Source organism: Methylobacterium sp. UNC300MFChir4.1 (assembly GCF_900110155.1).
Lineage (GTDB): Bacteria > Pseudomonadota > Alphaproteobacteria > Rhizobiales > Beijerinckiaceae > Methylobacterium.
In genome coordinates this window covers 55,231-110,772 of record NZ_FOCS01000017.1, presented here as the reverse complement: position 1 = coordinate 110,772, position 55,542 = coordinate 55,231, and the positions used below count along the sequence as shown (strand labels likewise).

At 72.2% G+C, this 55,542-nt stretch carries 50 protein-coding genes (2 of these 50 cut by a window edge); 25 read left to right on the top strand and 25 right to left on the bottom strand.

What is annotated here, in order from left to right; translation table 11 throughout:
- The 3 genes in view from BMY19_RS21365 to BMY19_RS21355 are tightly spaced (at most 2 nt apart) and all read right to left on the bottom strand, a layout consistent with a single transcriptional unit that may run on beyond the window.
- Positions 1-1,490: the 5' portion of a DUF3341 domain-containing protein gene (locus BMY19_RS21365; RefSeq protein ID WP_100252868.1), read on the bottom strand. 508 nt of this gene lie to the left of the window's left edge; 1,490 of the gene's 1,998 nt are visible here — the first part of the coding sequence; it begins with the start codon at positions 1,488-1,490; its stop codon lies off the left edge, out of view.
- A 2-nt stretch (positions 1,491-1,492) separates the two neighbouring features.
- Complete coding sequence (locus BMY19_RS21360; protein WP_100252867.1) at positions 1,493-4,465, bottom strand: TAT-variant-translocated molybdopterin oxidoreductase; 2,973 nt, start codon at positions 4,463-4,465, stop codon at positions 1,493-1,495.
- The gene (locus BMY19_RS21355) at positions 4,462-5,121 is read right to left on the bottom strand and encodes a cytochrome c3 family protein (protein WP_020092384.1); all 660 of its coding nucleotides are present in this window, start codon (positions 5,119-5,121) and stop codon (positions 4,462-4,464) included. Before BMY19_RS21355 ends, BMY19_RS21360 begins: the two co-directional genes overlap by 4 nt.
- Before the next feature lie 354 nt (positions 5,122-5,475).
- Here BMY19_RS21355 and BMY19_RS21350 point away from each other — a divergent pair, with 354 nt between their 5' ends.
- The 3 genes from BMY19_RS21350 (at position 5,476) to BMY19_RS21340 (ending at position 10,560) form a co-directional block, all read left to right on the top strand.
- On the top strand, positions 5,476-8,061 hold the full coding sequence (locus BMY19_RS21350; RefSeq protein WP_100252866.1) for a P-loop NTPase family protein: 2,586 nt from the start codon (positions 5,476-5,478) through the stop codon (positions 8,059-8,061).
- A gap of 158 nt (positions 8,062-8,219) precedes the next feature.
- Positions 8,220-9,413: a L,D-transpeptidase family protein gene (locus BMY19_RS21345; RefSeq protein ID WP_100252865.1), complete on the top strand. Its 1,194-nt coding sequence runs from the start codon at positions 8,220-8,222 to the stop codon at positions 9,411-9,413.
- A gap of 205 nt (positions 9,414-9,618) precedes the next feature.
- On the top strand, positions 9,619-10,560 hold the full coding sequence (locus tag BMY19_RS21340; protein WP_020092387.1) for an MBL fold metallo-hydrolase: 942 nt from the start codon (positions 9,619-9,621) through the stop codon (positions 10,558-10,560).
- A 9-nt stretch (positions 10,561-10,569) separates the two neighbouring features.
- Here BMY19_RS21340 and BMY19_RS21335 read toward each other — a convergent pair whose 3' ends face one another.
- The gene (locus tag BMY19_RS21335) at positions 10,570-10,752 is read right to left on the bottom strand and encodes a hypothetical protein (RefSeq protein WP_244534970.1); all 183 of its coding nucleotides are present in this window, start codon (positions 10,750-10,752) and stop codon (positions 10,570-10,572) included.
- A gap of 271 nt (positions 10,753-11,023) precedes the next feature.
- Here BMY19_RS21335 and BMY19_RS21330 point away from each other — a divergent pair, with 271 nt between their 5' ends.
- Together BMY19_RS21330 and BMY19_RS21325 are read left to right on the top strand one after the other, a co-directional pair.
- Positions 11,024-12,262: a complex I NDUFA9 subunit family protein gene (locus tag BMY19_RS21330; protein WP_020092389.1), complete on the top strand. Its 1,239-nt coding sequence runs from the start codon at positions 11,024-11,026 to the stop codon at positions 12,260-12,262.
- A gap of 26 nt (positions 12,263-12,288) precedes the next feature.
- Complete coding sequence (locus BMY19_RS21325; protein WP_100252863.1) at positions 12,289-13,317, top strand: NAD-dependent epimerase/dehydratase family protein; 1,029 nt, start codon at positions 12,289-12,291, stop codon at positions 13,315-13,317.
- Positions 13,318-13,344: 27 nt separating this feature from the next.
- Here BMY19_RS21325 and BMY19_RS21320 read toward each other — a convergent pair whose 3' ends face one another.
- Positions 13,345-14,124 carry a class I SAM-dependent methyltransferase gene (locus BMY19_RS21320; RefSeq protein ID WP_100252862.1) on the bottom strand — a complete coding sequence of 260 codons (780 nt, stop codon included), beginning with the start codon at positions 14,122-14,124 and terminating at the stop codon, positions 13,345-13,347.
- Positions 14,125-14,212: 88 nt separating this feature from the next.
- Between BMY19_RS21320 and BMY19_RS21315 the strand changes: the two genes are divergently transcribed.
- Positions 14,213-14,668, top strand: a complete 456-nt coding sequence (locus BMY19_RS21315) for an Rrf2 family transcriptional regulator (RefSeq protein ID WP_207904183.1) — start codon at positions 14,213-14,215, stop codon at positions 14,666-14,668.
- 74 nt (positions 14,669-14,742) lie between these two features.
- Positions 14,743-15,120 carry a PH domain-containing protein gene (locus BMY19_RS21310; RefSeq protein WP_020092393.1) on the top strand — a complete coding sequence of 126 codons (378 nt, stop codon included), beginning with the start codon at positions 14,743-14,745 and terminating at the stop codon, positions 15,118-15,120.
- A 31-nt stretch (positions 15,121-15,151) separates the two neighbouring features.
- On the opposite strand, the gene BMY19_RS21305 is transcribed toward BMY19_RS21310, so the two are convergent.
- The 4 genes from BMY19_RS21305 to BMY19_RS21290 are packed head-to-tail and all read right to left on the bottom strand — an operon-like array spanning position 15,152 to position 19,012.
- Positions 15,152-16,360 carry a CaiB/BaiF CoA transferase family protein gene (locus tag BMY19_RS21305; RefSeq protein ID WP_091979858.1) on the bottom strand — a complete coding sequence of 403 codons (1,209 nt, stop codon included), beginning with the start codon at positions 16,358-16,360 and terminating at the stop codon, positions 15,152-15,154.
- A gap of 11 nt (positions 16,361-16,371) precedes the next feature.
- Positions 16,372-17,241, bottom strand: a complete 870-nt coding sequence (locus BMY19_RS21300; protein WP_244527028.1) for an IclR family transcriptional regulator — start codon at positions 17,239-17,241, stop codon at positions 16,372-16,374.
- Positions 17,238-17,975 (bottom strand): enoyl-CoA hydratase-related protein, encoded by a 738-nt coding sequence (locus BMY19_RS21295; RefSeq protein ID WP_056523441.1) that lies wholly within the window; start codon positions 17,973-17,975, stop codon positions 17,238-17,240. The genes BMY19_RS21300 and BMY19_RS21295 overlap by 4 nt, the downstream gene beginning before the upstream one ends.
- Positions 17,972-19,012 carry an NAD(P)H-dependent flavin oxidoreductase gene (locus BMY19_RS21290; protein WP_170863013.1) on the bottom strand — a complete coding sequence of 347 codons (1,041 nt, stop codon included), beginning with the start codon at positions 19,010-19,012 and terminating at the stop codon, positions 17,972-17,974. The genes BMY19_RS21295 and BMY19_RS21290 overlap by 4 nt, the downstream gene beginning before the upstream one ends.
- Before the next feature lie 336 nt (positions 19,013-19,348).
- Between BMY19_RS21290 and BMY19_RS21285 the strand changes: the two genes are divergently transcribed.
- The 4 genes from BMY19_RS21285 (at position 19,349) to BMY19_RS21270 (ending at position 25,050) form a co-directional block, all read left to right on the top strand.
- Positions 19,349-21,418 carry a 3-hydroxyacyl-CoA dehydrogenase NAD-binding domain-containing protein gene (locus BMY19_RS21285; RefSeq protein ID WP_100252861.1) on the top strand — a complete coding sequence of 690 codons (2,070 nt, stop codon included), beginning with the start codon at positions 19,349-19,351 and terminating at the stop codon, positions 21,416-21,418.
- A 14-nt stretch (positions 21,419-21,432) separates the two neighbouring features.
- On the top strand, positions 21,433-22,620 hold the full coding sequence (locus BMY19_RS21280) for an acetyl-CoA C-acyltransferase (RefSeq protein WP_091979850.1): 1,188 nt from the start codon (positions 21,433-21,435) through the stop codon (positions 22,618-22,620).
- A 4-nt stretch (positions 22,621-22,624) separates the two neighbouring features.
- Complete coding sequence (locus tag BMY19_RS21275; RefSeq protein WP_100252860.1) at positions 22,625-23,821, top strand: acyl-CoA dehydrogenase family protein; 1,197 nt, start codon at positions 22,625-22,627, stop codon at positions 23,819-23,821.
- Positions 23,822-23,895: 74 nt separating this feature from the next.
- A complete protein-coding gene (locus tag BMY19_RS21270; protein WP_091979846.1) occupies positions 23,896-25,050 on the top strand; it encodes an acyl-CoA dehydrogenase family protein in 1,155 nt (384 codons plus the stop codon).
- A gap of 116 nt (positions 25,051-25,166) precedes the next feature.
- Here the strand turns inward: BMY19_RS21270 and BMY19_RS21265 are convergent, their stop codons facing one another.
- The 4 genes from BMY19_RS21265 to BMY19_RS21250 form a co-directional block, all read right to left on the bottom strand.
- Complete coding sequence (locus BMY19_RS21265; protein ID WP_020092402.1) at positions 25,167-26,039, bottom strand: tetratricopeptide repeat protein; 873 nt, start codon at positions 26,037-26,039, stop codon at positions 25,167-25,169.
- Between the two features lie 333 nt (positions 26,040-26,372).
- Positions 26,373-27,485, bottom strand: coding sequence for a 5-(carboxyamino)imidazole ribonucleotide synthase (locus BMY19_RS21260; RefSeq protein WP_091979844.1), 1,113 nt, complete (start codon positions 27,483-27,485; stop codon positions 26,373-26,375).
- On the bottom strand, positions 27,482-27,982 hold the full coding sequence (purE, locus tag BMY19_RS21255) for a 5-(carboxyamino)imidazole ribonucleotide mutase (RefSeq protein ID WP_020092404.1): 501 nt from the start codon (positions 27,980-27,982) through the stop codon (positions 27,482-27,484). Before purE ends, BMY19_RS21260 begins: the two co-directional genes overlap by 4 nt.
- A 78-nt stretch (positions 27,983-28,060) precedes the next feature.
- Entirely contained in the window at positions 28,061-28,321 is a 261-nt protein-coding gene (locus BMY19_RS21250; RefSeq protein ID WP_244527029.1) for a YdcH family protein, read from the bottom strand.
- Between the two features lie 131 nt (positions 28,322-28,452).
- On the opposite strand from BMY19_RS21250, the gene BMY19_RS21245 reads away from it, so the two are divergent.
- Positions 28,453-28,635 (top strand): YdcH family protein, encoded by a 183-nt coding sequence (locus BMY19_RS21245; RefSeq protein ID WP_012318068.1) that lies wholly within the window; start codon positions 28,453-28,455, stop codon positions 28,633-28,635.
- A 204-nt stretch (positions 28,636-28,839) separates the two neighbouring features.
- Positions 28,840-30,768, top strand: coding sequence for a propionyl-CoA synthetase (locus BMY19_RS21240; protein WP_100252859.1), 1,929 nt, complete (start codon positions 28,840-28,842; stop codon positions 30,766-30,768).
- Positions 30,769-30,816: 48 nt separating this feature from the next.
- Here the strand turns inward: BMY19_RS21240 and BMY19_RS21235 are convergent, their stop codons facing one another.
- Positions 30,817-31,290, bottom strand: coding sequence for a phospholipase A2 family protein (locus BMY19_RS21235; RefSeq protein WP_020092407.1), 474 nt, complete (start codon positions 31,288-31,290; stop codon positions 30,817-30,819).
- Between the two features lie 187 nt (positions 31,291-31,477).
- Here BMY19_RS21235 and BMY19_RS21230 point away from each other — a divergent pair, with 187 nt between their 5' ends.
- Positions 31,478-32,596, top strand: a complete 1,119-nt coding sequence (locus BMY19_RS21230) for an NADH:flavin oxidoreductase/NADH oxidase (protein WP_100252858.1) — start codon at positions 31,478-31,480, stop codon at positions 32,594-32,596.
- A 9-nt stretch (positions 32,597-32,605) separates the two neighbouring features.
- On the opposite strand, the gene BMY19_RS21225 is transcribed toward BMY19_RS21230, so the two are convergent.
- Complete coding sequence (locus tag BMY19_RS21225; protein WP_091927307.1) at positions 32,606-33,355, bottom strand: phosphodiester glycosidase family protein; 750 nt, start codon at positions 33,353-33,355, stop codon at positions 32,606-32,608.
- A gap of 223 nt (positions 33,356-33,578) precedes the next feature.
- Between BMY19_RS21225 and BMY19_RS21220 the strand changes: the two genes are divergently transcribed.
- The 3 genes from BMY19_RS21220 to BMY19_RS21210 all read left to right on the top strand — a co-directional run bounded on the left by BMY19_RS21220 (position 33,579) and on the right by BMY19_RS21210 (position 36,428).
- Positions 33,579-34,112, top strand: coding sequence for a hypothetical protein (locus BMY19_RS21220; RefSeq protein WP_091927252.1), 534 nt, complete (start codon positions 33,579-33,581; stop codon positions 34,110-34,112).
- A gap of 139 nt (positions 34,113-34,251) precedes the next feature.
- Positions 34,252-35,556, top strand: coding sequence for an MFS transporter (locus BMY19_RS21215; RefSeq protein WP_026604804.1), 1,305 nt, complete (start codon positions 34,252-34,254; stop codon positions 35,554-35,556).
- Between the two features lie 2 nt (positions 35,557-35,558).
- Positions 35,559-36,428, top strand: a complete 870-nt coding sequence (locus BMY19_RS21210) for an amidohydrolase family protein (RefSeq protein ID WP_100252857.1) — start codon at positions 35,559-35,561, stop codon at positions 36,426-36,428.
- Positions 36,429-36,528: 100 nt separating this feature from the next.
- Here the strand turns inward: BMY19_RS21210 and BMY19_RS21205 are convergent, their stop codons facing one another.
- From BMY19_RS21205 to BMY19_RS21195, 3 genes are all read right to left on the bottom strand, one after another.
- On the bottom strand, positions 36,529-36,726 hold the full coding sequence (locus BMY19_RS21205) for a hypothetical protein (protein ID WP_091682246.1): 198 nt from the start codon (positions 36,724-36,726) through the stop codon (positions 36,529-36,531).
- A 68-nt stretch (positions 36,727-36,794) separates the two neighbouring features.
- On the bottom strand, positions 36,795-38,114 hold the full coding sequence (locus BMY19_RS21200) for an MFS transporter (RefSeq protein WP_100252856.1): 1,320 nt from the start codon (positions 38,112-38,114) through the stop codon (positions 36,795-36,797).
- Between the two features lie 118 nt (positions 38,115-38,232).
- Positions 38,233-38,793 carry a cupin domain-containing protein gene (locus BMY19_RS21195; protein WP_100252855.1) on the bottom strand — a complete coding sequence of 187 codons (561 nt, stop codon included), beginning with the start codon at positions 38,791-38,793 and terminating at the stop codon, positions 38,233-38,235.
- A 167-nt stretch (positions 38,794-38,960) separates the two neighbouring features.
- On the opposite strand from BMY19_RS21195, the gene BMY19_RS21190 reads away from it, so the two are divergent.
- Positions 38,961-40,295, top strand: coding sequence for an omega-aminotransferase AptA (locus BMY19_RS21190; RefSeq protein WP_100252854.1), 1,335 nt, complete (start codon positions 38,961-38,963; stop codon positions 40,293-40,295).
- 226 nt (positions 40,296-40,521) lie between these two features.
- A complete protein-coding gene (locus BMY19_RS21185; protein ID WP_100252853.1) occupies positions 40,522-41,583 on the top strand; it encodes an SDR family oxidoreductase in 1,062 nt (353 codons plus the stop codon).
- Between the two features lie 113 nt (positions 41,584-41,696).
- On the opposite strand, the gene BMY19_RS21180 is transcribed toward BMY19_RS21185, so the two are convergent.
- Both BMY19_RS21180 and BMY19_RS21175 read right to left on the bottom strand, forming a co-directional pair.
- Positions 41,697-42,989 carry an ArgE/DapE family deacylase gene (locus tag BMY19_RS21180; protein ID WP_100252852.1) on the bottom strand — a complete coding sequence of 431 codons (1,293 nt, stop codon included), beginning with the start codon at positions 42,987-42,989 and terminating at the stop codon, positions 41,697-41,699.
- A gap of 99 nt (positions 42,990-43,088) precedes the next feature.
- Positions 43,089-43,979, bottom strand: coding sequence for a LysR family transcriptional regulator (locus BMY19_RS21175; protein ID WP_100252851.1), 891 nt, complete (start codon positions 43,977-43,979; stop codon positions 43,089-43,091).
- A gap of 116 nt (positions 43,980-44,095) precedes the next feature.
- On the opposite strand from BMY19_RS21175, the gene BMY19_RS21170 reads away from it, so the two are divergent.
- From BMY19_RS21170 to BMY19_RS21155, 4 genes are all read left to right on the top strand, one after another.
- Positions 44,096-45,082 carry an NAD(P)H-dependent flavin oxidoreductase gene (locus BMY19_RS21170; RefSeq protein WP_100252850.1) on the top strand — a complete coding sequence of 329 codons (987 nt, stop codon included), beginning with the start codon at positions 44,096-44,098 and terminating at the stop codon, positions 45,080-45,082.
- Between the two features lie 156 nt (positions 45,083-45,238).
- Positions 45,239-45,877 (top strand): L,D-transpeptidase, encoded by a 639-nt coding sequence (locus tag BMY19_RS21165; protein WP_020092421.1) that lies wholly within the window; start codon positions 45,239-45,241, stop codon positions 45,875-45,877.
- 212 nt (positions 45,878-46,089) lie between these two features.
- On the top strand, positions 46,090-46,575 hold the full coding sequence (locus tag BMY19_RS21160) for an SRPBCC family protein (protein WP_012318087.1): 486 nt from the start codon (positions 46,090-46,092) through the stop codon (positions 46,573-46,575).
- Positions 46,576-46,774: 199 nt separating this feature from the next.
- Positions 46,775-47,119 (top strand): hypothetical protein, encoded by a 345-nt coding sequence (locus tag BMY19_RS21155; RefSeq protein WP_020092423.1) that lies wholly within the window; start codon positions 46,775-46,777, stop codon positions 47,117-47,119.
- Positions 47,120-47,330: 211 nt separating this feature from the next.
- Here BMY19_RS21155 and fdhE read toward each other — a convergent pair whose 3' ends face one another.
- The 5 genes from fdhE to BMY19_RS21125 all read right to left on the bottom strand — a co-directional run bounded on the left by fdhE (position 47,331) and on the right by BMY19_RS21125 (position 53,724).
- Positions 47,331-48,326 (bottom strand): formate dehydrogenase accessory protein FdhE, encoded by a 996-nt coding sequence (gene fdhE / locus BMY19_RS21150; protein WP_091927261.1) that lies wholly within the window; start codon positions 48,324-48,326, stop codon positions 47,331-47,333.
- 4 nt (positions 48,327-48,330) lie between these two features.
- A complete protein-coding gene (locus tag BMY19_RS21145) occupies positions 48,331-49,053 on the bottom strand; it encodes a formate dehydrogenase subunit gamma (RefSeq protein WP_020092425.1) in 723 nt (240 codons plus the stop codon).
- A 148-nt stretch (positions 49,054-49,201) separates the two neighbouring features.
- The gene (fdxH, locus tag BMY19_RS21140; protein WP_020092426.1) at positions 49,202-50,134 is read right to left on the bottom strand and encodes a formate dehydrogenase subunit beta; all 933 of its coding nucleotides are present in this window, start codon (positions 50,132-50,134) and stop codon (positions 49,202-49,204) included.
- A 15-nt stretch (positions 50,135-50,149) separates the two neighbouring features.
- A complete protein-coding gene (gene fdnG, locus BMY19_RS21135) occupies positions 50,150-53,230 on the bottom strand; it encodes a formate dehydrogenase-N subunit alpha (protein ID WP_139215653.1) in 3,081 nt (1,026 codons plus the stop codon).
- Between the two features lie 152 nt (positions 53,231-53,382).
- On the bottom strand, positions 53,383-53,724 hold the full coding sequence (locus BMY19_RS21125; RefSeq protein ID WP_100252848.1) for a hypothetical protein: 342 nt from the start codon (positions 53,722-53,724) through the stop codon (positions 53,383-53,385).
- A gap of 224 nt (positions 53,725-53,948) precedes the next feature.
- On the opposite strand from BMY19_RS21125, the gene BMY19_RS21120 reads away from it, so the two are divergent.
- Both BMY19_RS21120 and BMY19_RS21115 read left to right on the top strand, forming a co-directional pair.
- Positions 53,949-54,134, top strand: coding sequence for a hypothetical protein (locus BMY19_RS21120; protein WP_042672044.1), 186 nt, complete (start codon positions 53,949-53,951; stop codon positions 54,132-54,134).
- Between the two features lie 412 nt (positions 54,135-54,546).
- A protein-coding gene (locus BMY19_RS21115; RefSeq protein ID WP_020092431.1) for a sulfate ABC transporter substrate-binding protein crosses the window boundary here: on the top strand, positions 54,547-55,542 show its 5' portion. It continues 15 nt past the right edge of the window; only the first 996 of its 1,011 coding nucleotides appear in the window; its start codon is at positions 54,547-54,549; the stop codon falls past the right edge of the window.

Sequence of the window (55,542 nt, the reverse complement as noted above, 5' to 3'; positions counted from 1 at the left end):
CCCTGGCTCGCGAAGGTAGCCGACACGCCCCACAGGGGCGCGGTGACCGGGTTCTCCTCGGGGCGACCCGTGGCCCCGGACGCGGCCGCGCGGGCGGCCTCCTGCGCGGCCGGCGACGCCGTCAGGGCGAGGCGGCGGCTCTCGACGATCGAGACGGCCGGCAGGTAGCGCAGGAACAGGAGCAGCAGGGTCAGGAACAGCCCGATCGAGCCCGCGAAGGTGGCGATGCCCCAGATGTCGGTCGTGTAGGGCAGCCTCGAGGAGGGCAGGAAGTCCTGCGTCAGGGTGACGACCAGGACCATGACGTGGTCGGCGTAGGCACCGATCGCCACGAGCAGCCCCACCGCCGCGATCGCCGGCGGCGCCGTGCGGGCGCGGGCCGACCACAGGATCTGCGCGGGCAGGACGAGGCACAGGACCGCCGTCCAGGACACCAGGGCGTGGTCGCCGGTCATGCGCCGGACCAGGACGCCGCGCCCCTCGGCGTCGCCGTTGAGGAAGGTGTCGAAGTACTCGGCCGCGTAGCAGTAGGCGCTGGCGCAGCCGAGGCAGAGCAGCAGCCGCCCGAGGACGTCGAGATGGCGGTCCGTCACCAGGGCGTCGAGGCCGTAGACGAGGCGGATCAGCATCACGGTCACCGCCGTGACGCCGACGCCCGAATAGACCGCGTTGACCAGGAAGCTCACCGGCAGCAGCGTGCTGTGCCAGCCGGGCATCAGCGAGCCCGCCAGCATGACCGAGGCCCCGGTCTGGACCGAGACCACCAGCAGCACGCCGAGGAGCGCCACCGTCCGGTAGGCCTGGACCCAGATCTGCCAGTGGGCCGCCGAGCCGCGCCAGCCCGAGGCGAGGATGCCGTAGACCTGCGCGCGCAGGAGGGCGAGCTTGCGGGTCGGCGCCTTCGCGTCGAACTGGCGGAGCGCCTCGACGTGGGCCCGGTCGCGCAGCGTCGCGAGGTCCGGCAGCAGGCCGATGAACCAGAGGCTGACGCAGATCACCAGGAACGACACGATGTCGATCGCGTCCCACAGGAGCGGCGAGCGGAACTGCGGCCAGAGATCGTAGGTGTTGGGGTAGGGCAGGTTCCAGAAGAAGAACCAGGGCCGCCCGAGATGGATGATCGGGTAGAGGCCGGCGGCCGCGGTGGCGAGCAGCGCCAGGGTCTCGGCGACGCGGTTCACTGCCCCGCGCCACTCCGCGCCGAGCAGGAGCAGGATCGCCGAGACCAGCAGGCTGCCGGAGGCGACGCCGATCCACCAATCGTAGCTCGCGATGTCCAGCGCCCAGACGACGGCGTTGTTGTTCGCCCAGATGCCGGGGCCGGCGTAGAGCAGGTAGCCGAGGGTGAGGAGGAACAGGCCGAGGAGCGAGGCCGCCCCCGCGAAGGCGATCCACCAGCGGCGGTTACCGGGATGCGTCAGCGGGATCTCCGCGACCGCGCCGCCGATGTCCTCGAGGGTCGCGTCGGGCCGGATCAGGGCGCCGGACATGCTCAGCCCTCCCGTCCGTTGGGATCGGCGGCCGGGGCGAGCCCGGCGAGGTAGGTGGTGCGCGGCCGCGTGTTGAGATGCCCGAGGAGCGCGTATTCCCGCGTGTCCCGGCGGGCGGCCGAGACCTGGCTCCCCGGGTCGGCAACGTTGCCGAAGGTGATCGCCCGGGTCGGGCAGGCGCCCTGGCAGGCGGTCTCGACGCTCCCGTCGGGGATCGGCGCGTGGGCGTCCTTGGCCGAGGTGATCCGCGCCGCCGTGATCCGCTGGATGCAGTAGGTGCACTTCTCCATCACGCCGCGGGACCGGACCGTGACCTCGGGGTTGCGCTGCTGCTGCTCCACCGGGGTCGTGCCGCCGGTATAGTCGCGGTAGTTGAAGCGCCGGACCTTGTAGGGGCAGTAGCTCTGGCAGGTCCGGGTGCCGACGCAGCGGTTGTAGACCTGCAGGTTCAGGCCCTCGCTGTCGTGGAGCGTCGCCTCGACGGGGCAGCCGAGTTCGCAGGGCGCCTGCTCGCAATGCATGCAGGGCACCGGCTGGAAATGCGTGGTCGGCGCGTCGAGGCCGCCCGCGTAGTAGCGGTCGACCCGCAGCCAGCCCATCCAGCGGCCGAGCGCGACCTCCTCGCGCCCGACCACGGGGATGTTGTTCTCCGCCTGGCAGGCGGTGACGCAGGCGTTGCAGCCGATGCAGGCGTCGAGGTCGATGGCCATGCCCCACTGCGCGGCGACCCAGCGGTCCTGGCTCTCCGGGGGCGGGTAGAACGAGGCGGGGGTCGGCGCGCCCTTCGGGTCGCCCGCGGGCGCGGCGCCGAGCGCCTGGACGCGCACGAGGTCCTGCCCCTCCATCGTGCCGAGATGCTGAGTAGTGACCGGCTTGCGCACGCGGCCGGTCTTCGTCAGCCGGGCGCCGGCGAGGCGCCAGGTCGAACCGGCCGGGCGCAGGGGCGCGGAATCGTAGCCGAGGCCGCGGGCGAGGTGGTCCGGCACGTCGCGGCCGTAGCCCAGGGTGAGGGTGACGGTGTCGTCGGCCTGGCCGGGCAGGATCCAGGCCGGCCCCTCGACCGCGCGGCCGCCGGCCTCGACCCGCAGGATGTCGCCCGTCGCGATCCCCGCGCGCTCGGCGAGGCGCGGGCTCACCGCGACCACGTTCTCCCAGACCACCTTGGTCAGGGGCTTCGGGAGTTCCTGCAGCCACGCGAGGTCGGCGTGGGTGCCGTCCCAAATCGTCGGATCGGGCCGGAACAGCACCTCGACCTCGCCGGCGGACGCGGAGGATGGGGCGGCCGCGGGGGCCGCCGCCTGCGTCAGCGCGACGGTCTCGGCCGGGCGCGCGCTGCCCGCCCAGAAGCCGAGGCGCAGGGCCTCGGTGAAGCGGGCCTCGAAGGCCGCGTCGTCCTCGCCGGCGCTGCGCGCGCCCGCCTTGAGGAGGTCGAGGGCGTCCTGGCCGCTCTCCCCGCCCTCGCCGCCGGCCAGGAAGGCCAGCATCTCCGAGGGCGTCCGACCGTTGTAGAGGGGCGCGACGGTCGGCTGGATCAGCCCCACGGTCCCGTCGAGGGACCGGATGTCGCCCCAGGATTCCAGCGGGTGGGCGGCGGGCAGGTGCCAGTCGGCGTGCGCGCCCGTCTCGTCGTAGTAGAGTCCCGCGTGGATCTTGAGCGGGACGCGCGCCATCCGGGCGGCAAAGTCGAGGGCGCCCGGCGCCTCGTAGACCGGATTGGCGCCGAGCACGACGAGCGCCTTGACGGCACCCTGATCCATGGCCTCCGCGAGCTCTGCCAGGGTCCCGGCGCCCGTCTCCTCCGCGGGCGCCGTGTGGACCAGGGTCGTGCCGGTGTTGCCGAGGGCGCCGTTGAGGCGGTGGACCAGTGCGTGCAGTTCCGGGCTCGCGGTCAGGCCGGCGGTGACGATGCCGCTTCCCCGGGCCTCGGCGAGCGCCGTGCCGGCGCCCCGCGTCCAGCGCGCGACGGGGTCGTCGCCCGCCGGCGCCGCGCCGCCGGCGGCCAGGGCGAGGAGGTCCCGGGCGAGGTCCTGCAGCCGGCCGGCCGGGACCGCGAGTCCGTAATCCGCTTTGGCGCTGGTCAGCGTCGGCGTCGGCGCCGCCGCGTGGAGGGTGAGGAGGCGCCCCTCCGCGTAGGCCGCGCGCCGCGCCTCGCTCCAGCGCCGCGACAGGCCGACCTGGCCGGGCCCGAGGTCCAGGAAATCGCCGTCCAGCGCCACGATGGTGCGGGCGCGGCCGAAATCCGGGATGGTCTCCAGCGGCCGGCCGTAGGCCTGGCGGGCGCCCTCGTAGATCCCGCCGCGGCCGGCCCCGGCGCCGGTGTACCAGCGCAGAGCCGGGTAGGCGGCCCGCAGCCGCGCGATCTGGGCCGCCACGCCGGGCGACGTCACCGGGCCGGTGAGCAGGGCGAGACCCTCGCCCCGGCTCTCGCGCCAGCCCGGCATCCGCGCCTGAAGATCCGCCCGGAACGCCGGCCAGGAGCTCGGCCGGCCGAGATGCTGCACCGCCTGGGAGCGGAACGGGTCGTAGAGCCCGAGGACCGAGGCCTGGGCCAGCACGTCGGTGCCGCCGCGGCTCCAGGGATGCTCGGGGTTGCCCTCGATCTTCAGGGGGCGGCCGTTGCGGGTGGTGACCAGGATGCCGTTGCCGAAGCCGTCGAACACCGCCGAGGAGGCGTAGGACAGGTCCGTGCCGGGCACGATCCGCTCGGGCTGGTTGACGTAGGGCACCTCGTAGTCGCGGCCGCTGCCCCCGCCGCAGGCCGTGAGGCCGCCCAGCGCGAAGGAGGCGGCCATGAGCTTCAGGAAGCCGCGCCGCTCCGGGACAGCGGCGAGCCGGGACGCCGACGGGAACTCGGCCGCCAGGTAGGCGCGGAACTCGGGGCTGTCGGCCACGGCGTCGAGGCTGCGCCAGAAGCGCGGTCCGTCGCCGCCGGCGAGTTTTTCGCGCAGGGCCGCGATGTCGGGGGCGCCGGTCATCGGTGGCAGATCCCGCATTCGGTCAGCCGCTCCCCGCCGCGGATATGGTACTGGGCCACGAGCTTCGGGCCCAGACTCGCCTGATCGGCCGGCGGCTTCCAGGTCATGTTCCAGACCTGATCCGGCGTGCGGACGTACTTCTCCGGGGCCCGGTGGCAATCGAGGCAGAACTGCATCTCGAAGGCGTTGGCCCGGTAGGTCATCTGCATCGACGTGACGTCGCCGTGGCAGGTCGAGCAGCCGATCCCCTTCGTCACGTGGACGGAGTGGTTGTAGTAGACGTATTGCGGCAGCTTGTTCAGCCGCTTCCATTCCAGCGGCTTGTCCTGCGCGTAGCTGTCGCGCACCGGCTTGAGCATCTCGGAGCCGGTCCAGATCTGCGAGTGGCAGGTCATGCAGGTGTGCGTCGGCGGGATGCCGGCGGTGGCCTCCCGGTCGACCGTGGTGTGGCAGTAGCGGCACTGGATGCCGAGCTCGCCGGAATGGTGCTTGTGGCTGAACGGCAGCGGCTGGGCCGGCGCGATCCCGACACCCGTGACGTAGTTCGAGCGCACGATCCCGGCCGCCAGGACCGGGACGCCCACCAGGCAGGCCACGCCGGTCATCAGCGCGAGGCGGTAGAGCGCGTCGGCGCCGGGGGTGAACAGCTGCGCCATCAGGCCGTCCCGGACGTCGAGCCGGCCGTGCCGTGCCCTTCGGTCTGCTCAGCCCCTCGCCGCACGCGTCACCCCATCCTCTGGTCCCGCCCGAGATCGGCTGCGCCGGCACGCCCACGCGATGCGGTCCGGGCGGACGCGGCGACCGGACCTCGCGGCGCGCTCCGGATCGCGCCGCGTGCAGAGAATCGAACCTAGAGCGCTTCCAGACCAGGGCTAGAACTTGGATCAGTCCGGCCGACATGTCGCACGGGGCCGGGCCGCGCCGGCCGCCCTTTCCGCCGCGGCCCCGAAGGCCTATGCCGCGGACGGCGGCGGACCGCGGCGGACCCGCCCGATGCTGTCCGGAGACGCATGGAATCCGATCCTCTCCTCCTGACGTGGCGCGCCGCGCGGCCTCAGCACACCGTCGCGGCGGCCCTCGCGGTCGGGGTCGGCGCGCCGCTCTGCGCGCTCGCGCTCCTGTGCCTGCGCGACCTGATCGCGGTCCTGCCGCGCGACGAGGCGCCGGTCCTCCCGTTCCTGCGCGTGGCGGCGGAGCTCCCGGGCCGGGAACTGGTGCTCGTCCCCGGCATCCCGATGCGCCCCGCCGAACTCGAACTCACGGCCTTCCTGTGCATCGCGGTCTGCGCGCTGGCGCTGGCGGGGGTCGGCTGGTTCGTGGCGCGCCTGTGCTTCAAGGCGCAGAACAGGGCCGGGGACGCCGTCCGCGAGGGCGTGCTGCAGGCGATCCTCGACGCGCCCGCGGGCGCGCGGGACGAGGCGCGCGGCCTCACCCGGATCGTCGGCGAGGTGCTGGCCCGGGCCGACCGCCTGCTGGCCGCCGGCATCGTGCTGCCGGCGATGACCCTCGCGGCCCTGATCCTGGCCCTCGGCTTCGCGGCGCTCGCCGCGCCCCGGCTGGTCCCCGCGGCGGTGATCGGCCTCGCGGCGATCGGCCTCGCCTACGGGCTGGTTCTCGAGCGCGCGCGCGACCGGCACGAGCTGCGGCTGCGCTCGAGCGCGCGCGCCGAGGAGAGCCTGAACGACCTCGTCCGGCGGCTGCCCGCCGTGCGCAACCACGGCGCGGCGGCCATCGAGCGCCGTCGGATCGCCGCCCGCGTCGCCGCGATGCGGGCCAATGTCGGGCGGGCCGAGGCGCGACTGGCCTATGCCCGGGCGCCGGCCCTGGCCCTGGCGGTGATCCTTCCGGCCATCGCCGCCGGCACCGCGCTCTGGCGCTCGGGGCCGGGCCAGCCGCCCGCGGCCCCGGTGGATCCGGCCGCCCTCGTGGCGGCCGTGGGCGCCTTCGGCCTCGCCGGCTGGCTCGCGGCGATCTGCGCGCGGCTCTGGATGGTCCGCAGGTCGGTGCGCCCGCGCCTGCGCGACCTTGCCCGCACCATCGCGGCCCTCGAGGGGCGGCGGGCGCGGGCCGCCCGCAGCGGCGCCGCCGCCCTGCCGCTGCCCCGGTCCGGGATCCTGGCCACCGAGGGCGTCGGCGCCTTCGATCCGGCCACGGGCGAGCGCCTGACCGGCGTCGACGTGGCCGTGTCGATGCCGGGGCACGTGGCGATCACGGGCAGCCGCGGCAGCGGCGCCCGCGCGCTCGCGGCGGTGCTGGCCGGCCAGGTCGAGCCGACGGCCGGCGCCGTCACCTACGCGGGCACGGACCTGCGCGACTTCGACGCCGCCGAGCGCGCCCGGCGGATCGCCTTCACATCCGGCGAGGCGATCCTGATGGAGGGCTCCCTCCGGCAGAACCTGCTCTACGGCACCGATCCGGCGACCGCGCCCGACGACATCGCGCTGATCGGGATCAGCCGGCTCTCCGGCCTCGACGGCTTCGTGTACGCCCGCGGGCTGACCGGGCGGCTCGACCCGGCCGCCCAGCCGCGGCTCGCCGCCGCGATCGTCGCCGCGCGCCGCACCATGCGGGTGGCGCTGGCCGCCAAGGGCGCCGAGCGCCTCGTCGAGCCCTTCGACCCTGACCGCTACAACAACCAGGCGAGCATCGGCGAGAACATCCTGTTCGGCGAGCCGGTCGGCGGCACCTTCGCGCCCCTGCGCTTCGCCCGCCACCCCTACCTGCGGGCGGTCCTGGAGGCCGAGGGGCTGGTCCGGCCGCTCACCGAGATCGGCCTGTCGGTGGCCCGCAGCACGGTGGAGATCTTCGCCGACCTGCCCAACGACCACCCCCTGTTCGACGCCTACTCGCTGTTCCAGGCGGCCGAGCGGGGCTATTTCGAGGATCTCGTGGCGCGCCTGCCCGGGGCGGCGAGCCTGCGGCGGGGACCGGCGGGCCAGCGCGACCGCGCGCGGCTGATCGGCCTCGCGCTGCGCTACAACGAGTCCCGCCACCGCTTCGGCCTGATCGACGGCCCGTTCGAGGAGCGCCTCGTGCAGGCGCGCCGGTCCTTCGCCCGGATGCTGCCGGCCCACCTCGCCGGCGCGGTGGTCTTCCACGATCCCTCGCGGGTCAATCCGGCCGCGAGCCTGGAGGAGAACCTGCTGTTCGGCCGGATCAGCCTCGGCGAGGCCAATGCCGAGCCGCGGGTGCGCGAACTGGTGCGGCGGGTGCTGGCGGACGAGGGCCTCGAGGCCTCGGTCTACGGCCTCGGCCTCGACAGCAAGGTCGAGATCCAGCCCAGCACCGGGGCGCTGGCGGACGGCGCGATCAACGCCCGCGAGCGGGTGGCGATCGAGCTGAGCCGGTGCCTCGCCCGCGACCCCGACATCCTCGTGGTGGCGGTCGCGATGGACGAGCGGAAGGCCGAGGGCGCGCGCGAGCGTCTCGCCCAGCTGCGGCAGGCGCGGGCCGGGCGCGGCCTCATCGTCTTCCTGTCCGAGACGGGCCTCGCCGAGTGCGCCGCGCCGTTCGACGCGGTGATCGCCGTGGAGAACAGCGCGGTCGTCGCGCCCGTGCCGGCGGATGCCGAGCGGGAGCCGGAACCCGCGGCCTGAGGGGAACCGGCGGCGGTGCCCGTCCGCGGGGGAGGGGGCGCCTCCGCGGAGCGACGGGCGGACCGGACGCGCAGCCTCACGGCCGCCGCAATACTCCGTCAGGTCGCGAGGCCGCGCCCGTCCGGCAGCCATCCCGGCCGATCCAGCGCGGACGGTTCATGCCCCTGTCGACCTCGCTTCCCCTCGCCGCCGGCCTCGTTCTGCTGGCCCTCGCAGGCCCGGCCGCCGCGCAGGCGGGCAAGGCCGAGGCGCCGATTCCGGCCGCGACCCTCGCGCTGATGGCGCAGAAGGGCGTGACGGCCGCCTCGCCGGTCCTGTTCCGGGCCTACAAGAAGGAATCGGAGATCGAGGTCTGGAAGAAGGGCGCCGCGGGCTACGTCTACATCAAGACCTTCCCGATCTGCCGCTGGTCCGGCCAGCTCGGGCCCAAGCGCAAGACCGGCGACCGTCAGACCCCGGAGGGGTTCTACGCCGTGCCCCGGCGCCAGATGAACCCGAACTCGCACTACTATCTGTCCTTCGACGTCGGCTATCCCAACGCCTACGACCGGGCCCATGGCGGCACCGGCTCCGCCGTGATGGTGCACGGGATCTGCTCGTCCATGGGCTGCTTCGCCATGACCAACGGCACGGTCGGCGAGATCTACGCCATCGCCCGGGACGCGCTGAACGGCGGGCAGGCGGCCTTCCAGTTCCAGTCCTACCCGTTCCGGATGACGGCCGAGAACATGGCCCGCCACCGGACCGATCCCAACATCGCCTTCTGGCGGGAGCTCAAGGCCGGCTCCGACCGGTTCGAGGCCAGCCGGGAGGAGCTGCAGGTCTCGGTCGTCGCGGGCCGGTACGCCTTCGCGCCCGCCCGGGATCCCGCCGTCGAGGCGGCCGTCACCACCCGCCGGGCGGTCGAGGAGGCGCGGATGGCCGCGCTCGCCGAGGCGGGCGAGCCGGCCGTGCGCACCACCTATTCCGACGGCGGGCAGAACGCCTTCTGGGCGGCCTACACGGCCCGGGGCGGCGCGGTGGGGGACATCAGCCGGCCGGAGGCCCTGGCCTTCGCCGGGCAGGAGGTGGTGGTCTTGCCCGGCCATCGCGTCCATCGCCCGGTGCCCGAGACGGTCTGGGCCGGCTGGGCCGCGCCCGGATCGGGCCTGTCGCCGCGGCAGATGGCGGGGTTCGTGCCGGTCTACGAGCGGGCGCCCGACCCGTTCGGGGCCCTGGTCGCGCCGCTCCCGACGCGGTACAGCGACGCACTCCCGTCCTGGCTGGCCGCGGGACTCGCCGGATCGGCGACCGGCCGCCCGATTCTGGCCGGGTCGCCGGCCGGTCTCCTGGCCGCCGCGGAGCCCCTCTGAGCATGCGAAGGCCCTTCGCGGCGGCCCGTGCGTGTGCGCGGACGCACATCACGACCGCGTGCGGCACACCAATTCATGATACGGCAGGGGATGAGCGGTACACCTGCTCCGTCGGCCTGCCGTATTCAGAGCTACCTTCCCGGAACGGCGACGGGGTTTCGATCATAAGTGATCGGGACCGACTGTCCGCGGATTCGTGATCGCCATGTCGAACAGTTCCGAGCCGACCATCCTGGCGGCCGACCAGGACCTCGCACTGCGCTTCTGGGGCGTCCGCGGCTCGACGCCCGTCAGCGGCCCGCAATACGCCGAGTTCGGCGGCAGCACGCCCTGCATCGAGGTGCGGTGCGGCCAGCGCATGTTCATCGTCGACGCGGGCTCGGGCATCTACAACCTCGGGCAGGGTCACCGGACCGATCTGCCCCAGGAAGTCGACCTGCTGTTCAGCCACCTGCATCTCGACCACACCGCGGGTCTGCCCTTCTTCAAGCCGGCGGTCCTCGATCCCGACCGGGTGATCAACACCTATTGCGGCAACCTCGGCGGCGAATCGGCCGGGCCGACCCTCGACCGCCTGTTCGCGCCGCCGCTCTTCCCGGTTACGCTCGACAAGCTGTGCTGCACCTTCCACCACCACGGCTTCGAGGCGGGTCAGACCCTGGCCTTCCCGGACGGCACGCGCGTCGCCACGATCCTGCTGAACCATCCGCAGGGATCGGTCGGCTACCGGTTCGAGCACGGCGGCCGACGCCTGTGCCTGATCAGCGACATCGAGCACAGCGACCCGTGGCCGGATCCGGAGCTCGCCGCCTTCGTCGCCGACGCCGACCTGATGGTCTACGACGGCATGTTCACCGACGGGGAATATCCGACCTGCCGGGGCTGGGGGCACTCGACCTGGCAGAAGGGCGTGGAGCTCGCCCGGAACGCCGGCGTGAAGGCGCTCGGGATCATCCACCTGCACCCGGCCCATTCCGACACGGCGCTGCGCGACATGGAGGCCGACCTCCAGGCCGAGATGCCGACGGCGTTCATCGCGCGCGAGCGCCAGAGCCTCATCGTCGGCGCCCCGCGGGCGGTCAGCGGACGGCCGAGCGCGCGCCCGGCCGTGGCGCGGGAGATGCGCCGCCGGATCAAGGTCGCCTGAGGCCGGGCGTCAGACGGAGCGCCGCCGGCGCGTCTGGCTGTACCGGGCCCAGGTGAACAGCACGAACAGCGCGACGCCGATGATCAGGATGCTCCAGCCGTAGTTGCTGACGAGTTGCGCGTCGATCGGGTGGCCGACGTACCCGAGCGCCACCAGCAGACCGAGCACCGCGATCGCCGCGGAAACGAGCATCCCTACAATCATCGAAGTCCCCGGCGCGTCCCATCCGCGCGATTCGGCAGGGCCGTATGGTGGGGAAGAATGCACGGCGGCGGCACCCGTTCCAGCCCCGTGATCAGCCTCCCGCGAGCCGGCGCGCGGTCCCTCGGCCGCGATCATCCGCCCCGCGCTGTTCACCGGAATGGCGCGGCGGCGCATTCGGCGGCTCCCATCGCGCCGAAGTTAGGCTAAGTAGGCCGCCTGACGGCGCCCCGAGGCGCGCGAGGAGCTCGAGACCACGGCGATGAGCGGCCAAGACAACACGACGGCGTCCGCGACGGCGCACACCAGCGAGCAGACGCATTCCGCCGCCGCGCCGGGCCCCCTGCGCCCGCAGGACCAGCTCGTGACCATCTACGGCGGCTCCGGCTTCCTGGGCCGGCACGTGGTGCGGGCGCTGGCCAAGCGCGGCTACCGGATCCGCGTCGCGGTGCGCCGGCCGGACCTCGCGCTGTTCCTGCAGCCGCTCGGGAAGGTCAACCAGATCGTCGCCGTCCAGGCGAACCTGCGCTACCCGGACTCGGTGGCCCGGGCCGCCGAGCGGTCGGATGTGCTGATCAACCTCGTCGGCATCCTGCAGGAGACCGGCTCCCAGAGCTTCGCGCGGCTTCAGGTCGACGGGGCCGAGGCGATCGCCCGCGCCGCGGCGCGCCAGGGCGCCCGGATGATCCAGGTCTCGGCGATCGGCGCCGATCCGGCCTCGCCGTCGCTCTACGCGCGCACCAAGGCGGAGGGCGAGGCGCGGGTCTTCGCCGCCTGCCCGGACGCGGTAGTGTTCCGGCCCTCGCTGATCTTCGGGCCGGGTGACAGCTTCTTCAACCGCTTCGCCGGCCTCGCCCGGGCGCTCCCGGTCCTGCCGCTGGCCGGCGGCCAGTCCCGCTTCCAGCCGGCCTTCGTGGGCGACGTCGCCGAGGCGATCGCCCGCGCGGTCGACGGCACCCTGGCGCCCGGTAAGGTCTACGAGCTCGGCGGCCCGGAGGTGGGCACGCTGGAGCATTTCGTGCGCTACATGCTGAAGACGATCCGGCGGAAGCGGGTCGTCGTGGACCTGCCCGTGCCGGCGGCCAAGCTCCAGGCCCGCATGCTGGAGATCGCCGACACGCTGACCTTCGGCCTGCTGCCGGATTCGCTGAAGCTGACCCGCGATCAGGTCACGCTGCTCCAGAACGACAACGTCGTCTCGGAGGCCGCCAAGGCCGAGGGCCGGACCTTCGAGGGGATCGGGATCACGCCGACCGCCGCGGAGGCGGTGGTGCCGGGCTATCTCTGGACCTTCCGCAAGGCGGGCCAGTTCGCCACCGATCGCGACGAGGAAGTCCTGTCCGAGGTGCCCGACACGCTGGCGTCGCAGCCCCTGGCGGCCGGCTCGCAGCACCGGCCGAAGACCGCCTCCGGCCCGGCGATCGGCGCCGATGCCGGCAGCTCGCCGGGGGCCGGGCAGGGCAGCATGGGCGTGCGCTGGGGAACCCGGAACCCGGGCTAGGTGACGCTCCCCGCCCGGATCGCGCCGTGAGCGCGCCCTCTCCCCACGGGTCCGGCGGCCCGGCCCCGCGGCGCGTCCTCGTCACCGGGGCGGCCGGTTTCGTGGGCGGCCACGTCCTGCCGCTCCTGGCGGGGGCTACGGCGGGGTCGACGGCGCGGGCGGGCGACTGCGTGGCCGGGATCGGGCGGGGGCGGTCGCCGCGCCTGCCGGAGGGCGTCACCTACGCGGCGATCGACCTCCTCGACGAAGCCGCGCTCGGCGGCTTCGTGGCGCGGTTCCGGCCGACCGCGATCCTGCACCTGGCGGGCCTCGCCTCGGTGGCGGATTCCGCGAGCGGCCCGGGCCAGACGTGGCGGGTCAACGTCAACGGCCTGATGAACCTCGTGGCCGCGGTGGAGGCGGTGCCGGGCTGCACCTTCTTCTTCGTCAGTTCCGGCGAGGTCTACGGCAGCGCGTTCCTCGCCGGCCACGCCCTCAGCGAGGCGGTCGAGCCGCTGCCGCGCAACACCTACGCCCGGTCGAAATGGGTCGGCGAGCAGCTGCTCCGCGACCTGCTGCCCCGCATCGGCGTGAAGCTCGTCGTGCTGCGGCCGTTCAACCATATCGGTCCCGGCCAGGACGAGCGCTTCGTCGTGGCCTCCTTCGCGGGACAGATCGCCCGGATCGAGGCCGGCCTCGTGCCGCCCTGCCTGGAGGTCGGCAACCTCTCGTCCTACCGCGACTTCCTCGACGTCGCCGACGTGGCGAACGCCTACGCCGACCTGATCGGCCGGGCGGACTCCCTGGCGGACGGGAGCGTGTTCAACATCAGCTCGGGCCAGCCGCGGACGATCGCCAGCGTCCTCGAGGACCTGCGTGCCCGGGCCCGGGTGCCGTTCGAGATCCGCGTCGCCCCGGAGCGGGTGCGGCCGACCGAGATCCCCCTGGCCGCGGGCGATGCCGGCCGCCTCCACGCCGCCACCGGCTGGCAGCCGCGGGTCTCGTGGGACGCGGCCCTGACCCGGGTTCTGGACGACGCGCGGGCGCGGCTCGCGGACGCGCGCGCGACCCGCTGAGACGCCGGGCCCCGCGCGACGCGGCGCTCAGCGCTCCGCGACGCCGATCAGCGCGGTGGAGGGGATCGGCAGGACGGGTCGACCGCCCGCCATGCGCCGCGCCTCCGCGATCACCGCGGCCCGGTCGTCCGTGCTCAGGTCGACCCAGTCCGGCGACAGGCCGAACACCGTGTCGGGGTCGTCGAGCAGGGCGACGTCGAGCGCGTAGTCGAAGGTCACCCGGTCGATCCGGGGGGCCGCGTACCCGGCCGCGACCAGTTCCCGGGTGAAGCCTGCCGGATCGCCGAGCGCCCGCACCCCGTCGGGCATCGCCCGGCTCTCGCGCTCGGGGAACAGCCGGCGGCGGATCTCGCCGAGCAGCAGGAACGTCGCCGCGCCCTGGTCCTGCCACGTCGCGACGACGCCCAGTCCCCCGGGCCGCGTCACGCGCGCCATCTCGGCGAGGCCCTTCCGCCAGTCGGGGAACATGATCACCCCGAAGATCGAGAACACCGCGTCGAAACCGCCGTCGGGCAGGTCGAGGGCCTGGCCGTCCATGACCCGCGCGTCGACGTTGGGCAGGGCCGCCCCGGCGATGCGCGCGACCATGCCGGGCGCGAAGTCGACCGCGAGGACCTGCGCCCCCGTCCGCGCCGCGGCCAGCGCGAGGGCGCCGGTGCCGGCCGCGACGTCGAGGACGCGGCTCCGCCCGGTCAGCGGCACCCGCGCGAGCGCCGCCTCGGCGAAGCGCGCCGTGAACGGGTGGGCGGTCGTCTCGTAGTGCTCGGCGACCTTGTCCCACCGATCGGGGTTCTCGAACTCGCGCACCGCTTCGGCTCCGCTCCATCACGTAACTTGATAAGTATCGTGATGCGGCACGGTTGCCAATCCCGAGCCCGGTGTGATGGATCGACGGGTGCGCACCGACAGCCGCCTCTCCCGAACGCTCCATGTGCTGCTTCACATGGCCCGCCACGACGGACCGATGACGTCCGAAGCGATCGGGCGGATGCTCGGGACGAACCCCGTGGTCGTCCGCCGAACGATGGCGGGGCTCAGAACCGCGGGCTACGTGAAATCGGAGAAGGGGCACGGCGGCGGATGGTCCATCGCGGCGGACCTGAACGCGGTCTCGCTGCTCGACGTTCACCGCGCGGTCGGCGGCCCCCGCATCTTCGCGATCGGCAGCGATCGCGCGAACCCGGCCTGCGCGGTCGAGAAGGTCGTCAACGCGGCGGTCGAGGACACGCTGCGCGAGGCCGAGGCGCTCCTGGTCGCGCGGCTCGGTTCCGTCAGCCTCGCCGAACTCGCGCGAAGCTTCGACGCCCGGTGCCGGCCCGACGGGCCGTCGGACGCCTCGACCTGCGCCTGACGGCGGGCGGTTGCCGCGGCGGCGCTCAGGCGCCATCCTCGGCATCGACGCGGACCAGCACGAGATGAGCGGCCATGGGCCTCCTGGACGGATTGCTCGGACACGGCTCGGCCGTCGACGCGGCCTCCCTGGAGCGCCGGCTCGACGGCATCCTGATCGAGGGCGAGACGGCGCGGCTCGCCTTCAAGATCATCCGGGACGTGTTCGTGTTCACCGAGCGCCGCGTCATCCTGATCGACGTCCAGGGCGTGACCGGCAGCAAGGTCGAGTTCCTGTCGGTGCCGTACCGCGCGATCGTGCGCTTCTCGGTCGAGACCGCCGGCACGTTCGACCTCGACGCCGAGTTGAAGATCTGGGTCTCGGGGGCGGCGGAGCCGATCCAGCGCACCCTGAAGAAGGGCGCGGATGTCCGGGGCATCCAGCGGGCCCTCGCCGAGGGCGTGCTGCGTTAGGCCGGGGCGCGCGCCGGCGGGCGGCGGCAGCCTAGCGGACCACGCCCTTGGTCCGCAGGGCGTCGCGCGCGGCCTCGGGGTAGTCCAGGTGCTCGGCCAGGATCTCGGCGCTCGAATCCCCGAGGCCCGGCGGCATGCGGCGCACCGGCAGCCGGCGACCGTCGAGCCGGTAGGGCGGGGCGATGACGTGGGCGTTCGCGGAGGCCGCCTCCGGTGCCGCGACCACCAGCCCGGCTTCCCGGGCGCGGTCGCAGGTGAGCGCCTCGCGCAGGCCCATCACCTCGCCGCAGGGGATGCCCGCCGCCCGGAGCCGCGCGATCAGCGGCGCGCGCTCCCACTTGGCGAGCTCGGCCTCCAGCACGGGGATGAAGGCGGCGCGGTTGCGCGACCGGTCGAGGTTGGTGGCGAAGCGCGGGTCGGCGACCCAGTCCGGCCGCTCCAGCACCTGCTCGCAGAAGCGGCGGTACTGCCCGTTGTTGCCGACCGTGATCACCACCGGCCCGTCGCCGGCCTCGAACACCCCGTAGGGCACGATCGACGGGTGGGCGTTGCCGTAGCGGGGCGGATCGATCCCCCGGGCGAGCGCCTCCAGGCCGTAATAGGAGGTCAGCGCCACGCCGCAATCGAACAGGGCGAGGTCGACGGTCCGGCCGCGCCCGGTCCGCTCCCGCTGGTACAGGGCGGCCAGCACGGCCTGGGCGGCGAACTGGCCGGTGAACAGGTCGACCGCCGCGACCCCGAACTTGAGGGGCGGTCCCCCGGCCTCGCCGTTGAGCGCCATCACGCCGGATTCGCCCTGGACCACGAGGTCGTAGCCGGGCCGGCCGGCCTCGGAGCCGTCGGAGCTGTAGCCGGCGATCGAGCAGTAGATCAGGCCGGAATTCTCCGCCGACAGGTCCGCGTAGCCGAGGCCGAGCTTCTCGGCCCCGCCGGTCTTGAAGTTCTGGACGAGCACGTCGCTCTCGCGGGCAAGCGCCTTGACGATCGCCAGCCCCTCCGGCGTGGCGAGGTCGACGCCGATCGAGCGCTTGTTGCGGTTCACGCTGTCGAAATACGAGGTGTTGCCGGGGCTCGTCGGCACGCCCCAGTCGCGGGTGTCGTCGCCGCGCTCCGGGTGCTCGACCTTGATCACGTCGGCGCCGAGATCGCCCAGCACCTGCGCGCACCAGGGCCCGGCCAGGACCCGGGACAGGTCGAGGACGCGGATTCCGGCGAGCGGCAGGTCGGCAACGGCATCCATCGCGATGGTCCTCAGGCTCCCATGACGCCGTCGAGGCTGCGCACGGCGTCGATCAGTCTCGGGCGCGCCACCTCCAGGAGGAAGCGCGCGTCGGTGATGACGGTGGGGGCACCGCAATTGACCGACATGGGCGGCAGGCCGCCGCCGGGATGGAACCCCACCGCGATGGCGCAGACCGTCTCCTGCCACTCGCCGAACGAGGTGCAGCAGCCGAGTTCCCGGTGCTCCTCCACCGCGCGGTCGAGGCCGGCGCGCAGCACCGGCCAGGCCACGGGATCCAGCGCCTTCAGGTCCTCGTAGATGCCCGCGCGCTCCCGGTCCGGGCAGACCGCCACGTAGGCGCGGCCCATGGCGCTGCGGGCCAGCGAGATGCGCGAGCCGGTGTCGAGGTTGAGCGAGATCGCCGCCGGGCCGCGCTGGCAGTCGACGTAGCGCATGCTGAGCCGGTCCCGCACCCCGAGGCCGACCGAGGCGTTGGCCGCCTCCGCGACCGCGCGCAGCACCGGCCGGGCGATGGCGCGGACGTCGAGGCCGCCCAGGGCGGCCGAGCTCAGCGCGATGGTGGCGGTGCCGAGGCGGTAGCGGCCGAGCTCGGCCATGTGCTGCAGGTAGCCGAGCTTGGTCAGCGTGTAGGTCAGCCGCGACACGGTGGAGCGCGGCAGCCCGCAGGCCTCAGCGATGTCGTGGTTGGCGAGGCTCGTGCGCCCCGGGCCGAAGCAGGCGAGCACCGACAGCCCCCGGGCCAGGGCCGTGACGAAGTGCCGGTCCTCCTTCGCGCCGGCGCCGGCCGCGTCGGGCTCGGCCACGTCGGGCTCGGCCGTGTCGAGCCCGATATCGGATCCGGCGCGCGGGCCGGCCTCCACCTCCATCCGGCCGCTCATCGGCGCAGGAACGCCGCGAAGGCCGCCTGCGCCGCCGGACCGCGGCGGAGGGCGTGGAAGACCTCCGCCTCGGCGTCGAGGGCGCGGGCGACGCTGTCGTCGTGGCCGCGCCGCAGCGCCTGCTTGGTGGCGGCGATCGAGACACGGGGCAGGGCGGCGAGCGCGCGCGCCTTGGCGAGTGCGGTCTCCAGGGCCGTCCCGGCCGGGACGGCGGCGTTGATCAGGCCGGCCGCGGCGGCGTCCGCGGCCGTGAAGGGCTCGCCGAGCATCAGCAGCTCGGCGGCGCGTTTCGATCCCGCCACCAGGGGCAAAAGGTAGCTCGACCCGCCCTCCGGACTGAGGCCCAGGGCCGTGAAGGGCAGGCGGAACCGTGCCCCGTCCCCCGCGTAGGCGAGGTCGCAGTGGAGCAGCAGCGTCGTGCCGATGCCGACCGCGTGGCCCTCCACGGCGGCCACGACCGGGAGCGGGCAGGCGCGCAGGGCCTTGAGGAAGGTGAGGCCGGGACTGTCGCCCCCGGTCTCGACGTCCTGGAAATCCTTGAGATCGTTGCCGGCGGTGAAGCATCCGCCCGCGCCGGTGAGGACCAGGGCGCGCACCTCCGCGTCCCGTCCCGCGGCCTCCAGGGCGTCGGTCAGGCCCGCGTAGGTCGCCCGGTCGAGGGCGTTGCGCCGGTCCGGCCGGTCGATCGTGACGAGCCGGATCCCGGGCTCCGGATCGGCGAGGCGGACGCTCACGGAACGGCCCCGCCGTCGCGGTCTGCGGCGAAATCCGCGGCGTAGTCCGCGGAGCGGCCGGCCGTCCGCGCCCGCGCCGCCGCGTATTCCCGGGCGAGCCGGGCGACGAGGTCGGCGGTCGCCGGCGCGTCCGCGATGGTGCCGACACCCTGGCCGGCGCCCCAGACGTCGCGCCACGCCTTCACGCTGGCGCTGCCGAAGTCCATCGCGGTCTTGTCGCGCACCGGCAGGGCCTCGGGATCGAGCCCGGCGGCGCGGATGCTCGGCGTCAGGTAGTTGCCCGGAACGCCGGTGAAGTAGGGGGTGTAGAGGATGTCGGCGGCCGCGCTGCCGGCGATCATGTCCTTGTAGGCCGCCGCCGCGTTCGCCTCCCGGGTGGCGATGAAGCGGGTGCCCATGTAGGCGAGGTCGGCACCCATGGCCTGGGCCGCCAGGATCGCGGAGCCCGAGGTGATCGCCCCCGACAGGATCAGCGGCCCGTCGTAGAACCGCCGGATCTCGCCCACCAGGGCGAAGGGGCTCAGTGTCCCCGCGTGCCCGCCCGCCCCGGCGCAGACCAGGATCAGCCCGTCGACGCCGGCCTCCAGCGCCTTCTCGGCGTGGCGGACATTGGTGACGTCGTGGAACACCACCCCGCCATAGGCGTGGACCGGGCGGATCACCGCGTCCGGCGCCCGCAGGGAGGTGATGATGATCGGCACCCGGTGCCGGACGCAGGCCTCGACATCCTGCGCCAGCCGGTCGTTGGAGGCGTGGACGATCTGGTTCACCGCGAACGGCGCGATCTTCCGCGACGGGTCGGCGGCGCGGGCCTGCGCGAGCGTCTGCGTGATCCGCGCGAGCCACGCGTCGAGGAGTTCGGCCGGCCGGGCATTCAGCGCGGGAAAGGAGCCGACGACCCCGGACAGGCACTGGGCGATGACCAGCTCCGGGCCGGAGACGATGAACATCGGGGCGCAGATCACCGGCAGGGCGAGCCGGCCGCGCAGGATCTCGGGCAGGCGCCCGCCCGGGTCGCGCTCGGGACCGTCGCTCACCGCCCGCTCCCCGCTGCCGGAACTCGCGCCGGACAGGCGCCCCCGGGCCGCTCGCCCCGATCCTTGCCGCGCACCGCGATCATCCCCCTGCCTCCGGCGGCCCGGCCTTCGCGCGCCGGGCGGCGTCCGCAACCGAGTCTCATTCAGGGCCGTTGTGATGGCATGGCCCCGGGCCGCGGGTCAAACGGCCGAGGCGATACTTTTCTGCACTGCAGAACAGTTGACCGCACCCCGATGACAGACCTTGCCCGTCCTTGACGCTGGCGGGCACTCGGACCAACATCCCTCCGAAATGCGGACACTTATTCTGCATTGCAGAACAACAGGGAGTATCGGGTGGTTCGTCAGGAGGTCGACGGCGGCGTGGCCGTGCTCACGCTCGCCAACCCGCCGGTCAACGCGCTGGGCGCCGCGCTGCGGGCGGCCCTCGACGAGGCCCTGACGAACGCCATCGCGGACGCGTCGGTCCGGGCCGTCGTCCTGGCCGCGGAGGGCAAGGTGTTCGTCGGCGGCGCCGATATCGGCGAGTTCGGCAAGCCGCAGCACCCGCCGAGCCTGCCGGACATCCTGGACCGGCTCGATGCCAGCCCGAAGCCGGTGGTGGCGGCGATCGGCGGCGCGGCCCTCGGCGGCGGCCTGGAGCTGGCGATGGCCTGCCACGGCCGCGTCGCGTCCCCGTCGGCGCGGATCGGCCTGCCGGAGATCAAGCTCGGGATCATCCCGGGGGCGGGGGGCACGCAGCGCCTGCCGCGCCTGATCGGGCCCGACGCCGCCTTCGCGATGATGCTCACCGGCGAGCCGGTCTCCGCCGAGACGGCGGCGACGCTGGGCATCGTGGACGCCGTGGTGCTCGGCGACCTCGTCGCGGAAGCGCGCACCCGCGCCCTGGAACTCGCCGATTCCGGCGCCCTGCCGCGGGCGCGCGACCGGTCCGAGACGCTGACGCCGGAAGCACGGGAAAAATTCGAGGCGCAGGCCGCGGAGGCGGTGAAGCGCGATCCCGACGCCACCAACGTCCACGCCCTGGCGCGGGCGGTCCGCGCGGGCCTGGAGCGAGATTTCGATGCTGCCGTGGCGGTGGAGCGGGCCGAGTTCCGCACCCTGGTGGAGGATCCGCGCTCGAAGGCCCTGCGCTACGCCTTCTTCGCCGAGCGCGAGGCCGGCCGGGTGCCCGGCCTGCCGAAGGACACGCCCCGCCGCCCCGTCCGCACGGCCGCGGTGATCGGCGCCGGCACGATGGGCGGCGGCATCGCCATGTGCTTCGCCAATGCCGGGATCCCCGTGACGGTGATCGAGACGGAAGAGGGCGCCCTGGCGCGCGGCCTCGACCGGGTGAGGGGGCTCTACGCCGGATCGGCCAAGCGCGGCTCGATCACCGAGGCCCAGCGCGACGAGCGGGTCGGCCGGATCACCGGGGCGCTCGGCCTGGAGACCGCCGGGGAGGCCGACATCGTCGTCGAGGCGGCCTTCGAGGACATGGGCGTCAAGCGCGAGATCTTCACCAAACTCGATCAGGTCGCCAAGCCCGGCGCGATCCTGGCCACCAACACCTCCTACCTCGACGTGAACGCCATCGCGGCGGTGACCAACCGGCCGCAGGACGTGCTCGGCCTGCACTTCTTCAGCCCGGCCAACGTCATGCGCCTCGTCGAGGTGGTCCGTGCGGAGAAAACCGCACCGGACGTGTTGGCCACCGCGCTGGACCTGGGCAAGCGCCTCAACAAGCTGCCGGTGACGGTGGGAGTCTGCTTCGGCTTCGTGGGCAACCGGATGCTGGAGCGCCGCAGCCGGGCCGGCGAGCGGTTGCTGCTCGAGGGCGCGCTGCCCCACGAGGTCGACGCGGCGGTCACTGGCTTCGGCTTCCGGATGGGGCCTTTCGCCATGGCCGACCTCGCGGGGCTCGATATCGGCTGGCGCTCGCGCAAGGATTTCGGCGGTCGGGCGCCGGTGGCGGACTCGCTCGCCGAGCAGGGCCGGTTCGGCCAGAAGACCGGACGCGGCTTCTACCTTTACCCGGACGGCGCCCGCGCCGGCACGCGCGACCCGGAGGTGGAGGCGCTGATCGCGCGCGTCGCCGCCGAGCACGGCGTCGCGCGCCGCAGCTTCACGGCCGACGAGATCGTCGCGCGGCTCATGTACCCGATGGTCAACGAGGGCGCGCGGATCCTGGAGGAGGGCATCGCGGCCCGGCCCGGCGACATCGATACGATCTGGATCAACGGCTACAATTGGCCCGCCTGGCGCGGCGGCCCGATGCACTGGGCCGACACGGTCGGATTGAAGACCGTCGTCGAAGCCTTGTCGCGCTTCGCGGCCGAGACCGGCGACGACAGCCAGGAGCCGGCGCCGCTCCTGAAGAAGCTCGCCGCCGAGGGCGGCAGCTTCGCCGGCCTGAAGAACGCCTGAGCGGGAGAGCGATCATGACCGAAGCGGTGATCGTCTCGACCGCCCGCACGCCCATCGGCAAGGCGCATCGCGGCGCGCTGAACCTCACCCGCGGCGCCGACCTCGCGGCCCACGCGATCCGCGGCGCCCTGGATCGGGCGTCCCTGGAGCCCGCGGCCGTCGAGGAGGTGGTGCTCGGCTGCGGCTATCCCGAGAACGCCACGGGCGGCAACGTCGCCCGCCACGCGGCCCTGGTGGCGGGGATCCCGGTCGAGTCGGCCGGCGTCACGGTCTCGCGCTTCTGCGCCTCGGGCCTGGAGGCGATCGCCAGCGCGGCGCGCCGGATCATCCTCGACGGCGTGCCGGTGGCGGTGGCGGGCGGCGTCGAGTCGATCAGCCTCGTCCAACCGAAGGTCCAGCGGGAGCTGACCCGCAACGCGTGGCTGGAGGCGCATCTGCCGGCGATCTACATGCCGATGATCGAGACCGCCGACATCGTGGCGGAGCGCTATCGGATCTCCCGGGAGGCGCAGGACCACTTCGCCCTGGAGAGCCAGCGACGGACCGCTGCGGCGCAGGAATGCGGGCTGTTCGACGACGAGATCGTCCCGATGAGCGCCGTCATGGCGGTGACCGACAAGGCCACCGGCGAGACCCGGGAGGTCGAGACCCGGCTCGCCAAGGACGAGGGCAACCGCCCGGACACGACCCTGGAGGGGCTGTCCAAGCTCAAGCCCGTGCGCGGGGAGGGGGCCTTCATCACGGCGGGCAATGCCAGCCAGCTCTCGGACGGCGCCTCGGCCAGCGTGCTGATGTCGGCCGACGAGGCGGCGCGGCGCGGCCTCGAACCGCTCGGCATCTTCCGAGGCTTCGCCTCGGCGGGCTGCGGGCCGGACGAGATGGGCATCGGCCCGGTCTTCGCGGTGCCGCGGCTCCTCGAGCGGCAGGGCCTGCGCGTCTCCGACATCGACCTGTGGGAGCTGAACGAGGCCTTCGCGTCCCAGTCGGTCTACTGCCGGGACACGCTCGGGATCGACCCCGAGAAGGTCAACGTCAACGGCGGCGCCATCGCGGTCGGCCACCCGTTCGGCATGTCGGGGGCGCGGCTCGTGGGCCACGCCCTGCTGGAGGGCCGCCGCCGCGGCGCGCGCTACGCCGTCGTGACCATGTGCGTCGCCGGCGGCCAGGGCTGCGCCGGCCTATTCGAGATCGCCCGGAGCTGAGCCGATGGACCTGCGCTTCACCGACGACGAGATCGCGTTCCGCGACGAGGTCCGGACCTTCTGCAGGACGGAAATCCCGGCGGAGATCCGGAAGAAGGTTTCGGAGGGGCGCAGTCTCTCGAAGGAGGACTACGTCACGAGCCAGCGGATCCTCAACGCCAAGGGCTGGGCGGTGCCGCACTGGCCGCAGGAATGGGGGGGCCGGGACTGGACCCCGATCCAGCGCTACATCTACACCGAGGAGCTGTTCCAGGCGGCGGTTCCGCTGCCCCAGCAATTCAACTGCTACATGTTCGGCCCGGTGCTGGCGACCTTCGGGCGGCAGGACCAGAAGGCGCGCTTCCTGCCGCGCGCCGCCAACCTCGACGACTGGTGGTGCCAGGGCTTCTCCGAGCCGGGCGCCGGCTCGGACCTCGCCTCGCTGAAGACCAGGGCGGTGCGCGACGGCGACCACTACGTCGTGGACGGCCAGAAGACCTGGACGACGCTCGGCCAGCACGCCGACTGGATCTTCTGCCTGGTGCGCACCGATTTCGAGGCCAAGAAGCAGCGCGGCATCTCCTTCCTGCTCATCGACATGACGACGCCCGGGATCACCGTGCGGCCGATCCTGACGCTGGAGGGGCGGCACGAGGTCAACGAGGTCTTCTTCGACGCCGTGCGCGTGCCCGTGGAGAACCTCGTCGGCGAGGAGAACCGGGGCTGGGACTACGCGAAGTTCCTGCTCGCCAACGAGCGCACCGGCATCGCCCGGATCGGCCTCACCAAGGAGCGGATCGCCCGGATCAAGCGGCTGGCCCGCGAGATGCCGGCCGGGTCCGGCACGATGTGGGACGATCCCGCCTTCCGCGCCCGCGTCGCGGAGGTCGAGGTCGAGCTGAAGGCCCTGGAGATCACCCAGATGCGGGTGGCGGCCAAGCAGGGAAGGGCGGATTCGGTGGAGCCGGACCCGGCCTCGTCGCTGCTCAAGATCCGCGGCTCGCAGCTCCAGCAGGCGGCGACCGAGCTGCTGGTGGAGCTCGCCGGGCCCTTCGCCCTGGCGGCGCCCGCGCGCGGGGCCGGGGCCAACAACCTGCCCGGCGGCTTCGACTGGGTCGACGCGGCGGCGCCGAGCTACTTCAACAACCGCAAGGTCTCGATCTACGGCGGCTCGAACGAGATCCAGCACAACGTCATCGCCAAGGGCATCCTGGGGTTGTGAGCGGTCGCCTCGCCCCGTCCTCCCCCTCATCCTGAGGTGCCGGGCGCCTCCGACGACATCCGCGAGGGAACACCATGGATTTCGACCTGAACGAGGACCAGTCGCTCCTGCGCGACAGCGTCGAGCGGCTGGCCGCCGACCTCTACCCGTCGCTGGAGAGCCGGCAGGCGCGCCTCAAGGCGCCCCTCGGCTTCCCCGAGGACGGCTGGGCGGCCTTCGCGGAACTCGGGGTCGCCGGCCTGCCCTTCTCCGAGGACGAGGGCGGCCTCGGCGGCGGCCCGGTCGAGACCATGCTGGTCATGGAGGCGGTGGGCCGCAACCTCGTGGTCGAGCCCCTGCTCGCGAGCCTCGTGCTGGGCTCGACGGCCCTGCGGCTCGGCGGCAGCGCCGCGCAGCGGGAGCGCCTCGTCCCGGGACTCGTCGCCGGCGACCTCCGCCTGACCCTCGCCCACACCGAGCGCCAGTCCCGCTACGACCTCGCCGACGTGGCGACGACCGCCCGGCGCTCCGGCGAGGGCTACGTGCTGAGCGGGGCGAAGAGCGTCGTGCCCAACGCCGACGCGGCCGGCCTGATGGTGGTCTCGGCCCGCGTCTCGGGCGAGCGGCGCGACCCGAGCGGGATCGGCCTGTTCCTCGTCCCGACCGACGCCCCCGGCGTCGCCATCGAGGCCTACCCGACCCAGGACGGCGGCCGGGCCGCCGAGGTGTCCTTCTCCGACGTGACGCTCCCGGCCGACGCGGCGCTCGGCGACCCGGAGGGCGGCCTGCCGCTCCTGGAGCGGGTGGTGGAGCACGGGATCGCGGCGCTCGCCGCCGAGGCGGTGGGCTCCATGGACGCGCTCCACAAGCTCACGGTGGAGTACCTCAAGACCCGCAAGCAGTTCGGCGTCAGCGTCGGCTCGTTCCAGGCGCTGCAGCACCGCGCCGTCGACATGCTGATCCAGCTTGAGCAGGCCCGCTCCATGGCGCTCTACGCCGCCATGATGGTGGACACACCCGAGCCGCGCGCGCGGGCGGCGGCCCTGTCGGCCGTGAAGGTGCAGATCAACAAGGCCTGCCGCTACGTCGGCCAGGAGGCGGTGCAGCTCCACGGCGGCATCGGCATGACGCTCGAGTATATCGGCGCCCACCACTTCAAGCGGCTCGCCATGATCGAGTACCAGCTCGGCGACACCGCCCACCACCTGCGCCGGATCACGCAGGACGAGAACGGCCTGCTGGCGGCGTAGTTCGCCTCAGGCGCTGGCACCGTCCCTGCGGGCGGAGCGGAGCGATCCGGTGGCGCCGCGCGCGAACGTGTCGCGCTGCCCCGGGCCGCCTCGCTCCGCGCGCGATGACGGAGCGATCAGTTGAACAGCGTGCCGACCCCGCCCTGGACGCGGCCGAGGCCGGCCCGCGCGACGGTGTTGTTGGGGTCGATCGTCGAGGCGCGCTGGTAGTTCTCCATCGCCTCCTTGCGCTGGCCCTGCTTCTCGTAGGCGAGGCCCCGATAGGCCCAGGAGGTGGCGTCCTTGGCATTCACGTTGAGCGCGGCGTTGTAGTCCTCAATCGCCTTCGCGTACTGGTTGGTCGCGATCAGGCTCTGGCCGCGGGCCGCGTAGGGCGCGGCCACGAACGGGTCGCGGTCGATGGCGGCGTCGAAATCGGCGATCGCCTGGGTGTCCTGGCCCTGCTTCTGCTTCACGAGGCCGCGGGCATGGTACGCCTGCGCGGATTCGGGGCTCAGGCGGATCGCGACGTTGAGGTCGTTCAGCGCCTGGTCGAGGTTGCCCTGCGCGCGCTCGACATTGGCCCGGCCGATATAGGCCGGCCCGTAATTCGGATCGATCCCGATCGCCTTGGAAAAGTCCTGCAGCGCCGGGCCGTCGCGGCCGATCTGGCGGTTCGCCAGGGCGCGATTGTTGTAGGCGGAGGCGGAGTTCGGATCGAGCTGGATCGCCTTGGTGAAGTCGCCGATGGCGTCGTTGAACTGGCCGGCGCGGGCGTAGGCGGCGCCGCGGGTGTTGTAGGCCGCCGCGTCGTTCGGGTTGCGCTGCACGACCTCGGTCAGGGAGGCGATGTTGACGTTCGTGGCGCCGGTCGTGTCCTTCTCCAGGACCGCGTATTGCCGCGGGCCGGCCGCGCTGCCGACGGTCTCGCAGCCCGCGAGGCCGGCAGCCGAGACCAAGGCCGCGCCGATCAGTGCCGTCTTCCGTCCCAGCCGGTTGCGTACGTTCATTGCCCCACTCTCCCCGAGGCGTCGCCCGCTCCGCGCGCGCCCGCCCCGCCCCTCACAGTCCAAGAGCCCGCGCCGAGCGCCGGGCACGCCCGAGTTCGGGGCACCGTCGCGCATCACGGTGAAGGCCGGCTTAAGAAGCGCCGCCTCGTGATCCGGCCCCCGCCGGTCCCGGCGGGACCGGAGCGGTGCGGGCGGGCTCGAGCGGCAGCATTCGGAACCGACCACACTGTCGTGGAAGCGGCGGGATGTGGCGAAGGTATGGCTCGACCGTTCCGCGGGGCCGCGGACGGCCCTCCGGCGATCACGCGGCGACGCGGGTGTGCCCTCGAAGCCTCAGGATCCGGTCGGACCCGGCCCGAGGCGCGTGACGTGGCCCATCTTGCGGCCGGGGCGCGCCTCGCCCTTGCCGTACAGGTGCAGGTGGGCGCCGGGCTCGGCCAGCAGGGCGTGCCAGTCGTCGGCCTGGGCGCCGATCAGGTTGCGCATCTCGACGGGCAGGCCGCCGACCCGGCCCGCATCGCCCAGCGGCCAGCCGCAGACGGCCCGGACGTGCTGGGCGAACTGCGAGGTCAGCGCGCCCTCGCTGGTCCAGTGGCCGGAATTGTGCACCCGGGGCGCGATCTCGTTGACCACGAGCCGCTCCGCCCCGTCCTCGCGGACGAGGAACATCTCGACGGCGAGCACGCCGACATAGTCGAGGGCGTCGGCGATCCGCCGGGCGATCTCGACGGCGGCGCGGCCCGTCTCGGCGGACACGCCGGGCGCCGGCACCCGGGTCAGCGCGAGGATGTGGTCGCGGTGCTCGTTCTCGCAGAGGTCGTAGGCCGCGAAGCTGCCGTCGCGCCCGCGCGCGCCCACCACCGAGACCTCGCGCTCGAACGGCACGAAGCCCTCCAGGATCAGCGGCGCGCCGCCGAACTCGGCGAACAGGGCATTGCGGTCGCCCTCGGCCCGCTCGCGGAGCATGCGCTGCCCCTTGCCGTCGTAGCCGAAGCGGCGGGTCTTGAGCACGGCCGGCAGGCCGATCACCTCGATCGCCCGGTCGAGGTCGTCGGGCGTGTCCACCGCCCGGAACGGCGCCGTCGGAATGCCCAGGCCGTTGATGAACTCCTTCTCGGAGAGCCGGTCCTGCGTGGTCGAGAGCGCGCGCGCGTTCGGGTGCAGGACGGCGTGCCGGGCCAGCACGTCGGCGGTGGCGTGCGGGATGTTCTCGAACTCGTAGGTCACGACGTCGACGCCGCGGGCGAAATCCGCCAGCGCCGCGGCGTCGTCGTAGGCCGCGCAGGTGGTCCGGGCGGCCACGTCGAAGGCGGGGCTGTCCGCGTCGGGCGCGTAGACATGCGCCTTGAGGCCGTAATCGGCCGCCGCGAGCGCGATCATGCGCCCGAGCTGGCCCCCACCGACGATGCCGAGGATGGAGCCGGGGCCGAGGATCTTGTCCGTCACGCGTTCTCTTCCGTCACCGGCCGTTCGGCCACCGAGGCGCTCTGGGCCGCGCGCCACGCCTCCAGGCGCTCCGCCAGGTCCGGATCGGTCAGCGCCAGGACGGCGGCGGCGAGCAGGGCCGCGTTCACCGCCCCGGCCCGGCCGATCGCCAGGGTCCCCACCGGGATGCCCGCCGGCATCTGGACGATGGAGAGCAGGCTGTCCTGGCCGGAGAGGGCCTTCGACTCCACCGGCACGCCGAAGACCGGCAGGCGGGTCATCGCGGCCGCCATGCCGGGCAGGTGCGCGGCGCCGCCCGCACCGGCGATCACCACCTTGAGGCCGGCCGCGACCGCGCCCTTGGCGAAGGCGACGAGCCGGTCCGGCGTGCGGTGGGCCGACACGATGCGCGCGTCGTACGGTACGCCGAGCGCGTCGAGCGTCTCGGCGGCATGACGCATGGTCGCCCAGTCGGACTGGCTGCCCATGATGATCGCGACCGGAGGAGGCGACGCCATCGTTGATCCCGGCAAAAGAGGGCGCTTACAGGCGGCGCGGGCCCGCGGCAAGGCGGGGCCGGAGGGCGTCCACCGGCATCAGGCGATGATGTCCGGCGTGAGCGCGTCCTCGATGTGATAGATGCGGTCGCGCAGCGTGAGCTTGCGCTTCTTCAGGCGCTGGATCTGGAGTTGATCGCCGGCGACGCTGCGCTCCAGCGCCTCGATGGCGCTGTCGAGATCCCGGTGCTCCTCGCGCAGCCGCGCCAGCTCGCCCTGGAGGTCCGACTGCGCACCCTCACCCGCCTCGTCCGCCATCGTCACCTGAGAACCCGAAGACCGTTCGTCGCCCGAGAGCATGCGTCACGCTCCGGCGCCGGACAAGGCGGCGCGGTAAGCAATCATCAGACTTAGCAGCAGAAAACGCTTCGACAGGTCCGGCATCCTGTGCCAATCTCGTTGTGTCGAAACGATGACAGGAGATTCGACTCATGTCGCTGCAGACGCATCTGAACCAACTCGCCCGGAAGCACGAAGCCCTCGAGCGCGAGATTCAGGAAGCGATCCACAGACCTTCGGCGAACGACCTCCACATCGCCGAGCTGAAGCGACGGAAACTCCTCCTCAAGGACGAGATCAACAAGCTCCAGGCGGGCAACGACACGTTGCACTGACGCCTGAGACGTCCAATACGATAGCGAATTCACGCTGACGACCGCCGCATCGGGAGCCCCGGTGCGGCGGTTTTCTTTTGGGGGCACCGAGCCGCGGCCGTCACGCCCGTGGCCACTCCCTCCCGTGGCCACTCCCGTGCGCGCGAGAATGGGCTACTCTGCGACCCGCCGCCGGAGAGCGGTCCGCGAGGAAACGCCCAACCGATGACGAGAGCCAGCCTGCAGGGCCGCTACCCGGAGATCTACGAATCGGCCTGCCGCGACCCCGAGGCGTTCTGGCTCGGCGCGGCGCGGGCCCTCGACTGGGCGCGGGCGCCGGAGCGGGCCTTCGCGCCGGATTCCGGCCCCTACGGACGCTGGTTCCCGGACGGCACCCTGAACGCCTGCCACAACGCGGTCGACCGCCACGCGGACGGGGGCCGGGCGGATCAGGTGGCGATCCGCTACGACTCGCCCGTGACCGGGACCAAGCGCAGCATCACCTACCGGGCGCTGCGCGACGAGGTGGCGGTGCTGGCCGCCGTGCTGGCCGACCTCGGCGTCGGCAAGGGCGACCGGGTGATCCTGTACATGCCGATGGTGCCCGAGGCGCTGTTCGGCATGCTGGCCTGCGCCCGGCTCGGCGCGGTCCACTCGGTGGTGTTCGGCGGCTTCGCCGCCAACGAGCTGGCGGTGCGGATCGAGGACGCGGCGCCGAAGGTGGTGCTCGCCGCCTCCTGCGGGATCGAGCCGAACCGCGTGGTCGCCTACAAGCCGCTCCTCGACGCGGCGATCGCGGCCTCGCGGCACAAGCCGGAGGCCTGCCTGATCCTCCAGCGCCCGCAAGGGCCCGCGACCCTCGTCGCGGACCGGGATCGCGACTGGGGTGAGACCGTCGCGGCCGCCCGGGCGGCGGGGCGGAGCGCGGCGTGCGTGCCGGTCGCCGCCACCGACCCGCTCTACGTCCTCTACACCTCCGGCACGACCGGGAAGCCGAAGGGCGTGGTCCGCGATACCGGTGGCTACCTCGTCGCCCTGGCCTGGTCGATGCCGAACCTCTACGGCGTCCAGCCCGGCGAGACCTACTTCTGCGCCTCCGACATCGGCTGGGTCGTCGGCCACTCCTACATCGTCTACGCGCCGCTCCTGCACGGCTGCACCACGGTCCTCTACGAGGGGAAACCTGTCGGCACGCCCGATGCCGGCGCCTTCTGGCGGGTGGTCGCCGAGTACGGGGTGGTCTGCCTGTTCACCGCGCCGACGGCCCTGCGGGCGATCAAGAAGGAGGATTCGAAGGGCGCCCGGATCGCCGATCACGACCTCTCGGCCTTCCGCAGCCTGTTCCTGGCGGGCGAGCGCGCCGATCCCGACTCGGTCGCCTGGGCCGAGCGCGTGCTGGGCCGACCGGTGGTCGACCATTGGTGGCAGACCGAGACCGGCTGGCCGATCGCCGGCAACCCGATGGGCCTCGGCCTCCTGCCGGTGAAGCACGGCAGCACCTGCGTGCCGATGCCGGGCTACCGGGTCGAAGTGCTGGACGAGGGCGGCAAGCCGGTTCCGGCGGGCACCATGGGCACCATCGCGATCCGCCTGCCCCTGCCGCCCGGCTGCCTGCCGACGCTCTGGGGCTCGGACGACCGGATGCGGTCGAGCTACCTCGCCACCTTCCCGGGCTACTACGACACGTCGGATGCCGGGGTGATCGACGCCGACGGCTACATCACGGTCCTGGGACGGACCGACGACATCATCAACGTCGCGGGCCACCGGCTGTCCACCGGCGGCATGGAGGCGGTGCTGGCGAGCCACCCGGACGTGGCGGAATGCGCGGTCATCGGCATCCGCGACGCGCTGAAGGGGGAGGTGCCCTGCGGGTTCGTGGTGCTGAAGGCCGGCGTCGCCCGGCCGACCGAGACGATCGAGCGGGAACTCGTCGCCAAGGTGCGGGACGAGATCGGCCCGGTGGCGGCCTTCAAGCTGGCGCTGACCGTGCCGCGGCTGCCCAAGACCCGATCGGGCAAGATCCTGCGGGCCACCATGAAGCGCATCGCCGATCACGAGCCCTGGACGATGCCGGCGACGATCGACGACGCGGCGGCCCTCGACGAGATCGGCGACAGCCTGAAGGACCGGGGGATCGGCGCGGACCGGTAGGGTGCCGGACCGCGCCGCTTGCGCGTTGACGGGCGATCGCGGCCCGCCTCAATCCGCGTCGGCGCCGTCGTCGTCGGTGTCGATATCGACCGTCGGCGCCGGCTGCGTCAGGGCGGGCGCGTAGGTCCCCGCGGTCGGACCCGTGGTGACCGAGGCCGGGACGCGCCGGGCGTTCGGCTCGGACGGGATCAGCGTCGCGGTGGCGGCCACGAGGCCGGCGAGGGACCGGACATCCTGCGGCTGCCGCGGATCGCGCGAGATCAGCGTCGCCTCCTGTTGCAGGCGGAGATTGCAGGCCTCCGAAGGCAGGCCGCCGTTCGGCGTACAGGCGTCGTGGCGGGCGCAGGCGGCATCGAGGGCGTCGATCGGCGGGAGCGGCGCGTTGTTGCCCGGTCCGCAGTAATTCCCGTGGATCAGCATCTTGGGGCCGCCGAAGGCGGCGGGCTGGGCCTGGGCGGTGCCCGCGAGGGCGGCGCAGCCGGCGGCCAGGGCGAGCGGGACGGCGAGTCTGGTGAGCATCATCTGGACCTCGGGCGATCTCGCCCCCTCAGGCGGTTCGCGTCGATTGCCGCGATGCGGCGACAGGCCAGGAAACGGGCGGCCACATCCGCAAGTTCCCGCAACGCCCGCCCGCAGAGGTGCTCTGCCGCACCGCACTGGCCGCCGCGCCCGTCCTGGGCCAGAGTGAACCCTCCACCAGGAGTTGCCGATGACCGCTCGCCTGTTCGAACCGCTGACGCTCGACGCGCTGACGCTCGAGAACCGCATCCTCGTCGCGCCGATGTGCCAGTACTCGGCGCGGGACGGCGAGGCGACCGACTGGCACATGATGCATCTCGGCCAGCTCGCAATGTCCGGAGCGGGGCTGCTGACCCTGGAGGCCACCGCGGTCTCCCCGGAAGCGCGGATCACCGCCTGGGATCTCGGCCTCTACAACGACGGCTGCGAGCGGGCGCTGGGCCGGGTGCTCGACGCCGTGCGCGAATACGCGCCGATCCCGGTCTGCATCCAGATCGCCCATGCCGGGCGCAAGGCCTCCAGCGAGGCCCCCTGGGCCGGCGGCCAGCAGATCCCGCCGGAGCACGCCCACGGCTGGCGCACCGAGGCGCCCTCGGCGGTCGCGCACGGCGAGGGCGAGGTCCCGCCCCACGCCCTCGACGCCGCCGACCTGAAGCGCGTCCGCGACCAGTTCGTGGCCACCGCCAAGCGGGCCGTGCGCCTCGGCATCGAGGCCGTCGAGTTGCACGGCGCCCACGGCTACCTGCTGCACCAGTTCCTGTCGCCGATCGCCAACAAGCGGACAGATGAATACGGCGGCAGCCTCGCCAACCGCATGCGCTTCCCCCTGGAGGTCTACGACGCGGTGCGGGATGTCGTGCCTGCCGGCAGCCCGGTCTGGCTGCGGGTCTCGGCCACCGACTGGGTCGAGGACGGCTGGGATCTCGACGAGACGGTGGAGCTGGCCCAGGCCCTGAAGAAGGCCGGCTCCCCTGCGATCCACGTCTCCACGGGCGGCGTCTCGCCCAAGCAGGCGATCAGGCTCGGGCCGGGCTATCAGGTGCCCTACGCGGAGCGGATCAAGGCCGAGACGGGCCTCACCACCATCGCGGTCGGGCTGATCACCGAGGCGCACCAAGCGGAGACGATCCTGCAGGAGGGCCGGGCGGACGCGATCTCGCTCGCCCGCGCCATGCTGTACGATCCGCGCTGGCCCTGGCACGCCGCCGCCGAGCTCGGCGCCCGGGTGCGCGCGCCCAAGCAGTACTGGCGCTCGCAGCCGCGGGAGTACAAAGACCTGTTCAAGGACACGGCCTTCGGTCAGCGCTGAGGGCGGCCCTCACCGCGGCAGCGCGCCGACCAGCGGCCCGAGAGGGCGGCTGATGTCGGTGCGGCCGAGGTTTGGCGCGTAGAGGCTGGAGACCGAGCCGTCGAGGAATAGGGCGTTCCGGCAGCCGAGATCGTCGCGGAACAGCCGCGCGAAGGCGCCGAAGGTCACCGGGCGCTCGGAGATCGCGAAGATCGCCACGTGCCCGTCGCCGGGCACGCCGACGCCGTTGCGGATCTTCTGGCTCGGCCCGTCGGCGGCGATCTTCGGGTGGATCTGGCCGTCGATCACCAGCATCGGCCCGGACTGCGTGGCGAAATCCGGCCGGATCTTCGCCCGCAGGTAGCGGGACGTGTCGACCACCCCGGCGCGCTCACCCTTCAGCCAGAAGATCCCGTTGGGCTTCAGGTGGAAATTGCCCGGCCCGTCCGCCGTGGAGACGCGCTTCAGCTCGTGCCCGTTCTCGACGTAGAGGCCGACCGGCGCCTGGTCCTTGTCGTACATGCCGGCGTTCATCGCGAAGGCGAGGCGGCCGCCCTGCTTCTCGGCGAGGGTGCCGAGGGCGCCGTAGGGCTTGCCGTCGTCTTGGAGCCAGAACAGCCGCAGCCGCTGCTTCCGGAGGTCGATGGTACAGACCGTGAAGGTCTCACCCTGCGCCTCGACCGCCCGGCAGGGCTCCGTCGCGGCCGGGGCGGCCGCCCGGGCCGGGGCCGCGAGGGCGAGCAGCGTGATCAAGAGGGCGTGAGCCGGGCGCAGCATCATCATTCGTTCCAGGCAGCTCGGGGACGGCGAGTCGGGGACGGCGAAGCTCGTTCGGGCCGCCCTTCGCCCTGGAAAGCGGCGAATTTCGTGTCCGAGCCGCGCCCGGATGGGTCCGGACGCGGCCGGGTGGGTCTCGCGACCGCGCGCCGCGGCCGGGGCTGGACCGTTTTGCCGGTTCGAGCGTTCTTAGCCGCAGAGGGCGTGTTTCCACGGAGATGACGTGATGAAGGGTGCAGTGCTCGGCTCGGCCCTGCTGGCGGCGGGTGCTCTGGCCTTGGCGCCGGCCAGCGCGGACGCGCGCGGCTTCGGCGGCGGCGGCTTCCATGGCGGCGGTTTCGGCGGCGGCTTCCACGGTGGCGGGTTCGGCGGCGGCTTCCGCGGCGGCGGGTTCGGCGGCTTCCGCAACGGCGGGTTCGGAGGCGGCTTCCGCGGCGTCGGCTTCCGTCCGGGCGGCTTCGGCTACGGCCGCGGCTTCTACGGCCGGGGCTACGGCTGGCGCGGCGGTTACGGCTACCGCGGCGGCTACGGCTACGGGCTCGGTGGCCTGGGCCTCGGCGTCGGGCTCGGCCTCGCGGCCGGGGGCCTCTACGGCGGCTACGGCTACCCGGGTTACGGCTACGGTTACGGCGGCGGCTACGCCCCCGTCGGCTACGGGTACGGCGGCGATTACGGCTACGGCGGCGGCTGTTACACGGTCCCGCGGGTGCGCTGGACTCCCTACGGCTACCGGCGGGTTCTGGTCGAGCGCTGCTACTGAGCGTCGATCGAGCGTGAAAAGAACGGGACAGGCCGCCTCCGGGCGGCCTTTTCCTTTCCGGTTGCTTGCGTGAACCGCCGCATCGTTGGACAGCTCTGCCTGGGACGCTGATACTGGTATCGGGCGGCGGGAGGCGGTGATGAGTTCAGCAACCGGGCAGGGGCCCACGGGCGTGGACGCGGTCGAGATCCGCGACGCCAGCCTCACCGCCTTCTACCGATCGATGACGCCGCCGGAGCGGCACACCTTCTGGGCGTGCGCCGCCGGCTGGTGCCTCGACGGCATGGACTTCATGATCTACCCGCTGGTGATCGGCACGATCATGGCGCTGTGGCACGTCGATGCCGGCACGGCCGGGCTCGCCGCCACGGTGACGCTGCTGGCCTCGGCGCTCGGCGGCTGGCTCGCGGGCTTCGTCGCCGACCGCATCGGCCGGGTGCTGACGCTGCAGATCACGATCCTCTGGTTCTCGCTGTTCTCCCTCCTCTGCGCCTTCGTCCAGAACTTCGAGCAGCTGCTCATCGCGCGGGCGCTGCTCGGCCTCGGCTTCGGCGGCGAGTGGGCGGCCGGCGCCGTGCTGATCGGCGAGACGATCCGGGCCGAGTATCGCGGCCGGGCGGTGGGCTCGGTCCAGTCCGGCTGGGCGATCGGCTGGGGCCTCGCGGTCCTGTCGCAGGCGGTGCTGTTCTCGCTTCTGCCGCCCGAGACCGCGTGGCGCTGGATGTTCGCGGTGGGCGCGCTGCCGGCGCTGCTGGTGTTCTACCTGCGCCGCTACGTGAAGGAGCCGGAGGTCGCCGCCGAATCCCGCGCCCGGGCCGCCGCCACGGGCGACCGGCCGCAGATCTGGGAGATCTTCTCCGGCCCGATCCTCAAGACGACGCTGCTCGCCTCGCTGGCGGCGGCGGGCTGCCAGGGCGGCTACTACGCGATCACCACCTGGGTGCCGCGCTTCCTGACCACAGAGCGCCACCTGTCGATCGTGTCCTCCACCGGCTACCTCGCGGCCCTGATCATCGGCTCGTTCACCGGCTACCTCGTGGGCGCGTGGCTCGCCGACCGGCTCGGCCGGCGGCCGCTGTTCCTGATCTTCTCGCTTGGCGCCATCGCGGTGATCGTGGCCTACACGCAGATCCCGCTCTCGAACGGCGTGCTCTGGGTGCTGGGCTTCCCGCTGGGCTTCTTCGCCTCCGGCTACTTCTCCGGCATGGGCGCCTTCCTGACCGAACTGTACCCGACCCGCCTGCGCGGCTCGGGGCAGGGGTTCTGCTACAATTTCGGCCGCGGCATCGGCGCCCTGTTCCCGGCGCTGGTCGGCTACCTCGCGGAGCGCGCCGGTCTCGCCTCGGCCATCGCGATCTTCGCGGCCGTCGCCTACGGGATCTTCTTCCTGGCGGCCTTCGCGCTGCCCGAGACGCGCGGCAAGGTCCTGCACGCGGATTCCTGATCATGCCCGAGATCCGAGACTGCCCCGCCCCGGACCCGCATCCGGAAGGCCCGACCCGCTACGCCGTGCCGGAGGGCGCGGTCGACACGCACGCCCACGTCATCGGCCTGCCGCCGGACTATCCCCTGGTGGCGGACCGCAGCTACACGCCCCCGGCGGCGCCGGCCGAGCGGTATCTGGCGATGCTCGACGGGACCGGCATGGCCAACGGCGTGCTGATCCAGGTCAGCGTGCACGGCACCGACAACCGGCTGATGGTCGAGACGCTGCGCGCCCACCGGCGGCGCCTGCGCGGCGTCGCGGTGATCCCGCTCGGCTTGCCCGACGCCGAGCTCGCCGCGCTGAAAGAGGCCGGCGTGGTCGGCCTGCGCCTCAACGTCCTGTTCGGCGGCGGGGTCGGGCTCGACGCGGTCGAGTCCTACGGGGCGCTCGCCCGCGAGATGGGCTGGCACCTCCAGTTCCTGCTCGATGCCCGCGAGCTGCCGCCGATCGCCGGCCGCCTGTCGCGGCTGCCCGTGCCGCTGGTCTTCGACCATATGGGCCACATGCCGACCTCGGCGGGCGTGGACCATCCGGGGTTCCGGGCACTGCTCGGCCTCGTCGCCGACGGCAACTGGGTGAAGCTCTCGGGCGCCTTCCGGGACTCCGTCACCGGGCCCCCCTACGCCGACACGATCCCCTTCGCCCGGGCGCTCAACGACGCCGCGCCGGACCGCTGCCTCTGGGGCTCGGACTGGCCGCACGTGGCCGCCTGGGACGGGCCGCCGCGGACGCGGGACCTCCTCGACCTGATGGCCGACTGGGTGCCGGACGCGGACAGGCGCCGGATGGTTTTCGTCGACAACCCGCGGCGGCTCTACGGCTTCGGGTAGGGGCGGCCGCTCACAGGCCGCCGAGGAGCCCGCCGTCATCGCGCGCAGCGCAGCGACCCGGGATCGCGCGAGGCCCGGAAAGCGGAGCGCGGGGCTTCCGTCAGACCCGCAGGTCGACGCTCTGGCCCTGTCCGGGAGGGGCCGGCGGGCCGGCGCTCGCCGCCTGGGCGGCGCTGTCCGCCACCAGCCCGGCGACCGCCTTGTCGGCGGAGAGCTGCTGCTTGGCGACGGCGATGCCGATCTGCTGGTTCTGGGACGAACCCAGCATCTGGACGGCGGCTGCGGCGATCGAATCCATGCCGCCGATCCTGGACCACCGGTCTGAATCCCGCGTTACCCGGATCCGGCGCCTTTGACCGGTCGCGCTCACCCGTCGAGGAAACCCCGCTGCCGCGCCCGGTAGCCGCCGATCGCCGTGACGCACAGGAACGACACGCCGGCCAGCGCCGTGCCGAACACCGCGATCGGCCACCAGTGGCCCTGGAAGCGCTCGGCCAGCACGGTGCCGACGATCGGCGTCAGGCCGCCGGCGAGCGCCCCGCAGAACTGGTACGCGATCGAGATCGCCGTGTAGCGCACCCGCGTCGGGAAGGCGCCCGCGAGGTAGCCGGCGATCACCGCGTAGAAGGTCGCGCTGCCGACCACGTTGAGGGCGAGACCCAGCACGATCAGCGGCACAGACTTGGTCTCGACCAGCCAGAACAGCGGGTAGGGGGCCAGCATCGCCCAGACCAGCGTCCCCTGGAGGAACAGACGCTCGTTGCGGATCAGCTCGGCGATCCGGGCGCCCACCGGGGTCATCACCAGCTGGACCACGGCGGCGATCAGCAGGGCGTCGAGGATCGTCGCCCGCGCGATGCCGAGATACTGCGTGGTGAACGCGATCATGAAGGTGTTGAACAGGTAGACCGAGGCGATCGCGAAGGTGTTGGCCCCCGCCGCCAGCAGCACCGGCTTCAGGCAGGTCGTCAGCACCTCGCGCACCGGCGCCGGCGGCGGCCCGCCGGCGGCCCGGGCCTTCTCGAAGGCCGGGGATTCCGCGACGCCGAGGCGGATCGCGAGCCCGACGCCGAGCAGCAGGATGCTGACGAGGAACGGCACCCGCCAGCCCCAGGTCAGGAAGCTCTCCTTGTCGAGGAGGCCCGCGAGCCGGAAGGCCAGCAGCGACAGGATCTGCCCGGCCGGGCTGCCGAGCTGCGCGAAGGAGGCGAAGAAGGTGTTGCGCCCGGCCGGCGCGTGCTCGGCGGCCATCAGCACCGCCCCGCCCCACTCGCCGCCGACCGCGAGCCCCTGGATCAGCCGCAGGACGACCAGCATCACCGGCGCCCAGAGGCCGACCGACGCGTAGGTCGGCAGCAGGCCGATACACGAGGTCGCGATGCCCATCATCACGAGCGTCGCCACCAGGGCGCGCTTGCGCCCGAACCGGTCGCCGAGATGCCCGAAGATCAGACCGCCCAGCGGCCGGGCGAGGAAGCCGACCGCGAAGGTCCCGAAGGCCGAGAGCGTCGCGATGTAGGGGGATTCGGTCGTGAAGAAGAGCGGCCCGAACACCAGCGCCGCCGCCGTGCCGTAGATGAAGAAGTCGTACCACTCGATCGTGGTGCCCACGAAGGCCGCCAGCGCCGCGCGCGCCGACTGGTTCTGTCCGGGCCCGGCGGCCGGGGCGGCGGTGGTGACGGCCATCGATCCTCGCGCGGCATTATGAATTCAAACGCCGCCCTGCATGCGCCAGTCTGCCGGCCGACCGCAACGCCTGCACGCGACAGGGCGGGCGTTTCATCCGCCGCAGCCGGGCTCCGTCTTAGAAGCTCGGCGGCGTGCAGGCGCTCACCACCTCGCAGGGGTTGGGCCCGACGCAGCGGAACCGGTGCGGGCGGCGGCTGTCGAAGCTGTAGGCGTCGCCGGGGCCGAGGATCCGGCGCTCGGCATCCACCGTGACCTCCAGGCGCCCGGAGAGCACGATGCCGCCCTCCTCGCCCTCGTGGGAGAGCGGCACCCGGCCGGTATCGGCGCCCGGCTCGTAGCGCTCCTTGAGGATCTGGAGCTTGCGCCCGAACAGGCTGTCGCCGACCTGACGGTACGAGATCGCCCCCTTGGTGGCCCGGCGGCCGATCTCGGTGAGGTCCTCGGCGGCGAAGAACGCCTTGCGCTCCGGCTCCGGCTCCAGGGCGAAGAACTCGGCCATGCCGATCGGCACCCCGTCGAGGATCCGCTTCAGGGCGCCCACCGACGGGTTCACGCGATTCGCCTCGATCAGCGAGATCGCGGAATTGGTCACCCCGGCCCGCTTGGCCAGCGTCCGCTGCGACAGGCCGTGGCGGGCGCGAACGAAGCGCAGGCGCGCGCCGACATCGATGCTCATCCGGCTGAAGGCCCGTTTCAGGTGTTGCGGATCCCGCAACGGTGCCACCCGCGGCCTCGATCCTGCAAGGGGTTGGCGGCGACCAGAAAAGGACTTGTTGCCCGATCGGCGAAGGTGTCCCCTGGTCCCGCCGCCGATCCGCGTCGCCCGTCCCGGAGAACCGCCCCATGACCGACCATCCGCTCCGCAACACGCCCGCGATGGACGCCTTCTGGATGCCGTTCACGGCCAACCGCCAGTTCAAGGCGGCGCCGCGCCTGCTCGTCTCGGCCGAGGGCATGCACTACACCGCCGACGACGGCCGCAAGGTCCTCGACGGCTCCGCGGGCCTCTGGTGCGTCAACGCCGGCCACGGGCGGCGGGGCATCGCCGCCGCGGTGGAGCGCCAGCTCGCGACCCTCGACTTCGCCCCGACCTTCCAGATGGGTCACCCCGTCGCCTTCGAGTTCGCCGAGCGGCTGGCCGAGATCGCCCCGGGCGGTCCGGACAATCGCCTCGACCGGGTGTTCTTCACCAATTCCGGCTCGGAATCGGTCGACACCGCCCTCAAGATAGCGCTCGCCTACCAGCGGGCGATCGGGCAGGGGACGCGGACCCGGCTCGTCGGCCGCGAGCGCGGCTATCACGGCGTCGGCTTCGGCGGCCTGTCGGTCGGCGGCATCGTGTCGAACCGGCGGGTCTTCCCGCAGCTCAACGGCACCGACCACCTGCGCCATACCCACGACCCGGCCCGCAACGCCTTCGTGAAGGGCCAGCCCGAGCACGGGGCGGAGCTCGCCGAGGATCTGGAGCGGCTCGTGGCGCTGCACGGGGCCGAGACCATCGCGGCCTGCATCGTCGAGCCGGTGGCGGGCTCGACCGGCGTGCTGATCCCGCCGAAGGGCTACCTCGAGCGCCTGCGCGAGATCTGCACGAAGCACGGCATCCTGCTGATCTTCGACGAGGTGATTTCCGGCTTCGGCCGCCTCGGCGCGCCGTTCGCGACCGACTTCTTCGGCGTGGTCCCGGACCTCGTGACCAGCGCCAAGGGCCTGACCAACGGCACGGTGCCGATGGGCGCGGTCTTCGCGAGCCGCGCGGTCCACGACGCGCTGATGCAGGGCCCGGACGGAATCGAGCTGTTCCACGGCTACACCTATTCCGGGCACCCGATCGCCTGCGCGGCCGGCCTCGCGACGCTGGACATCTACCGGGAGGAGGGGCTCCTCACCCGCGTCGCCGACATCGCCGACGACTGGGCGGCAGCGATCCACGATCTGCGCGGGCGCAAGGGCGTCATCGACATCCGCACCATCGGGCTCGTCGCCGGCGTCGAGCTGGCGCCGCGGCCGGACGCGCCGGGCAAGCGCGCCTACGACGTGTTCGTCGATTGCTTCGAGCGCGGCCTGCTCACCCGGGTGACCGGCGACATCATCGCCCTCTCGCCGCCTCTGATCATAGAGCGCGGCCAGATCGGCGAGATCGTCGACATCCTCGGCGCCGCGATCGACCGGGTCGCCTAAGAGCGCTCCCGTCTTTGCGAGCGGAGCGAAGCAATCCAGGGTCGCGCCACGGTTCGAAACCGCGCGCTGCCGTGGGTCGCTTCGCTCCGCGCGCGATGACGTGGGGCTCGCGATCACACAACCCTTGCGCGCCGCACAGGCGTCCCCGCCGCGCGGCGGGGTTGTCGCGACACCACCCGCGCCCATCTGCCCCGGACCCGGATTTAAGCCGGGCACGAGGGTTTCCATGTCGAACACCGCCCTGATCGTCGGCGCCAGCGGGATCGTCGGCAGCGCCACCGCGGCGCTGCTCCACCAAGAGGGCTGGCACGTCGCGGGCCTCGCCCGCCACCCCGTGCGGCAGGACGGCGTCGTGCCGGTGGCCGGCGACCTGCAGGATCCGGCCTCCCTGGCGGAGGCGCTCTCCGACCTCGCCCCGAGCCACGTGTTCCTCGCGACCTGGCAGCGGCGCCCGACCGAGGCGGAGATGATCCGCGTCAACCGGGCGATGGTGGAGAACCTGCTCGACGCGCTCCGCCCCAAGAAGAGCGTCCGCCACGTCGCCCTGGTGACCGGGCTGAAGCACTATCTCGGCCCGTTCGAGGCCTACGGCAAAGGCACCCTGCCGCAGACGCCGTTCCGCGAGGACCAGGGCCGCCTCGACATCGAGAACTTCTACTACGCGCAGGAGGATGCCGTGTTCGCGGCCGCCGCCCGCGACGGCTTCACCTGGAGCGTCCACCGCCCGCACACGATCATCGGCAAGGCGGTGGGCAACGCCATGAACATGGGCACGACGCTCGCCTGCTACGCCACCCTGTGCCGGGAGCTGGGACGCCCGTTCGTCTTCCCGGGCTCGGCCGCGCAGTGGAACGGCCTGACCGACATGACCGACGCGCGGCTCCTCGCCCGCCAGCTGCTCTGGGCATCGACGGAGCCGAGGGCCGCCAACGAGGCGTTCAACGTCGTCGACGGCGACGTCTTCCGCTGGAGCTGGATGTGGGGTCGGATCGCCGCCTGGTTCGGGATCGAGGCGGTGCCGTTCGACGGCACGCACCGGCCGCTCGAGCCCCGGATGGCGCAGGACGGCCCGGCCTGGGCCGAGATCGCGGCGCGCCACGGCCTCGCCGAGCCGGATCTCACCAAGCTGGCCTCTCCCTGGCACACGGATGCCGATCTCGGGCGGCCGATCGAGGTCGTCACCGACATGAGCAAGAGCCGCCGCCTCGGCTTCACGACCTACCAGCCGACCGACGACGCGTTCTACGACCTGTTCGCCCAGCTCCGCGCGGACCGGCTGATCCCCTGACGGCGAGCACCGCCGTCATCGCGAGCGAAGCGACGCGACCCAGGGATGCACGACGCCCGTGAGCGCAGCGCTGCCCTGGATTGCTTCGCTGCGCTCGCAAAGACGGCGGCGGATCAGGAGACCTTCCGCTCCGTCCCGCACCACTCGGCCACGAACAGCGCCATGGCGGTCGTGATCCGCTTCACCGAGGCGAGGCTGACCCGTTCGTCGAAGCCGTGGATGTTCTGGGAGGTCGGGCCGTAGCAGAGGGCCGGCACTCGATCGTAGAGAGCGTGGACGCGGGTATCGAGGTAGCCCGCCGTCATGAAGCTCTGGAGCGGCGACCCGATCACCCGCTCGTGGGCGCGGCCGAGCACCGCCTCGGCCTCCGAGCCTTCCTCCAGCACGTAACCCTCGGCGAAGAAGCCGTTGAAGACCACCCGTGGCGGGCTGTTGGCCAGGAACGGGTCGGTGCGGGAGAAGCCCGCCACCGCGGCCTCGATCTCGGCGGCGGCCTGCGCGGCGGTGACGCCCGGGTAGAGCGCCACCCGGCAGTGGATCCGGCACCAGGCCGGGACCGAGGAGGCCCAGTCGCCGCCCTCGATCTTGCCGATGTTGAGATTGATCGGGTGGTCCTCGGTCTCGAAATGCGGGTGCGCGGCCTTCTCAGCGTTCCAGCGGGCCTCGACCTCGCGCAGCGCGCCGATCACCCGGTAAGTGGCGTCGATCGCGTTGGCGCCGGCGCCCATCTCGCGCACGTGGACCGGGACGCCTCGCACCTCGACGGTGAACCAGAGCACGCCGGTATTGGCGCGCACGAGCTTCTCGTCCTCGGGCTCGGGGATCAGCACGGCGTCGGCGCGGTAGCCGCGCAGATGGGTCATCAGGGCGCCGTTGCCGGTGGATTCCTCCTCGACCACCGACTGCACCGTCACGGAGGCCGCCGGCTGCAGGCCGAGGCGCGCCAGGGCGTCGAGGGCGAACAGGTTGGCGGCGTGCCCGGCCTTCATGTCGCCGGCGCCGCGGCCGTACATCCAGTCGCCCTGGATCACCGGGTCGAAGGGCCGGTGGGTCCAGAGGTCGAGGGGGCCGGGCGGCACCACGTCGACATGAGCCTGCAGGATCAGGGAGCGCCCGGTCTCGGTGCCCGGCCTGTGGTGGCAGACGACGATCGGCGCGTCAGAATGGTGCGCGGCGTCGATCTTCGAGCCGCCCGGATGGTCCGCGATGGCCGCCCGGTCCATGGCGAAGCGCTCCGTGGCGTAGCCCCGCGCGCGGAACTGCTCGAACACGTAATCCTGGCAGGCATGCTCCTCCCCGCGCAGGGACGCGAACCGGACCAGCGCCTGCGTGTGGGCGACCTGATCGGCGAAACCCTCCGCCACGGAGGCTTCGATCTCGGCGGCGAGGGTGGGGTCGAGGGCCATGGGAACTCCGAACCGTCTGCGGCCGAGAGGAAGCGCCCGGGCTCGGGCAGCTGTCAACCGGCGGTTGCCGACAGCATGGCGCGTGCCGGAACCGGGATCCTAAGTCACATCCGGGAGCGCCGTCCGAACCTGCTCGGCGAACCGCGCGAAGGCCGCGCTCGGCCGGTCGTCGGCGCGGTGGACCAGCAGCGTCGGGACGTGCCCGTCCCCGTCGGGCACCGGGTGAACCGAGACCCGGCCCGCGCGGTGCGCCGGCTCTGCCACGGCCCGCGGAACCAGGGTCACGCCCAGGCCGGCCGCCACGCAACCGAGGATGCCGTCGAGGGTCCCGAACTCCATGCGTCGCACATGCACGAGGCCCTGGCGGGCCAGGAACGCCTCCAGGCGCCTCCGGTACGAGCAGCCGGCCCGGAACACGAGCACCTTCGCGTCGCGCGCCCGGGCCAGCCGGTCGAGCAGCGCCGCGAGGTCGCCGACGGCCGGGTGCGCCACCAGCACCAGCTCCTCCGTGAAGACCGGGATCCCGGCGAGGTCGGCCTGCGCGACCGGGCCGGCCACGAAGGCCCCCTCCAGGCTCCGGTCGAGGACCCGGGCGATCAGGTGCTCGGTCGGGCCGGTTTCCAGCTCGATGTCCACCTCCGGGTGACGCGCGGCGAAATCCGCGAGCGGGCCGGGCAGGCGCAGGGCCGCGGTCGTCTCCATGGCGCCGATCCGCAGGGGGCCGCGCGGCTCGCCCTCGGCCAGCAGAGCGTGGCGCGCCTCCGCGAGCAGCTGCCCGACCTGGAGCGCGTAGGGCAGGAGCCGCTCCCCCGCCCGGGTCAGCGTCACACCGCGGCTGCCGCGGTGGAAGAGCGGCACGCGCAGGGCCTGCTCCAGGGCGCGGATCCGGCCGGTGACGTTGGACTGGACGGTGTTGAGCCGCGCCGCCGCCCGCCCGATGCCGCCGGTCTCGGCCACCGCCGCGAAGAACATCAGGTCGGTGCTGTTCATGCCATCTGCTTTTCCGATGCCTTCCTTCAGAAGGAATCATTTTTTCCGCCACCGCGCGAGCGTTAAGCCCTGGCGGGCGGCGCGCGCAATCGAGACGCTTCCCGGAGAGGGGACCCATGGCCTTGAGGACGAGACTCACCGACGCCTTCGGGCTGCGACACCCGATCGTGCTGGCCCCCATGGACCCGGCCTCGGGGGGCGCCCTCGCGGCGGCGGTGAGCGCCGCCGGCGGCCTCGGCCTGATCGGCGGCGGCTACGGCGACCACGCGACGCTCGACCGGGAATTCGCCCGCGCGGGCAATCAGCGGGTCGGCTGCGGCTTCATCACGTGGTCCATGGCCCGGGACCCGTCGCTCCTCGACGCGGCGCTCGCCCGGTCGCCCGCGGCCCTGATGCTCTCCTTCGCGGATCCCGCGCCCTTCGCGGACCAAATCCGCGCCGCCGGCGTGCCGCTGATCTGCCAGGTGCACACCCTGGCGCATGCGAGGCGTGCCCTGGAGGTCGGCGCGGCCGCGGTGGTGGCGCAGGGGACGGAGGCCGGCGGCCACGGCCTCACCGCCCGCGGCACCGCGGCGTTCGTGCCGGCAGTCGCCGACCTGATCGCCCGCGAGCGCCCCGAGACGCTGCTCCTCGCGGCGGGCGGCATCGCGGACGGGCGCGGCCTCGCCGCCGCCCTGGCGCTGGGGGCCGACGGTGTCCTGATGGGGACGCGGTTCTGGGCCAGCCGGGAGGCGCTGATCCACCCGGCCGCGAAGCAGCGGGTTCTCGCCGCCACCGGCGACGACACGATCCGCACGCAGGTCTACGACATCGCCCGCCAGCGGGCCTGGCCGGCGCCCTATACCGGGCGACTCCTGCGCAACACCTTCATCGAGACGTGGCACGGCCGCGAGGACGCGCTGCGCGCGGCCTCGGCCGAGCGGCGCCGGGACGTGGAGGATGCCGACGCGGCGGGCGACTACGACGTCGCCAACGTCACGGTCGGCGAGGCCGTGGGGCTGATCGACGACCTGCCGGGCGCCGGCGACCTCGTCCTGCGCATCGCCGAGGAGGCCGAGGCCGCGATCCGCCGGATCTCCGGCATGGCCGCGGCTGCGCCGTGAGGGCGCCGCCAGGGTGCTGTGATGGTGCTGTGAGGGTGCTCAGCAAAGCTTGACTACGCAGGGTTGCCGCGGACCGGAACCTCGGTGTTGCCGGGGCTTTAGCGTGACGGCAAACCGTCGCGGTTTCTCGAGGCGCGTCTCGAGTCGGAGTCGCTCATGCGTATCGGTCTGATCTCCGTCCTGTCCGGGCTGCTCCTGTGCGCGGGGATCCCCGCGACGGCCAGCGCGGACGTGCTCGTCAACGTCGACAAGACCACCCAGCGCATGGAGGTCTCGGTCGACGGCCAGCCGCGCTATTCCTGGCCGGTCTCGACCGGCGTCGCGAGCTACGACACCCCGTCCGGCGCCTACCGCCCGTTCCGGATGGAGCGCACGCACTTCTCGAAGGAGTGGGACGACGCGCCCATGCCCTTCGCGATGTTCTTCACGACCCAGGGCCACGCCATCCACGGCACCAACCACGTCCGGAGCCTCGGGCGCGCGGCCTCGCACGGCTGCGTGCGCCTGTCGGTGCGCAACGCCGCGACCCTGTTCAACCTCGTGAAGAGCCAGGGCATGGGCCGGACGCGGGTGGTGATCGAGGGGGCGGATGTCCCGATGGCGGACCGCGGGCGGCGCGGCACCCGGCTCGCCCGGAACCGCAGCCCCTACGAGCCGGACGACCTGCTGGCGAACAGCGATCAGATGGGGCGCCGGTCGGTGCCGGCCTATTACCGCCCGGCGGCCCGGCCCGCCTACGCGCCCGCGACGGTCTACGGCTACCCGGCCGACGCCGACGAGACGGACGGCTGGTAGGCCTGATCGCGGCCCAGGCCCCGAGTATCGGCCGATCGGCGGCACGACAGCCCCTGCGCGCAGACGATCACCGGCCGCGTCGTCTGAGCGCGAAAGTCATGCGCCGCAGCGCCCGCCCATTGCCGAGCGCCCCCTCCCGGCCTAGCTCCTGCGCGGCCATCAGAGCCTGCGCGGCCCCTGCCGCGACCTGAGACGGACGGAGACACCCCGAGATGCCCTTCGCTTTCTGCCGGTCCCTTCCCCTCGCCGCCCTGGCGCTCGCCGCGGCCACCGTGCCGGGCTACGCCCTCGAGGTGACGCGCTCGGCCGACATCGCCGCGCCGCCGGCCAAGGTCTGGCAGACCATCGGCGAGTTCTGCGGCATCGGCGACTGGCACCCCGCCATCGAGAAGTGCGTCCTGTCGGACAAGGACGGCATGAAGGTCCGCACCCTCAGCCTCAAGGGTGGCGGCACCATCAAGGAGGAGCAGGTCTCCCGCGACGACAAGGTGATGAGCTACACCTACACGATCCTGGAGAGCCCGCTGCCGGTCTCGGACTACAAGTCGACCCTCTCGGTCGCCCCCGCCGGCTCCGGCTCGAAGGTGACCTGGACCGGGACCTTCAACGCCAAGGGCGCGCCGGACACGGTCGCCACCGACGCGATCCAGGGCATCTACGATTCCGGCCTGAAGGCGCTCGCCGACAAGGCGAAGTAAGCCCGTCACGATTCGGAGCGCGCCGCCGACGCCGGATGCCGGCGGCGCGCTCCAAGTCCCTCCGGCAACAGCGGAATCGCGCGTTCGCGGCGAACCACGTCCCGCGCTGCGCGCCCCTTCGGCATGTCGCCGGGGCGATTGACCCCTTGCCAAGCTCGGCCCAGAACCTCGGCGGCGCGGCCCCTCGCGCCCCAACAGGATGATCGCCGTGCCCGCGTCCCGCCTCCCGATGCGCCTCAGCCTCGTCGCCCTCGCCGTCGCGGCGCTGGGCGCCTGCCAGCAGCGCGCCACGCCCGCGGTCACCGAGCCCTCGCCGATCGTGCCGGCGCCCCTGGCCCTGCCCACGGGCAGCGGTTGCGGCCCGGAGATCGCCCGCACGAAGGCGATCGTCGACAGCGACGTGGCCACCGGCAACCTCAACAAGCCGGTGGGCGACCGCTTCAGCGCCGACCTCGCCCACGCCGCCGCGGAGTGCTCGGCCGGCAAGTCGGGCGAAGCCCTGCACCTGCTCGCCGCCGCCAAGAGCCGCTACGGCTACCGCTGAGCGCGGGGCTTTCCTTTCCCGCCGCGTTGCAGGATCGCGCCGTCGATCCTGCAGGCGCGTCCGACCCGGCCCCTCATCTCGCGGTGCGGAGCGCGGCGGAGGTCTCGAAGGCGGCCTCCAGGCGCCGCGCGCTCCCTGGAACTCGCCCTCGAGGCCCGCCGACACGGCCACCTCGGGACGAGGCCGTCGGTCGGGATGGGCGCATCCCGCGCTAGATCACGAACAGCAGGTTCAGTCCGGCGCGCCGGAACCCGTCCTCGGCGATCTTCAGGTCGAGCCCGTAGGACGCGATGTCGTCCGCCACCGGGTCGAGGGCCGGCGCTCGGTGCTGGTGGAGGTGCTTGATGTAGCTGTGGCAGGTCGTGCAGGTCTCGACCTGGACGTCCTTCGAGACCTCATCGAGCCCGTAATAGCTCACGTTCTCGCCGTCACCGCAGGCGGTGCAGCGGATCCGGACGTGGTTCCAGTACGTGCCGCAGAGCGAGCAGCTGAGATACCGGGCCTTGTCGGCCGGGGTCCAGGAGACGATGACGCTCGCCACCGGCGCGCCGCCGCAGCACGGGCAGACGCCGTCCGCGACGGGCTTCAGCGTCCGCGTGTCGAGGCGCGCGGCCCGCTCGGCGAAGCGCACCTGCAACGCGGCCGAGACGAACAGGCATTCGGCGATCCGGTCGACCGGCAGCGCGCCCTCGAAAACCTGCACGGCGAGATCGCGGCGCTCCTCCGGCGCGGCGGCCCGCAGGGCATCCCGCGCCGCGGCCGAGGCCTCGGGCGCGGTCGCGAGATCCAGCGCGTCGAGCAGCGCCAGGAGGCACGCGTCGAAATCCTGGTCGGCCTCGAGGCTGTGCCGCGACAGCGGCGGCATGCCGTGCTCGCTCCGCAGCGCCTGATCGGCGGGATCCGGCGCCGGCGGGGCCGGAAACCGTGCCTGGATCGCCGCCTGGGCGCGGGCGACCTCACCGACGAACCGGAGATAGGCCTCCAGCGGGTGCCCGGGCGCGGCCTCCGCCAGGCGCGCGGCCCGGTCGGCGAACAGAGTCGCGGGATCGGGCAGGCGCACGAGCGGGACCGAGCCCGAGATCCCGATCTTGTCGGGATCGGGCTTGAGCTCGCTGAAATCCCGGCGGCGGGGCTTCGGGGCCTCGGCGGGTTTCGGGGTGTTGTCCGCGGCCGGAGCCGCGGGTTTCCGCCTGAAGAAGTTGGCCACGCGATCAGGATCCGCGCTTGTCCACCGAGCCGCGGCGCGCCGGGCCGCCGGCCATCTGACGGAACCACTTGCGGTGGTGCCGGTAGGCCCAGCCGCCCGTGACCGTGCCGCGGACCATTGCCCGGCCGGTGCCGCGCACCCAGATGCCGGCGTAGACGTGCACTACGATGATCGCGATGGCGATGACGGCGGCCAGCGAGTGCGCGAGCAGCGCCCAGCGCTGGGTCTCGATCGAGGTGAGGCCGCCGAAATAGGTGTTCCAGATCACGAGGCCGGTCACGAACATCACGCCGATCAGCGCGGTCTGGCCCCAGAACACGCCCTTCTGGCCGGCATTGTACTTGCCGAGCTCCGGCAGCCGGTCCTCGCGGTTGGTGACCACGTCGCCGATCTTCTTCGACCACTCGACATCGTCCTTGTTGGGGATGTTGAGCCGCCAGAAGCGCACGAACAGGAAGAGGAAGCTGATCGCCAGCGCCACGCCGAACCACGGGTGGACCGCCCGGGTCGCCTGCCCGCCGCCGAACAGGCCGGTCAGCGAGAACAGGTAGGGCGTGAACATCGCCAGCCCCGAGAGGGTCAGCAGCGTGAACAGGATCGCGGTGATCCAGTGGTTCACGCGCTGCACGCCGGTGTAGCGCGGGACGTACATCACCTCCGGCGCCTCGGACTTGGCGTGGTGGAGGGGGCGGGAATCGCCGTCCCGGACATCGTTCTGGATCGTCATCGGCCTTCACTCGCCTGACGGGGCCGCCCGTCGCGGCGGGCGGGCCGTGAAACTCGAAATCGGGTCTGGCGCCCGAGCCGTCTCCGCCCTGCCGAAACCGTTCGGCGCGGCGCTCCCTCCCCCCGCGGGGGAGGGAGACCGTCGCGTCTCAGTGCGGCCGGGCCTCGCCGCCATTCTCCCGGCGCTTGGCCTCGTCGTACTCGACCGCCTCTTCCTCCTCCTCGGGCACGACCTCGTTGGGGCCGGCCGTCACGTAGTGGAAGAAGCCCGCCACCGCCGCGAAGCCCATCGCGGCGAGACCGAACACCTTGGCGCCGCCCTTCCAGAAGGCGACCAGCGGCGAGATCTTCGGGTCGTTCGGCAGGCCCGCGTAGAGGTTCGGCTGGTCGGCGTGGTGCAGCACGTACATGACGTGCGTGCCGCCGACGCCGGCCGGGTCGTAGAGGCCGGCATGCGCGAAGCCGCGCGACTTCAGGTCCTCGACGCGGTCGTGGGCCTGATCGATCATGGCCTGCTTGGTGCCGAACATGATCGAGCCGGTCGGGCAGGCCTTGGCGCAGGCCGGGGCCTGACCCACCGCCACTCTGTCCGAGCACAGGGTGCACTTGTACGCCTTGTGGTCGGTCTGGCTTATGCGCGGGATGTTGAAGGGGCAGCCCTTCACGCAGTAGCCGCAGCCGATGCAGTTCTCCTCGATGAAGTCGACGATGCCGTTGGAGTACTGCACGATCGCGCCGGGAGACGGGCAGGCCTTCAGGCAGCCCGGCTCGGTGCAGTGCATGCAGCCGTCCTTGCGGATCAGCCATTCGAGGTTGTTGGTCTCCGGGTTCTCGTACTCGGTGAACCGCATCAGGGTCCACGACTTCGGCGTGAGGTCGTGGGGGTTCTGGTAGGTGCCCGTGTTGACACCGATGTCGTCGCGCAGGTCGTTCCACTCCTCGCACGCCGACTGGCAGGCCTTGCAGCCGATGCACTTCGACACGTCGATGAGTTTGGCGACCTCCACCTGACGGCGGATCTCCGGCGGCGTCTCCGTGGAGGCGGAGCGCTGGCGGATGTCGAGGGAGCTGTAGTCAGCCATGTCTGCCGCTCCCCCTTACGCGACCGCGTCCGACGGAGGCGTGGTCGGCTCGATGTTCACGAGCCAAGCCTTGAACTCCGGCGTCTCGGTGTTCGCGTCGCCGACGACGGGCGTCAGCGAGTTCGGGTGCCATCCTTTCTTGGTGTGGCCCATGAAGCCCCAGTGCTGCGGGATACCGACGACGTGGACGGGCTTGCCGTCGCAGATCAGCGGCTTGATGCGCTTCGTCACCACCGCCTTGGCCTTCAGGGAGCCGCGCTTCGACCAGACGCGGACCCAGCCGCCCTTGGCGATGCCCTTCTCCTTGGCGAGCTCCTCCGAGATCTCCACGAAGGCCTCCGGCTGGAGGATCGCGTTGATCCGGGCGTGCTTGGTCCACCCGTGGAAGTGCTCGGTCAGGCGGTAGCTCGTCGCCGCGTAGGGGAACTCCTTCGCGTCGCCGAGGTCGGCGAGGTCGTCCTTGAAGATGCGGGACGCGGGCGCGCCCTTGATCTTCGGGAAGGCGAGGTTGGCCACCGGGGACTCGAAGGGCTCGTAGTGCGTCGGGAACGGTCCGTCGCGCATGAGACCGCGGGTCCACAGGCGGGCGACGCCCTCCTGGTTCAGGATGAACGGGCCGACGCCCTTATCGGGGGCGACGGTGACGCCGTAATCCGGCACGTCGAAGCCGATCCACTGCTTGCCGTTCCACTCGATGAGCTTCTTCTTCTCGGACCACGGGCGACCCTCGGGGTCGCACGAGGCGCGGTTGTAGAGCACGCGCCGGTTGGCTGGCCACGCGAAGGCCCAGTTCGGCGCGATGCCGCGATCGCCGGGATCGGTGTTGTCCCGGCGGGCCATCATGTTGCCCTTCTCGGTGTAGCAGCCCGAGTAGATCCAGCAGCCGCAGGCGGTCGTCCCGTCGTCCTTGAGCTGGGCGAAGCCGTCGACCTGCTTGCCCGCCGGGATGATCGTCCCGTTGAGATCCGGCGTCGGCGCCAGCGTGTAGCCGTTGAGCTCGCGGGCGAGCTCGGTCGGCGTCGGCGCCTCGGCGATCGCGTAGTCCCACTTCAGATTGACGATCGGGTCCGGGAAGGCCCCGCCGTCCTTCTTGTAGGCCGCCTTCATGCGGAGGAAGATCTCCGACATGATCTCGATGTCCGAGCGGCACTCGCCCGGCGCTTCCTGCGCCTGCCAGTGCCACTGCAGCCACCGGCTGGAGTTCGACAGCGAGCCTTCCTCCTCCACGAACAGGGTGGTCGGAAGCTCGAACACCTCAGTCTGGATCTTGGTCGGATCGACGTCGTTGTACTCGCCGTGGTTCTCCCAGAACCGGGCCGTCTCGGTCTTGAGCGGATCCATCACCACGATGAACTTCATCTTGGAGAAGGCTTCCGTCATCTTGGCGCGATTCGGGAACGACAGCAGGGGGTTGAAGCCCTGGATGACGTAGCCGGTCATCTTGCCCTGCTTGGCGAGCTCGAACCCGCGCAGCACGTCGTAGGTCGGCACGTCGAGCTTGGGCAGGTAGTCGTACGCCCAGTCGTTCTCCTTGGTGGCCTTGTCGCCCCACATCGCCTTCTGGAACGAGACGAAGAACTTGTTGTAGTTCTGCCAGTAGCTCGTCTGTCCGGGACGCAGCGGCTTGAACTGCCGCTTGGCGATGTAGCTCGCGTAGTCGGGCTCCTTCTCCACCGGGATGTTCAGGTACCCGGGGATGAGGTTCGACATCAGCCCGATATCGGTCAGCCCCTGGATGTTGGAGTGACCGCGCAGGGCCTGCATGCCGCCGCCGAGCACGCCGATGTTCCCGAGCAGCGTCTGCACGATGCACATCGAGCGGATGTTCTGCGAGCCCTTGGAGTGATGGGTCCAGCCGAGCGCGTAGAGCGAGGCCATCGACTTCTCGGGGGAAGCCGTCGTCGCCATCAGCTCGCAGACCTTCAGGAAGGTCTCCTTGGGCGAGCCGCAGATCTTCTCGACCATCTCGGGCGTGTAGATCGCGAGATGCTTCTTCAGGAGCTGCATCACGCTGCGCGGATGCTGCATCGTCTCGTCGACCACGGCGTAGCCGTCGGGGCCGATCTCGTAGTCCCAGGTGGTCTTGTCGTAGTCGCGCTTGTCCGCGTCGTAGCCCGTGAACAGACCCTCGCTGAAGTCGTAGCCCTCGCGGACCACGTACCCGGCGTTGGTGTAGGCGGAGACGTAGCGGTGCTGCAGCTTGTCGTTGTCGAGCAGGTACTTGGCCACGCCCGACAGGAACGCGATGTCGGTCCCCTGCCGGATCGGGCAGTAGAGATCGGCCACCGACGCCGTGCGGGTAAAGCGCGGATCGACGACGATCAGCTTGGCATTGTTATGGGCTTTCGCCTCCACGACCCACTTGAAGCCACAGGGGTGAGCCTCGGCGGCATTGCCGCCCATCACGGTGATCACGTCCGCGTGCTTGATGTCCATCCAGAGGTTGGTCATCGCACCGCGTCCGAAGGAGGGCGCCAAACTGGCGACCGACGGACCGTGTCAAACTCTGGCCTGATTATCGAAGACCAGGGCCCCCATGCTTCGGACTGTCTTGTAGGTCAGCCAAGCCGTCTCGTTGGTGGTGGCCGAGGCCCCGAGGAAGCCCATCGTGGTCCAGCGGTTGACCGTGAGGTCGCCGTTCTTGGCCACGAAGTTCTTGTCCCGGTCCTCCTTCATGAGCTGCGCGATGCGGTCGAGGGCGAAGTCCCAGGACACGCGCTTGAACTCGGAGGAACCCGGGGCCCGATGGAGCGGGTACTTGGTGCGCGTCTCGGCGTGCACGAAGTCGAGCAGCGCCGAGCCCTTCGGGCAGAGCGTGCCGCGGTTGACCGGATGATCCGGGTCGCCCTCGATGTGCATGACCGAGGAGCGCGCGTTCTTCGAACGGTCCCCCAGGCTGTAGAGGATCACGCCGCACGCGACCGAGCAGTACGGGCAGGTGTTGCGGGTCTCGCGCATCTGCGCGAGCTTGAACGGCCGCACCGCGGCGGCCATGGCGGGCTCGAGTCCGCCGAATCCGAGCGCGCCCAGCGAGCCGCCAGCGAGGCCGGCGCCGGCCCCCTTGAGCAGGCCACGCCTTGAGACCTGGACCGTCATCTCCGCTCCGTAAAAGCGATCTGGTATAATTCCAAGCTGTCCCAAAAAAGCGTGCGCGAGGCAAGTGCGGTTGCGTGACACAGCAAGTTGCCGTGTCTCAGCCGAAGCAACACGTTTGTCGCACCCGCATCATCCTGCATGAGAACGGTTTTTTACTTGCTGGGATTGGCCGGATTGGTGCCTGACGGGCCGGCCGTGCGGTGCTCCAGGGGCGCCTGCGGCTCGGTCGCGGAGGTGCCGCCGGGCTGGGCCGGCGGCACGGGACGATCGGCATTCTCCTTGATCGAGTTGCCGCCCGGGTCCGGCGCGTCCTTGGCGGCCGACTGCTCCCGCGGCACCGGCGCCTGGCTCCAGCCGTCCTGCGCGCTGCGGGACTTGTCGCCCATCGCGTCGACGCCCTTGATCTCGCCCGGTTTCGTCTGCGCGAGACAGGGCGACGCCGCCGTCGCGAGACCGAGGAGCAGCGACATCATCAGAGGAATCGAGCGGGACACGGGGCGCCTCCTGGCAGCAGGGGGAATGCGGGGAGAATGGCAGCGGGCGAACAGCAGCGGGGAATGCCCGGGCAACGTAGCCTTCGCAGCGGCAGTTCCGGCCTGCGACACCGACCCGGCACGGGGCACCGGGATCGCGTGGCGGTAGCGCGGCCGCGGCGGTGACGGCTCCTTAACCAAACCTTGCAACCGTACGTGTCCACAGGTGCGAGGATTTCCCGGTCATGTCGAAGCCGCATCCCGAACGCCCCTGCGAGACCGAGCGGTCGGTCGACGCGCCGCCGCTGAGCTCCGACATCCGGCGCCATCTCGGCCAGAACCTGCGCGCGCTCTTCACCGACACGCTGGCGGCCCCGGTCGACAAGCGGCTGGAGGCCCTGATCGCCCGGCTCGACAAGCCGAAGCGCTGACCCGGACCGCCGCCGGCAGGGGAGCGAAGGATCGCCGTCTTGCGGGCAACCGCGTGCGGCGCGAACCGCCGACGGCTCTCGCCGGCCCGCAGAATGCCGCCCGATGTGCGCTAGAGCACTTAAGATCGTTCGTTCTGAGAAACCCGATTCCGCGCAGGAAATCTTCTCCATCGGCGACGCCAGAGAGAAGATCCATGCGTTCTGATCGTCTACTGCCCTGAGTTATCTTGCATTTCCGGCACGATCGTCGATCCTGATCACGTTACGGCATCACGCGGGTCCACACCCGAGGCTTGACTTCGTTCGGTAAAAAGAACGATTTCGCGCCTCCCGGGGACGCCTGTCCCCTGCGTCGCAACCGCGGATGACTGGGGGATCGGACGTGATGACGAACGCTTCAGGTCTGGGCCGGATGGCTCGGGCGATCGGGCTGACCCTTCTGGCCGGAGCCGGCCTGCTGACCTGCGCGCTGCCGGCCGCGGCCGAGACCGCGCTCCTCAACGTCTCGTACGATCCGACCCGCGAGCTCTACCGCGAGATCAACGCCGCCTTCGCGGAAGAGTGGAAGGCCAAGACCGGCGAGGCCATCACGGTGCGGGCCTCGCACGGCGGCTCGGGCGCGCAGGCGCGCACGGTGATCGACGGGGTGGACGCCGACGTGGTCACCCTCGGCATCCCGTCCGACATCGACGCGATCGCCAAGCTCACCCGCAAGATCCCGGAAGATTGGCGCAGCAAGCTGCCGAACCAGGGGACGCCCTACACCTCGACGGTGGTGTTCCTGGTCCGGAAGGGCAACCCGAAGGGCGTCAAGGACTGGGACGACCTGGTCAAACCCGACGTGAAGGTGATCACCCCGAATCCGAAGACCTCGGCCGGCGGGCGCTGGAACTTCCTCGCCGCCTGGGGCTACGCCTACGGGAAGGACAAGGACGCCGCGAAGGCCGACGCCTTCGTCGGGCAGGTCTACAAGAACGTGCCGGTGCTCGACACCGGCGCCCGCGGCTCGACCGTGACCTTCGCGCAGCGCGGCCTCGGCGACGTCCTGCCGACCTGGGAGAACGAGGCCTACCTCGTGCTCCAGGAATTCGGCGCCGACAAGTTCGACATCGTCTCGCCGCCGACCTCGATCTACGCCGAGCCGCCTGTGGCCCTGGTGGCGGTCAATGCCGAGCGGAAGGGCACCACCAAGGCGGCCCAGGCCTATCTCGACTTCCTCTACGGCGACCGCGCCCAGGCGATCTTCGCCAAGCACCATTATCGGCCGATCCGGCGGGAGGCGGCCGCCCCGGCGGACCTCGCCCAGCTGCCCGAGATCAAGCTGTTCAAGATCGAGGACCTCCAGGGATCCTGGGACGAGATCCAGAAGCGGAACTTCGACGCTGGCGGCCTGTTCGACCGTCTGAGC

What these genes read in the sequence shown, in the direction of transcription:
- BMY19_RS21360 (WP_100252867.1), bottom strand. Translation starts at nt 4,465, where the DNA reads ATGACCGGCGCCCCCGACATCGCGGCCCTGCGCGAAAAACTCGCCGGC.
- BMY19_RS21355 (WP_020092384.1), bottom strand. Translation starts at nt 5,121, where the DNA reads ATGGCGCAGCTGTTCACCCCCGGCGCCGACGCGCTCTACCGCCTCGCG.
- BMY19_RS21350 (WP_100252866.1), top strand. Translation starts at nt 5,476, where the DNA reads ATGGAATCCGATCCTCTCCTCCTGACGTGGCGCGCCGCGCGGCCTCAG.
- BMY19_RS21345 (WP_100252865.1), top strand. Translation starts at nt 8,220, where the DNA reads ATGCCCCTGTCGACCTCGCTTCCCCTCGCCGCCGGCCTCGTTCTGCTG.
- BMY19_RS21340 (WP_020092387.1), top strand. Translation starts at nt 9,619, where the DNA reads ATGTCGAACAGTTCCGAGCCGACCATCCTGGCGGCCGACCAGGACCTC.
- BMY19_RS21335 (WP_244534970.1), bottom strand. Translation starts at nt 10,752, where the DNA reads ATGCTCGTTTCCGCGGCGATCGCGGTGCTCGGTCTGCTGGTGGCGCTC.
- BMY19_RS21330 (WP_020092389.1), top strand. Translation starts at nt 11,024, where the DNA reads ATGAGCGGCCAAGACAACACGACGGCGTCCGCGACGGCGCACACCAGC.
- BMY19_RS21310 (WP_020092393.1), top strand. Translation starts at nt 14,743, where the DNA reads ATGGGCCTCCTGGACGGATTGCTCGGACACGGCTCGGCCGTCGACGCG.
- BMY19_RS21305 (WP_091979858.1), bottom strand. Translation starts at nt 16,360, where the DNA reads ATGGATGCCGTTGCCGACCTGCCGCTCGCCGGAATCCGCGTCCTCGAC.
- BMY19_RS21300 (WP_244527028.1), bottom strand. Translation starts at nt 17,241, where the DNA reads ATGAGCGGCCGGATGGAGGTGGAGGCCGGCCCGCGCGCCGGATCCGAT.
- BMY19_RS21280 (WP_091979850.1), top strand. Translation starts at nt 21,433, where the DNA reads ATGACCGAAGCGGTGATCGTCTCGACCGCCCGCACGCCCATCGGCAAG.
- BMY19_RS21275 (WP_100252860.1), top strand. Translation starts at nt 22,625, where the DNA reads ATGGACCTGCGCTTCACCGACGACGAGATCGCGTTCCGCGACGAGGTC.
- BMY19_RS21270 (WP_091979846.1), top strand. Translation starts at nt 23,896, where the DNA reads ATGGATTTCGACCTGAACGAGGACCAGTCGCTCCTGCGCGACAGCGTC.
- BMY19_RS21265 (WP_020092402.1), bottom strand. Translation starts at nt 26,039, where the DNA reads ATGAACGTACGCAACCGGCTGGGACGGAAGACGGCACTGATCGGCGCG.
- purE (WP_020092404.1), bottom strand. Translation starts at nt 27,982, where the DNA reads ATGGCGTCGCCTCCTCCGGTCGCGATCATCATGGGCAGCCAGTCCGAC.
- BMY19_RS21250 (WP_244527029.1), bottom strand. Translation starts at nt 28,321, where the DNA reads ATGCTCTCGGGCGACGAACGGTCTTCGGGTTCTCAGGTGACGATGGCG.
- BMY19_RS21245 (WP_012318068.1), top strand. Translation starts at nt 28,453, where the DNA reads ATGTCGCTGCAGACGCATCTGAACCAACTCGCCCGGAAGCACGAAGCC.
- BMY19_RS21240 (WP_100252859.1), top strand. Translation starts at nt 28,840, where the DNA reads ATGACGAGAGCCAGCCTGCAGGGCCGCTACCCGGAGATCTACGAATCG.
- BMY19_RS21235 (WP_020092407.1), bottom strand. Translation starts at nt 31,290, where the DNA reads ATGATGCTCACCAGACTCGCCGTCCCGCTCGCCCTGGCCGCCGGCTGC.
- BMY19_RS21230 (WP_100252858.1), top strand. Translation starts at nt 31,478, where the DNA reads ATGACCGCTCGCCTGTTCGAACCGCTGACGCTCGACGCGCTGACGCTC.
- BMY19_RS21225 (WP_091927307.1), bottom strand. Translation starts at nt 33,355, where the DNA reads ATGATGCTGCGCCCGGCTCACGCCCTCTTGATCACGCTGCTCGCCCTC.
- BMY19_RS21220 (WP_091927252.1), top strand. Translation starts at nt 33,579, where the DNA reads ATGAAGGGTGCAGTGCTCGGCTCGGCCCTGCTGGCGGCGGGTGCTCTG.
- BMY19_RS21215 (WP_026604804.1), top strand. Translation starts at nt 34,252, where the DNA reads ATGAGTTCAGCAACCGGGCAGGGGCCCACGGGCGTGGACGCGGTCGAG.
- BMY19_RS21210 (WP_100252857.1), top strand. Translation starts at nt 35,559, where the DNA reads ATGCCCGAGATCCGAGACTGCCCCGCCCCGGACCCGCATCCGGAAGGC.
- BMY19_RS21205 (WP_091682246.1), bottom strand. Translation starts at nt 36,726, where the DNA reads ATGGATTCGATCGCCGCAGCCGCCGTCCAGATGCTGGGTTCGTCCCAG.
- BMY19_RS21200 (WP_100252856.1), bottom strand. Translation starts at nt 38,114, where the DNA reads ATGGCCGTCACCACCGCCGCCCCGGCCGCCGGGCCCGGACAGAACCAG.
- BMY19_RS21195 (WP_100252855.1), bottom strand. Translation starts at nt 38,793, where the DNA reads ATGAGCATCGATGTCGGCGCGCGCCTGCGCTTCGTTCGCGCCCGCCAC.
- BMY19_RS21190 (WP_100252854.1), top strand. Translation starts at nt 38,961, where the DNA reads ATGACCGACCATCCGCTCCGCAACACGCCCGCGATGGACGCCTTCTGG.
- BMY19_RS21185 (WP_100252853.1), top strand. Translation starts at nt 40,522, where the DNA reads ATGTCGAACACCGCCCTGATCGTCGGCGCCAGCGGGATCGTCGGCAGC.
- BMY19_RS21180 (WP_100252852.1), bottom strand. Translation starts at nt 42,989, where the DNA reads ATGGCCCTCGACCCCACCCTCGCCGCCGAGATCGAAGCCTCCGTGGCG.
- BMY19_RS21175 (WP_100252851.1), bottom strand. Translation starts at nt 43,979, where the DNA reads ATGAACAGCACCGACCTGATGTTCTTCGCGGCGGTGGCCGAGACCGGC.
- BMY19_RS21170 (WP_100252850.1), top strand. Translation starts at nt 44,096, where the DNA reads ATGGCCTTGAGGACGAGACTCACCGACGCCTTCGGGCTGCGACACCCG.
- BMY19_RS21165 (WP_020092421.1), top strand. Translation starts at nt 45,239, where the DNA reads ATGCGTATCGGTCTGATCTCCGTCCTGTCCGGGCTGCTCCTGTGCGCG.
- BMY19_RS21160 (WP_012318087.1), top strand. Translation starts at nt 46,090, where the DNA reads ATGCCCTTCGCTTTCTGCCGGTCCCTTCCCCTCGCCGCCCTGGCGCTC.
- BMY19_RS21155 (WP_020092423.1), top strand. Translation starts at nt 46,775, where the DNA reads ATGATCGCCGTGCCCGCGTCCCGCCTCCCGATGCGCCTCAGCCTCGTC.
- BMY19_RS21145 (WP_020092425.1), bottom strand. Translation starts at nt 49,053, where the DNA reads ATGACGATCCAGAACGATGTCCGGGACGGCGATTCCCGCCCCCTCCAC.
- fdxH (WP_020092426.1), bottom strand. Translation starts at nt 50,134, where the DNA reads ATGGCTGACTACAGCTCCCTCGACATCCGCCAGCGCTCCGCCTCCACG.
- BMY19_RS21120 (WP_042672044.1), top strand. Translation starts at nt 53,949, where the DNA reads ATGTCGAAGCCGCATCCCGAACGCCCCTGCGAGACCGAGCGGTCGGTC.